The organism is Streptomyces sp. NPDC096193, assembly GCF_040302905.1.
Taxonomy (GTDB): domain Bacteria; phylum Actinomycetota; class Actinomycetes; order Streptomycetales; family Streptomycetaceae; genus Streptomyces.
Window position 1 is genome coordinate 232,441 of record NZ_JBEOSJ010000007.1, and the last position, 50,205, is coordinate 282,645.

The window sequence follows — 50,205 nt, forward strand, 5'->3', positions numbered from 1 at the left end:
GCGATTCCAGCGCCGCGCCCGTCCGCTCGGCGGCCTCCAGCAGCTGGAGCGCCGTGGTCGGCACGCCGGAGTAGTGAGTGACCCGGTGCTCCTCGATGAGTGCGAGGGCGCGCTCGGCGTCCCACTTCCGCATCAGCACGAGCGTGCCGCCGACGCCCATCGTGGAGTACAGCGTGGTGAACGCGGCGACATGGAAGAACGGAAAAGTCATCAGCGTGACCGGAGCCGGCGCCTGCCCGGGCACGCCGCCGCGCGCGAGGGCGGCGGCACTGGCATGGAACCGCGGATGCAGCGCGGCCCCGGCCTGGGCGAGCTGCGTCGCCACGGCCCCCTTGGGCCGCCCGGTGGTCCCGGAGGTGTAGATGATGGTGGCGTCGTCCTCGGCCCGCACCTCGACGGCGGGCGGCGCGGTGAGGGGGTCGGGCGTCCCGAAGTCCTCGTAGATCTCAACGCCTTGGGGCACCGGGTCCCCCTCACGGAACCCACCGTGAAAGACGACGACTCGCGCCCCGGTCCGCCTCCGCCATGCGTCGACCCGCGACAGCCGCTCACCGTCGACGAGGAGCACGCCCGGGGTGCAGTCGTCGAGGGCGTACGCCAACTCCTCCTCGGTCCACCAGGCGTTGAGGGGCACGGCGACGAGCCCGGCCAACTGCGTTGCCCAGAAGGCGATCTGCCACTCGGGATGGTTCCGCATGGCCACGGCGGCACGGTCCCCCGGCCGCAATCCGTACACGTCGACGAACCGCCCGGCGAGGGCGGAGGCGCGGGCGAAGAAGTCGCGGTACGTATAGACGGCCTGCTCCCCGACAAGGAAGGGCCGATCCCCGTACGCCCAGGTCGCCTCGACGACCTCCCGCAGACTCCGCGGCCCATCGGCGTACAGCAGCCCGCCGTCCTCCCCCCGCACTACGGCAAACGGGGCGCCGGGGGCGCTGAGGATCTCTTCCGGCTGCGGCACGGTCGCACCTCTCTAAGCGCTCGCTCAGTACGAGCGCGACGCTATGCGCAGCAGGGAGGCAGGTCAAGACGACTAGGTGTAGGCCACACGCAATACCGGATCAACTGCCTCGGCCGGGGATCAGCCACCCGCTACACTGTCCCCGCAGCGCCTTCGTAGCTCAGGGGATAGAGCACCGCTCTCCTAAAGCGGGTGTCGCAGGTTCGAATCCTGCCGGGGGCACAGTGTCTGACCAGCGCGTTCATCTCTGCGAGGTGGGCGCGCTGTTCGTCATAGCCGTGGCATTAGCCGTCAGTAGGTTCCGCAGCATGACGAACACCAAGGTCGAAGCCCCCCAGCGCGGCCGCATCCGGCGCAACGGATCCGGCTATCAGGCGAGCGTCTACGTCGGACGCGATCCGCTCACGAAGAAGAAGATCTACCTCTACGAGCAAGCCGACACGCTCCCCGAAGCGGAGAAGGCCCGTACCAAGCTCCTCCACCAAGTCGACGAGCAGCGGCACCCAAAGCGTGCAGTCACCATGTCGTTCCTCCTGGACCGCTGGCTCGGCATCGCCGAGCTCGACGAGGACACCTCGTACGAGCGGGCCGAGGGCATCATCCGCAACTACCTCAAGCCGACCTTCGGGGACATGAAGGCCAGCAAGGTCACCGCCGAGATGCTCGAGCTGTTCTACTCCCGGCTGCGGAAATGCCGCGAGCAGTGCGACGGCCGGCGCAACGGCAAGACCGACCCGAAGACGAAGCAGAAGCACGCCTGCGTCCCGCTCGCCGCGAACTCGGTACGCAAGATTCACTTCATCCTGCGGCCGGCCCTCGAACGCGGCCTGCGCTGGGGCTACGTGACGTCGAACGTCGCGGCACTTGCGGAGCCCCCCTCTCAACCGCAACCGAACCCCGACCCGCCAACTCCCGAAGAAGCCGCGCTCGTCCTCAATACGGCCTGGCAACAGGATCTGGACTGGGGAACGTTCCTCTTCATGACGATGGTCACCGGGTCGCGCCGCGGCGAGATGTGTGCGCTGCGCTGGTCGGACATCAACCTCGACCGGCTCGAGCTCTTCGTGAAGCACTCCAACAACGGCCGACGGATCAAGGACACCAAGACCCACCAGCGCCGCAAGCAGGCCATCGATGTGATCACTCGCGCAGTCCTGGCTGCCCATCGTGCTCGCGCCGAGCAGCGGTGCAGGGTGCTCGGCGGTGAATTCGCACGCGAGCCCACGAACTCGTCACGGCCCGCCGTCGGGCCTTCCCCACTGTGAGCTCCACAGCCCCGGCGCTAAGGCTCCTCGAGGAGCACGGCTTCGTACGCGTGCTCCGCTCAGAGCGCAGCGGATCTCGAGGCCGGCAGCCAGCAATTACGTACCGAGTGCATCCAGAGGTGTGCAACCCACCGGTGGTAAAGAGCGGTCAATAGGAACCGCCGAGCGGAATGGCGAAGTTCGGCCCCATCTCTACAAGAGGCCGCTCAGCACCTGCCGGTCCGGGCAGCGGCTTCCGGCCCCGGGTGCCGCAATCGGCGTTCCTTGCGGGGCAGGAGCGGCTCGATCCGCTCCCGCAGGCCATCCGACACGATCCACGGCGAAGCCCCCATGCCCGGACAACGCTGAACCCCTGACGCGGACACGGTCACCAGGACGGATCCACCTCATCGTTTTTGCCGTTGTGATAGCCGGCCGGGCCGCGATGGGGGCGTCGATTTTGCGCCATAGTGACTTGAAACCGTCTATCTTTTCGCGCTCGTCCGGTGGATTGAGCAAGGGAACCTCTGCGATTGCTCAAATATGTTGATCATTCCGTCAAGATCGATAGTGTTCATTTCGCTTCACCGAACATGACGCTATGCACATGGGGGAACATCACATGAAGCTCAAGAATTCGGCTCATGCCGCGCTGCTGACCACAGCGCTGATAGCCGGAACTGCGGCACCGGCCTTCGCCGCCGATAGCGGTCCCGCCGCCAATACTGTGGCCCAGGCCGTGGCCACAGTGCAGAATGCCACCGGCACCACGGACGTTGCCTCCGGCAGCACCACGGGCACGGTCATGTCAACTGATCGGGGGCTCGTCACCGTGACCACCCCCGCCAGCGCCGAGGGGCGGGTGACCGTGGCGGCTTCTGACGGCTCCAGGGTGACGATGTCCCTGCCCGCAGCGGTCGACGCCGCAGGTACCACCTCAGCGGCTGGCACGACCGTCTATCCCAACGCGGCCGCGCACACCGACCTCGCCACACAGGCCACCGTCGACGGCGGCGCCCGCGCCCTGGTCACCCTCAAGAACGCCGCCGCTCCCACCACTCAGCGCTTCGACCTCGGCCTGCCCGACGGCGCCACCCTGGTCGCCGATGGAGCCGGCGGCTACGACATCGTCGCTTCGGCGAACGGCGCAGGCGCTGTCACCCGCGGTCACGTAGACGCCCCCTGGGCAAAGGACGCGAACGGCAACTCCGTCCCCACGAGCTACAGCCTTGACGGCAACACCCTCGTCCAGACCATCGAGACCGGCCCCGAAACCGCGTACCCCGTGGTCGCCGACCCCCACTACACCTGGGGCATCATCACCGGCACCGTGTACTTCAACAAGAAGGAGACCAAGCTCCTCGCCCTCGGCGGAACTGTCGTGTCCTGGATACCGAACCCGGCCGCGGTCGTCGGGGGCCGAAGCCTCGCGGCAATCGCGGGGGTCGCGGTTGCGGCCGATAAATGCGTCAAGATCAAGGTCAACCCCGGGCTGGCAGTCCTTTCACCGGCGGCAGCCGTGGCCGGAAGCGGCTATTACAGTGGCAAGAGCGGCGACGGATACTGCAAGTAAACAGACCGCCAGCCGATTGATCCCTAAAAGGGAGCACGGCTGACCGTGGTGGCCGGATAGACACATCTGGCTTCCGATTTTGAAAGGATGCGGAATGGATACTCTAACCGTTCTGGCGTCGGCCGCTTTCGGCTCCACCGTGTATCTCACGACTTTCTCGGCTGTGAGATGGCTGAACCAGCTGGCCTCGCGCACTAAGGTCGTGGGCCTGGTGGTGACCGGCATGGTTCTGTGCGCAGTTATCGGAGTAATCGCGTACGCGAGCCAGAGCGTCGCGGTCGGATTTATCGTGGGTGCCGGTATTACACCGCCCGTACACCGGTGGATCCTGCAACGACGCAGGCACGTCGCCGGTTCCTGACCTTTCGGCGAACTCGAACCCCGCAGAACCCGATACCTGTTCCGTCCACGGAGGTTGGGTGCGGTGACAGTGATCACCGGCTGGGGATCTTGAACGAGTGAGGGCCTTCCGGGTTCGGTGTGGACTGCGAACGTCTACACCAGCCCGAGAGGCCCTCACAGCGGCTAACACAATGAGTTGATCTGTCGGTGGGTGATGAGGCAGCAGGCGAGTTTGAGGAAGACTTCGTGTATGTCTGCGCGTCGTTCCCAGCGGATGCGGAGGCGTTGAAGCCGTGGAGCCAGACGAAGCCGCGTTCGACGACCCAGGGGTACGTGCCCAGCACGGTGCCATGGAGGGTGCCGCGGCGGGCGATGGCCGGCACGATGCGGCGTTGTCTGACCTGGTCGCGGTAGATGACGTGGTCGTAGCCGCGGTCGGCGACGAGTGAGTCCTGCTTGCGTCGCGGGTGCCCGACCAGGCCCCTGATGGGTGGGACGGCGTCGATCAGCGGCATGAGCTGGGTGACGTCTACGTGCTCTCTGGGAGGCCGCTACGGGAGCCGCGGCCGACTTCCACGCTTGCGCTATCGAGGGTGACTTCTACCGTCGCCAGGGCAACGTCATGCTCCCCGCGATGGGCGTCACGGACCCCGACTGCCTCCGATTCGTAGCGGTCGCGGATCGCACGCATGCGGCCCTCATTCAGCAGCTCCGCCACGAGATCGCCGTGGATCACACCTCAAGGCCTGACCTGTCGGCACCGCTCCCCCGTCACAACCGAGTTCGGCCGTCGCTGAGGACGTGGAATTCCCGTCCCTGGCGCTTGCCCAACTGGTGTCGACGCTGCCGGTCGGTGCTGACTGGGTTACGAGATGAAGCTGGACGGCTCTCCAGACGCTTCGATGTGTCTCATCGCCTGTCCAGGTGTCACTGCCGGATTTCCTCGGGATCTGCGACCATTTGCCCATGGTCGACACTGGGGATCGTTCGGCGCTGCGCACCCTGGTCGGCGAGGTCGTCGCACGTCTTGGCGGCCAGACGCACGCCAGGCTGAACCTGGCCTTCGAACAACTGGGAACGCCACCGGTCTCTGAAGACGCCGGGACCAAGCGCGAGCGGGTCGACCTGAGCTTCCGTCAGGTTCCTGAGTCTGAACTGCCACAGGTCACGCGACGCATCTTGGAACAGCGCGACATCTACGTGCAACGATCCGCCATCAGCTCGAAGACCTGCTATCGGCAGAGGACACACCACCCGAGATACCCAAGAAGGCCCGCCGTGAGCTGGCGCGCGCCCTCGACCTCTCGGAGCTGACCCAGCACCACGACCGCTTCCTACAGTTGCTTGATCGCTTCTGGATCATCGAGGAGCAGGACCTCTCCTTCGATCATCTGCTGAACGGAATGCGGCCAGTGACACTGACAGAGCTGATCAAGCGGCACGTCTTCCGCAACCCCGGAGACTGGTCAACGGAAGACCTTTTCGAGAACCTCAGCATGTTCGAGGCTGGGGACGCCAGATTTGCCCGCTTCCTGGAGGGCCTTGTTTCGGCGGACGTCCTCCTTGATGAGAACCTCCAGGAGACTTCAGCACGATCAACGGTCATCTCCAGCCTGCCGGAATTGAGTTGAGACAGAGCGGCAGTGATGGCGGCTATCCCCTGTTCGCTTTGGTGCCGACGCGACTGCACGGCAGCCGGCGGCCGAAGAACCTCATCTTTGCCTCCTTGCGTAAACCGGATATCCGCTTCCGATCCTCTGTAGACAACGACATCGAGATCGTCGGAGGGAACCCGGACGACACCCTCGTCTACGACCGGGAGATCCCCACCGCGGGCCTACGCTGGCGTGATCTGCATGCCTGGTGGCAGGACACTCGCAAGAGCAGCAGTGAGACTGACCCCAGGGCGGATCTCTACCAACGCCTCCTCAAGAGCCTGCCGGCTAACTCACCCGGCCAGAGGAACCTCTTCATGGCCTACCACACGGCCCCCTCCGCGAATGATCCCGCTCTCCTGCCCGAAGCGTGGTTGCACTGGGACCACAAGACCGTCCAAGATCGCGGCCCTCAGGCGTTGCTGCGCTCCCGCATGGATTTCCTCCTGCTGCTACCTCACGGACAGCGCGTCGTCCTGGAGGTCGACGGATCACAGCACTACACGCGCGACTGCGGCCGCACTCCGGACACTGCCAAATACGCGGAGATGGTCGCCGCCGACCGAGACCTCAAGCTCAGGGAGTACGAGGTGTTCCGCTTCGGCCACGACGAGCTCAAGAGTTTTGCTGACGCTCAAGCCCTTCTGGGGCAGTTCCTCCCGGACATGTTCCGCCGCTTCAGGGTGATCAGCAGCTGACACCGCGGTGGGATCCTGGGCATCACGCCGATCCAGGCCGTCCCGGCCACCGGCGACCTCCAGATCGCACAGCACTGGTACGAGAACCTGCACGGCCAGGGTATCGAGGGCGTCGTCCCGAAGCACGCGAACTCCTCGTACCAGGCGGGCAGGGTGTGGCTACGAGTCCGGTACGCGGAGACCGTCGATGCCGATGCCGTCGGCTACACCGGCCGGCAAAACGCCCCCAGGCGGTGGCCGTCGACCGGCCGAGGTTGCCGCCGGGCATTGTCAGTGGCTGGCCTGCTGCCGCAAAAAGCGTCGCTCGTTGTACCGGCGCAGCAGTTGCCACCGCTTCGTGGCGTACGCGAGGTCCTCGCGGCAGACGTCGAGGAAAGCGCCCTGGGCTGTGACTACCGCCGCACACTGCTGCTGGAAGCGAGCGCTGTCCTTCTCGTTCAGCTCCAGGTCGCTGGTTGCAGCGACCAGGTCCTCCGCTGCGGCGATGACCGGCAGAGTGCCGCACAGCCGTACGCCGTGAAGAGCGCCAATGAGTTCGCCGCTCACCTCCCACGCCTGGGGCAACTGGCTCAGCAGCAGCTTGTGCGCTGCCCGGCCCACCTCCCGCTGAAGGTGGGAGAACTGGAACGCGTAGTTGAACGAGCGGGTCAAGGCATCGAGCAGCCGCCGGTACGCCTCCGCCCGGTCTTCCTTACTGCCCAGCCGAGGAACGCCCGCGGGCCGGTAGCGCCCGATCAGTGCAGCGGTGACGCTGCCGGTGGCCTTGATGCCGGCGGCGGCGACACCCGACGTCGTGAAGGTCATGCCCGGTTCTACCACCCGACTGAGCGGCGTTAGCCCCGATCAGCAGATGAGAACTGCGGGGCAACCCTTGGGGGGACGTGTGGGTCTCACATGCGCACTGGCACGACCGTGGAGGTACGCATGCTCAAGCCGCCGTCATCCGAGTTGGCTGAGGAAGAGACGTGCAAGAGTCCGCTGTTCACATCCCCCGTCCCGTGGCTCACCGCCGACATGGATGAGGAAGAGGCGGCGCTCACCATGGGGCTCGGCCTCCTCGTGCGCGCGGCGGCTGCTGTTGAGTACACGCTCCACGCCTTCTTGGTGCACCTGGATGAGGAGCCGCGGGCCTACGCGTACAACGCTGGGGGCGCTGGCAACCAACTTGCCAGTGGATGCTCCGATCCCTTGAAGGCGGGAAGGGCAGCGCCCTTCCTTCTGCACGTCGTGCAGCCATGATCAGTGAGCTCAAGCTGTGCAAAGAGCGGTTCGAGGATCGGAATCGGTTCGTGCACGGATATCTGATACACGACGACGAGTCTCAGCAGTGGCTGACCCTCAAAGGCAGCCGGCAGAAGGGCGCGCGAGCTCCGGAGATCGGGTTCAGCAGTGCAGAGCTCTGGGAGCTGACCGTCGAGTTCCACCGACTCCGGGAGGAACTGTTGGAGTGGGACACCAGGTACTTCGGGGAGCCGAGTGACCCCTCCGAGGGCGAGCCCGAGTACGTATCCGTCAAGAGGTAGCTCCCACCGGCACCACGCGCTCCATCACCAGCCGCAGATGCGCGGCTATCGCTGCGGACCTTTCAAGGCTTCAGCGCCTGCGTGGTGGCCCCGGCTGGCTTCGGCTCGGCCGGTGTGGGCCCCGCGCAGGCCAGCCTGCGGCCACCGGTAGAAGCGAGTCCGCACCTGAAGCGACCGGTCGACGTCGACCACGACCTGATATGACGGCGACGCCATGGCGAGCGGCGGCGGACAGCTCGGCATGGTCGGTGCCGGCCCGGCCCGGCCGACCACCCGGAGTCGGTTGGCCAGAGCGGGTCGGTCGCGGCCGTGCGGAAAGCTGCGCGCAGCGGGACACCCGCGCGGGACTTGACCGCGTGGTGGCCGATCCCGTCCCGGACGGTCTCGGCGATCAGCGCCGACTCATCGAAGGCGTCGAAAACGGTGAAGTCCACCCGGCCAGCCCAGGCGGCCCGTGCGCCGGCCTTGTCGGCCACCCGCCGAAGATTCAGCGTGACGGCCAGCCCGTGGCCGAGTAGACGCTCCAGCTCCCAGCCTCTTAGGGCCTGTGTGATGTCCCGATCAATCAGTTGGCTTCAGCAGGTCGTTGATCCAGATCATCGAGGCGCGGAGGTGGAGGCCTGTGAGGTAGCTCTCGGGCGTCTTGTCGTATCGAGTCGCGATGCCCCGCCAGGCCTTCAGCTTGTTGATCAGGCGCTCAACGGTGTTCCGCTCCTTGTAAAGACCGGCGTCGTGGCGGGAGGGCCGACCGCCCCGGCTGCCCTTCTTCTTCCGGTTGGCAGCCAGGTCCTTCTTCTCCGGGATGACTGCCTTGATGTCGCGTTTCCGCAGGTAAGAGCGGTTGGCGCGGGATGAGTAGGCCTTGTCCGCGGCGACAGCGTCAGGCCGGGTCCGGGGACGGCCGACAGGCAGACGGATCCGCACCCTCTGCAGCACGGGGACGAACTGTCACACCGGCCCCTAGGGGCGGCGCCTACGCCACAATGGCCAGCGCTTGGCGGGGGCTGCCGGGCGCCGAGGCGTGCCGTCGCGAACACCGGGCTGTGCCGTAACCAGTGCACCGTCCGGCATGGGTGGTTCGGGGGACGGACTGGCAGGACCCGGCAGGGGCGTGCGGTCGATGGGTGCGCCTTGCAACCCTCGGCCCGCCTCCTGGTTGTCGAGGTAGAAGGTGATGAGGTGCGCGAACTGCGGCATCTGTTGCCGAAGTCGGCCGGCCACCTCAGGTTCCAGTATCTCGCTGTTGAGGGCGATCCTGCCGTCGTCACGCAGCGCCGCACACAGCATCTGACCATCCGGTGTGCGGTGGTATCGCTTCTTGGCACGGAACTTGGCCTCCCGCAGCGCCCAGTCCTGGGCGCTCATCCCTCGCTTCGTCGCCCATCGCCGATCGTCGGCGATCTGCTGCTCATGCAGCACCCACGCCCGCACCCGCACTGCGGCGGCGTACTCCTCCTCGGTGAGGCGGGCACCGCCTTCCCACGGCTTGGGCAACGCCTCCAACTGGGCTACCTGATGCAGGTAATGACGCTGCAGTGACACGTCTCGGCGGGCGCCGGCGGCGTAGGCGTACTGCTGCAGAGAATCGACGTTCATCGTGAAGTCCGCCCGCAGCATGCTCGCCCAGTTGATGTTCCCGCCGTCACTGACCATGAATTGCCCTCCGTCAGGCCCAGTCGTGCCGGGCATCTCGACAGCCACTCGGCGCCGTCACCCCACGAGGATGGATGCCCATGATGATGCTTGCTCCTCGGGCAGCGGCACCAGAGGGCGACGCGGCCCCTGCCGGGGCTCCCCAGGGGTGGGCCCGCACCAAGCAGACTCGGCTGCGCCGTGGACGGAGCCGCTGCCTGAGCTCGCCGCCCCGCCCCTCGATTGATCACGACGTCACACAGGCCCTAGCCGTGTTCTTAGCCGTGAAGCACAGATGAAACCTGCACACCCAGGCGCTCAAGCTGCCACCCTGAAGGGACAAGACGCAGGCAGGAGCCACTGGCTACAGACCCTGTTGCCCTCCTAAAGCGGGTGTCGCAGGTTCGAATCCTGCCGGGGGCACTAGCGCAGAGGCCCCGGACCGATCATGGTCCGGGGCCTTTGACATCAGAATCTGACGGCAGTCGGGCCCCGCTCGCCCGCCGGTCTGGCTCACGCACGCCGTACGCCGAGTGCGCCTTCAGTGCGACGCCACCAGCCTCGCCGAGAGGCTAGCTAGCCACGCCCTGATCTGCCTACGGCAGAAAGAGGATCCCCAGAAACACCGGAAACACGGCATGAACGTCCAGGTCATCGCGCGACCGGACGGCACACCGCTGTGGTTCTCCCGCGCAACCCCGGGCCGCACCCACGACCTGACCGCGGCCCGCGCCCACGGCATCGTCCAAGCCTGCCTTACCCGGCAGATCCTCGTGCCGGCGGACCGCGCCTACCAGGGCGCCGGCGCCACCTTCCGCACCCCGTACTACCACCACAGCGAACAACCCGAGCACTACCAGCAGTTCAACCGCGACCACGCCCGACACCGCGTCCCAGGCGAACGCGCCTTCGCCCAGCTCAAGTCCTGGCATATCACACGTAGACCGCGGTGCTCCACCCGTCGGATCGGCACCATCGTCCAGGCCATCCACACCCTGATGACCGGCAACTATTCAGGATGAAAACGGTTGATTGAAGTGGGGGCGCTGTGCCTGTGCGACGTCCTGCACAGTGTAGGCACCACCCCCTCCAGAGAAATCTGGACGAGCCGACGTGGCTGGAGGGTGCCGTCACACGCGATCCAGGCTTCGGCTTCCCCCTCGGTCTGTCGGCTTTTGATGTATTGCATACCGCTGCCATGACGGCCCCGCCGGGAGGGCCGTCATGGTTCGTGTCCACCTCAGGCGCCCGAAGAACCGACAAATGGCTAACCCGAAGGGCACAATATGCGACCTGGTGGCCACCCGTTTGCCGCGCATCCTTCGTGATGAGGACCCGTTGGACGGGTATGCCGAAAGCAGTGTCACGGTTTATCTCAGGAAACCTTTTGCGCAGCACAACGAGCAGTGTCACGACTGCTGTTCGCATGGGAAACTGGATCTACACACCGGCTCTCACCGACGAAGCAAACGCGAGCTTGCACGACAACTTCCAGCACATCGAGCTGAGGTACTCCGCCAAGCTCCTTGAAGACCTCCTCGCCGAGCTTGGATGCGTCGAGGCCCATTTCACCGCCTCGGTGAGCAGTCCCGAAGAGTGCGAAAATTACTTTAGCGAACCCAATCGGCAGCTCTCACATGCCTGAAACGCGAGGCCGTCACAGCCGTCCGGAACCACCCGCTCAGCCCGCCCCTGCCATGGGAAGCCAACCCGCAGCAAATCAGTCCCAAACATGGGACGAGCTACTGGTCCCGTTCGACCATCTGGACATGCACTGGGACCCGGCGGAAGAACTCGCCCACCTGCTGCACGAGGCCATCGAAAACGAACGCAATGGCGCTGCATCCCCCGCAGAGATCTTCGAAGTGTCAGGCACCGACGGCTGGGGCAACAGCCCGCTCGCCGGTCCGGCCGAGATCACTGCCGAACTGCCCGCATCGCACCCCGGTGCGCCCCGCCGCCGTCGCTCTCGCTCCCGTTCTCGTAAGCGGGCGGTCGGCGCTCTGCGCACCACCAGTTTCTTCCTCGCCGCGATCGCCGCTGTCGTCGTGTCGATGGTGTGCGTCTTCGGTGGGATGGTCAGTTACGACCCCCTGCGTTACCTCGCCAAGTTCCGTACCTCCGGCGCCGCTATCACGTGGTGGCCCTTGCTGGTCTACGGCCCCTGGACGGTCGCCTCCCTTTCGATTCTGCGCGCCGCGCTCCACCAACGCCGCGCCGTTCATTCCTGGGCCGTCGTCGTGCTGTTCTCCACCGTCGCGATGCTCCTGTGTGCCGCAGAAGCGCCCCGCGCACCCGTCGACCTGGCAGCGGCTGCCCTCCCGGCCCTGGCCGCACTCGCCTGCTTCCAGCAACTCGTTCGCCAGATCACCCTCACCCGCCCGCCACGTCAGGCCCACCCACGCCACCGCACCCGGCCCGCACCCCGACGACGCTCCACAGATCAGACACTGACCTAACCGAGCCAGGGCTTCGCGAAGGTCACAAATCAGATCCGGACGATCTCGTCTCAGTGAACCGTTTTCATCCCGAGTGGTGTAACTGGGGTTGTTGGGTTACTGGCGGGCCGCCGACGGGCGGCCGTCGAGGGTGATGTCGATGGCGTTCAGTGCGGTCTTCCAGCGCATGGTCCAGCGGGCCTGTCCCTTGCCGGTGGGGTCGAGCGACATGATCGCGTTCGTCGTGCAGACGATGCGGCGGATTTCGGTGTCGAACCGCAGGAACGGGGTGAACTCTTCCCAGGCGCTCTCCCACAGCTTCACGATCGCCGGATATTTCCGGCCCCAGGCGTCGGCGAACTCGGCGAACCGGTCCAGGGCGGCCTCCTCGGTCGGCGATGTGTAGACGGGCTTGAGGAGCTTGGCGATCTTGTCCCAGTCCTGCCGGGCGGCATGGCGAAAGGAGTTCCGCAGCAGGTGCACGACGCAGGTCTGCACAATCGTCCTGGGCCAGACGGTCTCCACCGCGTCGGGCAGGCCTTTGAACCCGTCGCAGACGAGCATGAGGACGTCGCTGACGCCGCGGTTCTTGATCTCGGTGAGGATGTGCAGCCAGTGCTTGGCGCCCTCACCGCCGTCGCCGGCCCACAATCCCAGGACCTCCCGCCTGCCCTCGGTGGTGACGGGGATGTCGCCGTGAAGACAGCGGCTCAGGACTTGGTGGTCACGATCGACAACCACGTCTGCGGGCCTGCCGTCCCGCCTGACAACAGCCCGGTGTTGCTGGCCCGGCGCATCGCACCGTGGGAGGTTCTTGACCTGACCGGTAGGCGGCGGGTGAGCGCGGTACGGCCCCTCGGCCCGGCCAACCGTCAGCCCGCAGCAGCACCCGCCCCAGAGCCGGACGGCGTCGCGGCGGCGTCGTCGTCCAGGAACTCCCGGAGCGCGAAGCCCACCAGCACGATCACCGTCGTCCACACCACCACCATCGTGGTCGGGTAGCTCCAGGTGAACAGGCCGATCGCGGCGACCAGCAGGATCGCGGCCCCGATCCATCGCTTGAAGCGGTGCACGAACCTGCCGACCGGGCCCAGGCGCAGGCCCGCCGACACCGCGACGCCGCGCAGAGCAGCGATACTCCTGGCGCATCCCGTACGGACGAAGACGGCGAACCGGGACGGACCGCAGAGGAAGGCGCCTACGGCGGTGATGAGGGCGACGGCCCCCAGCGCCCGTACACCGGCACGCAGGAACTTGACGAGCGCGTCGTACACCGTGCCGGCGGCGGCCTGGGAGACCTCCGGAGGCAGATGGTCGAGGTACACGTCACGGAAGACGGTGAGCGCGATCCCGAGCAACAGCATGGCCAAGAACACCGCGAGCCCGGCCCCGATCAGCGCGCGGCGCCGGTTGTACGCGACGTATACCCCCGCGGCGGCGACCAGCAGGGCGATGAAGGGCAACCAGCCTCCCATGATCTGCAGCACCCTCAGGTAGGTCTTCACCTTGCCGATGTCGTCCGACTGGAACACCACGAAGTCGGTGTGGACGTCCGGGATCCTGGCGGCTGCCCCGAGGCCTGCGTCGACCAGCCGCTGCTTGACCTTGGCCACCAGTGGTCCCACGTCGATGGCCACCTGGTTGTCCTTCAGGGAGACCGCGCTGTCGCTGCTGCCCGTCAAGGCTTTGTCCAGGGCACTGTGAACCGAGCGGTTCGCGTCGACCCAGACGGTCTCGAAGGCGTTGCTGCTGACGACCCGCTCCGTGGTGCGGCTGATCAGCTGCTCCAGACCGTTCCTGATCGGTTTCTCCAGGTTCCCGACCAACTGGGCCGCCCTCGGCGGGACGCCCGGCCCCGATACGGCGTCCTCCAGTTCCTTCACCAACGCGTCCACGTTGATCCGTGCCAGCACCACGTCGGTGACCCGGTTGGTGACCGCCTGCTGCACATCCGGATCGGAGGCCAGGGGCCCCACGGTGGCGACGTAGCGATCCGTGTCCCGCACGATGCTGTTCGCCCAGACCGCGACGACGGCCAGCACCGACAGCAGAGCCGCGAAGAGAATGAGCAGCACCGAGCCCGTGGACCGCAACAGGTGCCGCGCCGCCGGCGGGGGCGCGGCACCCTCCAGGGCGCCCACCCGGTGCCGGAGCTCGTCGATTTCACTGCGCTCCCGGTTCGAGCCCGGCTCACCGCCTGGGTTGCTCATGGGTCCAGAAGATCCGCGCGGTGCCCGACGCGCGACCCGGGTGGTCCCGACGGGTGAGCCGCGCACCGGAGTGCGCCGCAACCGCCCGCGGATGTGAACCGAAATGACGGCATCAGCCGACGCGGTGTGCACGAAAACTCGTGGGGCCGATCTCCCCCTTCAACGTGCCTACTCAAGGGTGGGGTTGCGAGCGGGGACGCAACGGATCGCGTACCTTCGCTCTCTCCTCCGCAGGAAACCACTGGCCGACAACCCGCACGTCTCGTACCGTGCCGCGCAATCGCCCCCAAAAAAGAGACGTGCAGCCGTGAGCCGAAGACGGTACGTGGCCAGAGGCGTGCCAGGTGGCTATCGCATCTGGGACAACAGAGGGCGTCGGCGTGGGTGAGCTGTATGAGCTCTGCCCCGACGACCTCCTCCGGGAGCTGAACAGCTCGGCGGACCCCGAGAGGATCGCCACCCTTCTCAAGCGGTACAGGGCCCTGAAGCGGTAGTCGCCCGCTGCTCAGAGCAACCGGTGGCACCGCCTGACCCGCCCCTCACCAACACCCATGATCATGGTGATGCCCGTCCCGGTCGCGGTACCCCCCGTCCCGGCAGTCGTCGTCCCGCCAGTCGTCGTCGTACCGCCACGTGTACTCCGGCCACGGCTGGACCGACACCCCCGATGTCGGGGTGCTGCTCGGCGTCGGCGTCGACGGGCTCGACTTCGTCGGGGTCGGGGTGGGCTCGCGGTGGCGTTCCGTTGCGGGGACCACCTCGCGGGTGCGGTCCGGGGACGGGGTGCGGGTGGTGGCGCTCGGGGACGGGGCGGGTGGCGGGGCCGCCGGGGTGATGAGGTTCGGGCGGCCGCCCAGGTCGTTGTCCAGCGGGGTGTACTCGGGCTTGCCGTCTCCTCCGCCGGCCAGTGCCACGCTCGACACCAGCGCACCGAGGACCAGGGCGATGCCCGTCCCGAGCATCGCCGTTCTGACGCGCGTCAGGACGGTCGTCCGGGCGTGCGTGGGGCCTTCGGGGGTCCACTGCCCGTTCCAGTCGTGCCGTGAGTCCGCCGGCGGCAGCGCCACGGCATCGACGGCACAGTTGTCCGCCCGCATTCCCGGGAGCGCACCCCTGTGATGGCGCCCACATCCCCTGCACGTCATGGCGACACTATGCAGCAAGGTCATTCCGGTGGGTAGGCGTTGCGAAACAACATTGCGGAATCCCCGTGGGTTACCGGGAGTTCGCTGTTCAGAGGGGTCCCGATACGAGGGAAATGCCGGATGAACGGCCTGTTCCGCCCGGTCCGCGGACAAGCCCCGCCCGCTTCTGAACCGCTGCGCGTGGCTCGGCGAGAAGACGAAAATTTGGCGCGCACACGGGGTTCCCGAAACGGGGTTCCGGCCTAAGGTCTGCGCATGAGTCAGTACGCCACGGCGATACAGGCCGCCGCGCAGGAACACGAACCCTTCGGCCCGAGCGGTCATGACATCCGCCGGCCGGTCCGCGTGCACGCCGTCCGGTGGCCGGGCCCCGACGGCGTGGAGTGGGCAGAGGCGCGGACCATGTGCGGGCAGCCGGCGTCGGACATGGAGCAGACCGCGCACACGGCGCCGGACCCCTCCACCTGGCATGCGCCGCGGTGGAGGGGTCTGACGTGCGACGGCTGCGACGAGGCCGTCCGTTCGGCGGCAACCGGAGCACCGTCGGCGACCATCTGACGCCGGGCCCCCGTCCGACCGCCGCAACGCGCCGCCGCATACGCTCGGTCGACCCGCCAACGCCTCCCCGCGCGGCGCGCGTCGACCGAGCAGTACCAGGGCTCTGCCGGGTCAGGCCGTGCAGTCCGCCCGCATCTGCGCCGCCGCGTGGTGGGCTCCCTCGCGGCCGGCGCCGAAGTCCACTCCCCTGTCCACCAGCTGGACCGTCAGCTGCTGGCCGCGGACCGGGATCTTCTGGATGATCGCGCCCCTGTCGCGCAGCGCGACCTGGTCGACCTGGAACGTCTTGATCAGGCTGCCGGGATCGTCCGGGTCCGCCAGCACCTTGTAGAACGTGGGGTCGCCCGCCACGTCCTCGTCCCGGCCGCCCTTCGGGACCACCACCGCCACCGAGCAGGTGGTGTAGCCGCTGCCCACGTACCAGGACCAGGTCGCCGTGCCGTCGGTGTCCTTCGTGGCGCTGCCCGACATGGGGATCGAGGTGAACCGGCCATCGCAGCCGTCGCCCTTGTGGCCGCCGACGTTCACCGTGTACCAGCCCGCGAAGCCGTCGCGGAAGCGGCCTTCTTCCTCGTACCGGCCGCCGCCGTCGCAACCCGGGCCCGCCCAGGCGGAGTACGCGGGCCGTTTGCCGTTCGGCGGCGGCTTCGGGGACTGCCCGCCGTCTCCCCCCTCTCCGGGGGACGGCCGGTCCGATGCCGAGCGGGACGGCTCGACCGAGGGCTCGATCCGCTGCGGGGCCCCGCCGATGGTCCCGGGGTCGAAGCGGGACCCGGAGTCGTCGGACGCGTTCGACGGCGTGTCATCCCCGTACATCGCGGCCGCCGAGACCACGAGGGCCAGCGCTGTCAGCCCGACTCCGCCGATCAGCAGAATCCTTCCGCTACGGGAGAGGCGCGGCACCCCTCCCGTGACTGCCCTGCGTGCCATCCAGTCCCCGCCCCCGGCGTACCCGTCCGGGCCGCCTGTTCCGGTGTCGCCGCACTGCGGGCAGCGCCGACCCGACAGCGCGTCCCCGCCGTTGCCGTCGCATCGTTCGCACGCCATGTAACACCCGCACCACTAGACCAACTGCTCGGTATGTGAAACGTGTCCACTATGCATCAGCAGGCCAGGGCCCTGTAGGTGTTAACGCGGGTAAGGGTGCTAGTGAAGTTCGTCCGGGCACGGGGTGCCGCGTGGAAGCTGGTACGGGGCCGCCAGCCGGTAGACACCGGGCCGGGGCGCGAGCAGTTCGGTCCACTCGTCGCCCTCCCCGTCCTGCTCCACCTTGATGAGGCAGCCGTTCGGGTTGGTGTAGCTCTTCGGCCCGTCCTCGCGCAGCTTCGAGGCCTTCGTCTCCTGAGGACCGTCCACCTTCTTGCCGTCCTTGTCGACAAGGCTCAGCCACGGCGAGTACGGCACCCGGATCAGCACCCGTCCCGCCGTCTTCACCTGGATGGTGAGGTCGCCCGCGCCGGCGTGGTTCACCGTGGCCGGCGGGTCGGCCAGCGGCATCGGGTCCTTCACGGCGAACAGTTGCCAGTTGCCGTCGCCCCAGACGCGCGTGAGGTAGGGCTGTCCCTCGCGGACCAGCTCCGCCTCCTGGCGGGCTCCGCTCTCGTCGGGCGACCCCTTCTTGGGCAGGACGACGTAGTGGACCGCCCACCGGTCGAGCCAGGCGCGGTAGTCGGCGGAGGTGAGGGTCTTGTCGTCGTCGTAGAAGAGCGGGTTGCGCTTCATGTCCGCCTGGCGGTTCCAGCCGCGGGCCAGATTGACGTACGGAGCGAGGGCGGACGCCTCGCGGTGGCTGCTGGCGGGGACCACCTCGACCCGGCCGCGTTCGGCGTTCACGTGCTGGAGCCGGTTGATCAGCGGCGCGAGCTCACGGTTCCAGGAGGCGGTCGGCGCGGTACGGACCATGTCGTCCACGGCCTTGAAGCCGATCCAGAAGTTCATCCCGGCGAAGACGATGACGAGCGCGTACCACTTCCGCGTGCGCGGCCGGGTGAACGGGAGCGCCGCCAGCAGCACCACGCCCGCGAACAGCATCGGCAGCCGGGACACGTTCGAACCGATCTGGGACTCGATCAGCCAGGTCAGCAGCGTGCCGAGCGCGTAGACGGCCGCCGCGGTGCGGACCGTGCGCCAGTCCTTCGGTACGAGGACGAGAACGAACACCCCGTAGAGGAAGGGGAGGGACGTCGACCAGAACGACATCGGCTGGGTGCCGGAGAAGGGGAACAGCCAGGAGGACAGCGCGACGACGGCGACCGGGGCGAGGCCCAGGGCGTACGCCCCCGGCCGGCGCCCGTTCAGGAACAGCGCGGCCGCGACGACGCCGAGAAAGAGGCCGGCGACCGGACTGGCCGCGGTGGCGAGCCCGGCGAGCGGCGCCGCCACGGACGCCTTGGCCCAGCGGTTCATCCGCCAGCGGTGCGGCCAGCAGAAGACCGCGGCGACGGCGCCGAGCGCGAACATCATGCCGAGGCCGAAGGTGACCCGCCCGGAGAGGGCGTTGCACAGGAAGGCGAAGACCCCGGCGAGCGAGCAGGCCAGCGGATTGCGGACGGCACGGACGCGCACCAGGATCAGCGCGGTCAGGGCTGCCGAGACCGTACCCGCGACCATCATCGTCGAGCGGACGCCGATCAGCGACATCAGATACGGCGAGACGACGCTGTACGAGACCGGGTGCATCCCGCCGTACCAGGCCAGGTTGTACGCGGAGTCGGGATGGCGGCCGACGAACTCCGCCCAGGCGTCCTGGGCCGCGATGTCGCCGCCGCTGTTGGCGAAGAAGAAGAACCAGATGAGGTGCACCAGCGCCGCGAGGGCGGTGGCGACGAGCACGGGACGGCGGGAGAGGCGGTCCCGCAGTTCGGCGAGCGGGCCTCGGTCGGCCCTTGAGGACCCGTCGGAGGATCGGTCGGGGGGCCCGTCGGAGGATCGGTCCGCGGGACCGTCGCCGAGGGTGTCGGAGTCGTTCCGGGCGCGGTCGGAGCCAGTCAGGGGCCCGCGTATTCGCGGCCCCGCGCCGGTGCTGCTGCCGTCCGCCTGGGCCGGCTCGGCAGTGGTCACTGCGGCTCTCCCCGTCTTCCCCGTCCGTGTGCCGTTGTCGTCGGGCCCGCCGTGCGCCGCGGGCCGTTGTCGTCCGGCCCGCTGTGCGCGGCGCGCGCCGTCGCCGGCGATTCCATCCTCAAGGACGCTGTCCCGGCGTCCTCGAGTTGCCCGGTGAGTTGCCCGGGACGCTAGCACGCGGGTGCCCCGGCGCCGGGGGCGCCCGCGTGGCCGGTGCGGGACCCCCCGGTCCGGAGGTCCCGCACCGGCCGTACCGCTCGGGCCGTCCTGACCGAAGCGCGTCGGCCGTACCGCTCGGGCCGTCCTGACCGAAGCGCGTCGGCCATACGGCTCGGGCCGTCCTAGCCGATGCGCGTCAGCTTGTCGCCGAACCCAGGTTCCGCCAGGTCCTTCTGGAGCGCGACCGGTGCCGTCACCTTGCCGGTGCCGGAGCCGACGGAGACCTGGCCCACGATGTCGCCCGCCGAGGCGGTGTGGGGGAGGCTCTTGCCCCCGTCGTTGATCGCGATCTTGATCTCCAGACCGCCCCAGCCGACGGCCTTGAGGTCCTTGGTCGCGACCACGGCGGTGCGGCCGCCGAACCCGTCGTCCACGTACCCCACGACAGCACCCTTCTTCACGACGGTCGCGGAGGTGACGCCGTCCTGGGCCGCCTCGATCACCTTGATGCTGTGGTCGATGGCCAGCTCGAGCTTGTCGTTGAGGATCTGCGCGTTCTGGACACCCATCGTGACGCCGACGATGCGGCGGACCTTGCCGTCGACCACGGTGTTGGCGGCCCAGAGCAGGTTGCCGCCGGCCGGGGTGGACGAGCCGGTCTTGATACCGCCGACGCCCTCCTTCAGCAGGGCCTCGTCGTTGTTGTTCCTGATGGGTCCGTCGATGCCGGGGATGGTGGTCATGGTGGTGTTGACGATCTCGCGGAAGATGTCGTTCTGCATGACCGCCTTGGCCAGCTTCAGCTGGTCCAGCGGCGTGGACACGGTCGTGGCCTTGAGGCCGCTCGGGTCGGTGTAGGTGCTGTTGGTCATGCCGAGTTCCTTGGCGGCGTCGTTCATCTTCTTGACGAACTCGGCCTCGGTCTTGGCATCCCAGCGGGCGAGCAGCCGCGCGGCGTTGTTCCCGGAGGGGATCATCAGCAGCTGGAGCATCTGACGCTCGGTGAACTGCTGCCCCTGCGTGATCCTCGCGGTCGACTCGTCCTCGTTCCTGCCCTCGTCCTCGGCCTGCTGGTCGACCGTGATCTTCGGCCCGACCTGCCGGCCGGTGATGGGGTGGTTCTTGAGGATCACGTACGCCGTCATCGTCTTGGCGACACTCGCGATCGGCGCGGGCTTCTGCGCGCCGTACGTACCGATGGTGCCGACGCCCTCGACCTCGACGGCGCCCTGGCCCTCACCCGGGAACGGCAGGCCGAGCCTGCCGCCCTGGAAGGTGTAAGTGGGGTCGACGGACAGCGCGAGCTCCGGCTCGGGGAGCGGACGCACCGCCTGTGCGATGGCAAAGACGATCAGGAGCAGGACGACGAGGGGCGTCCAGATCTTGAAGCGCCGGAAGACCGTACGCACGGCCGTCTGCGGCGGGGGCGGCGTGTTGGTGAGCTCGGCGAGCAGGTCGAGCGGGGGCAGCGGGGGCATGGGCTGCTGCCGGGTGCGCTCGGCCTCGGTGAGCGAGTCCGGTGCGGCCGATGCGGCAGCGGGTGCGCCGGCCGTCGACTTCGCGGGCGCCGCGGGCTTGTCCGGGGCGGCCGAGGGCTTCCCGGGCGCGGCCGGGGCAGCAGCCTGGGGCCTCTTCGCGGTCGGCGTCCGCACGCCGTCGTCGACACGCAGCGGCACGAAGGTACTCGTCCGCTCGGCGGGCGCGGGGTCGGCCTCGGGCCGGGGCGCCGGCGGCATCTTGAGCGCGGTGGTGGGGCTGTCGACGGGAGGCTTCCGGGGCGCCTTGAAGACGGCGGTGGGCTGGTCGACCGGGGGTTCGGCGGGCGCGGCGTCTCCCTTTGCAGGGGCGACGCCCGCCTTTGCGTCGGAGGATGCGTCGGAGGCCGCCGAGTCGTCGGCGTCGTCGTTGCCGTTTTCGTCGTTGCCGTTGTCGTCGTTGCCGGCGTCGCCATCGGTCGTGGCGGTCTCGCCATCAATCGTGGCGGCAGCGGGGGTGTCGGCGGGGCGCTCGGGTGTGGACGTTTCTGCGGCGGCGTCCGCAACGCCGCCCGCCTCGGTCCCGGCAACGCTGTCATCGGTTGTGGCCGGCTCGGCGTCCGCCGGCGTCTCCGCCGTCTTCGCCTCGGCCTTGTCCTCGGCCGGGACCGCGTCCTCGGCGTCAACCGTGGCGGGCGCGTCGGCCTGTTCGGGCCTGTCGGCGTCGTCATCGGCGTCCGAGGCGGGCTCATCGCCTCGGGCAGCGGGCTCAGCCGCCTCCTCGGGCCGGTCGTCCTCGGCCGTGTCCGACGCGCTCGCGGCCGCGGGCGCGTCCTCGGGCTCCACGTCCGCGGCGGGCTCCTCCGGCTCCACCTCGTCCGGTGTCACGGGAAGTTCCGCCGTCGCGGCGGGCTCCGGCAGTTCCGACGTCCGCGCCACCCACTCCGGCACGCTGTCCGACTCCGCCTCGGCGTCCGCCGAGGAGCCCGAGGCCGAAGCCGAAGCCGAGTCCGCGCCCGAAGCCGAGTCCGCACCCGCATCGGATCCCGAGTCCGGCTCCGACCCCGCGTCCGACCGCGCGTCCGTCTTCGCCGGCTCCTCGTCCGCCGACGCCACCCATGCCGCCACCGCGGCCCGCAGCCGCGCGTCGTTCTCCACCGAGCCCGACTCCGTGCCGGGTTCGGGGCCGACCGGTCCGGGGCTCGCCGCTTCGGAACTCGCCGGTTCGGAACTCGCCGGATCCGGCTCAACAGCCTCCGGCATCTTGAAGACCGCCGTCGGCTGGTCCACGGCCGGGGCCGGGGCCGATGCCTGGCGGAACACGGCGAGCCGCGGGTCACGTTCACCCGAAGTCGTCTCCCCCGACGACTTCCGCTGCTCCGACTTGTCGGGGGACTCGCCCGCCACCGTGCCTCCTCCATGAGTCAAGCGTCATCTGCCGTACGTACGCGCCGGGGCGCCCGCCGACAACGACAGCCCGTGTTGTCCGAACCATCTACCAGTGTCCTGTGTGAGAGTGCGCCCCTTGCGCCTAGACGAGAACGACATACGTGTCGGTTCCCGTACGAAGCACCCACGCGCTCTCGACAGACCAATGTGAGAGGGGTCACCCTGTCATTCATCCACGCGGGGAGGCATGGATGGGCAGGAGCCGCAGAACACTTCCGGAAGAGCTTCTGCTGCTCGCTCTGGACCCGACCACGGGTACCACAGCGCAGCCGCAGTCGCTCGACCTCGGCCTGGCCGGAGCTCAGCTAGTGGAGCTGGCTCTGGCAGGACGGATAGCCCCGGACGGGGATCGTATCGCCGTGGTGATGCCACGGCCGACAGGAGATCCGACACTGGACTCCGCACTGGAGCTGTTGCGCAGACGCGGCAGCCCGGTTCGCGCAGTTCACTGGATCGGTGGGCCCCGGCTGGGGCTCCGCCAGATTTACCTCTCCCATCTGGAGCGGTGCGGCATGGTGCATGCCGTGGCGGGCCAGATGTGCGGGGTGCTGCCGACGACTCGCTACCAGGCGACGGAGACAGCGATCAGCCGGGACATCAGAGCCCGGCTGGACAGTGCGATCCGCACCGGCGTACCGCCGGACCCGCGGACCGCGGCGCTCGCCGCGCTGGCCCACGCGGTCGGACTCGGCAAGCATCTGTACCCAGGGAATGAGGGGCGTTCCTCGCGATCCCGTCTGCGGGATCTCATCAGGCACGACCCCATGGGCGGTCTCGTGGCACACGCCGTGATGGACGTCCAGAACGGTGTGGGCGCTCAGCCCCGCCGCAATCCCGCCGCAGCGACCGGCAGCCGTCAGGTGGCCGCCGCGTCGATGCAGCCGCACCGCGGGACCATGGCCCGCATCCCGGCGCACTGAGTTCAGCAGCACGATCCGCACCGAGAGCACGACAGCACCACCCGCACCACCGGTATTTCGCCGCACCGACGTCCCCATGACCCGGTTCGGGAGCCGCACATGACGCGCGGGGCAGCCCCACGGCCGCCCCGCGCGTCCGCGTGTGTCCCCTGCGTCCGCGTGTGTCCCCTGCGCCCGGGGGCCGCATGTCCTTCCGCCTGTGCTCCCGTTGTGACCACATGGTGGTGGACTCCGTACGGTGCGTGCCGCGCGTGTGGCTATTTCTCAGCGCGGCCATGACCATTGGTGGCAGTCTGCTGAGCAGTAGATACGCTCAGCAACGCAGCCGGAGGTGCAGTTTCCGTGGCGTCCAGTGTCAATCCCACCGTCAGGCGACGCCGATTGGGCCAGGAGCTGCGCCGGCTCCGTGAGCTGAAGGGCATGACGGCCGAAGAGGTCGCGGAACGCCTGCTGGTGTCGCAGTCCAAGATCAGCCGCCTCGAGAACGGCCGCCGTTCCATCAGCCAGCGCGATGTCCGCGACCTGTGCGGCGTGTACGAGGTCGACGACCACCGGATCGTCGATTCCCTGATGCAGATGGCCAAGGACTCCCGTCAGCAGGGCTGGTGGCACGCCTTCGGCGACATCCCGTACAGCGTCTACATCGGCCTGGAGACGGACGCGGCGAGTCTGCGGGTGTACGAACCGCAGGTCGTGCCCGGTCTGCTGCAGACCCGGCAGTACGCGGAGGCCCTCATCGGGGGCGCGTTGCCGGAGACCGGCACCACCGACATCGACAAGCGGGTCAGCGTCCGGCTGCGCCGCCAGGACCGGATCAAGGACTCCGACCATCCGCTGCGGCTGTGGGTCGTGATCGACGAGGCCGCCCTGCGCCGGCTCGTCGGCGGCAAGAACCTGATGCGCGAGCAGCTGGAGCATCTCGTGGAGCTCTCCCAGCTGCCGCATGTCACCGTGCAGGTGCTGCCCTTCGAGATGGGCGCGCACCCGGGGATCAACGGCCAGTACGCGATCCTGGAGTTCCCGGACGCCTCGGACTCGAGCGTGGTCTACATCGAGGGCGTCACGAGCGACCTGTATCTGGAGAAGGCCAACGACGTCCAGAAGTACAGCGTCATGTACGAGCATCTGCGCGCCCAGGCGCTGAACGTGGACCAGACGCGGGCCTTCATCGCGGACATCGCCAAGGACTACGCGCGCTGAGAGTCACCGAAAGACCGTCAGGAACGCGTTCGCAACGATGAAAACCGTAAGGTACACCCCCGCCAGGTGCGGCGGAGGTGTCATCTGGAATATGCCATCCGGTCGAGTGAACGGCTGCCTCACAGGCCGATGGCGGCGAGTAGCGTCGATCACGCCAGCACAAACGTTGGCGCACATCACATCACTCGCACATGCGGAGCGAACATGGCAATCATTCAGGGCGCTACGGAGACCTGGACCAAGTCCTCGTACTCCACGGGCAACGGTGCTTGCGTAGAGGTCAAGTCACCCGTCGAGCAAGCCATCGCCGTCCGGGACTCCAAGGTCCCCGCGGGCCCGTCGATCAGCTTCGTCCCCGAATCGTGGAACGCGTTCGTGAACGAGGTCGGGCAGGGAGCCTTCGATCTCGGCTGAGCCGTACGCCGAGTACCGCAGAGCCCCCGTTGTCCACGCACCACCTGACAGAGCCCTCTCGACTGGCCCGCCGTCCCGGCCGAGGGGGCTCGGCCACACGCCGGGCCGGACCCGTCAGCGCAGCTGATCCACGTACCGGTCCGTCCCCGGCACCGTCGGGATGAACGGCGCCAGCAGTTCCACCCGCCCGAGGCCCGACGCGGCGACCTCCCCGTCCGGATCCGCGAAGTCGGTGTCCCACCGCTCCCGCGGGTCCTGTTCCAGGAACCAGAGCAGCGTCAGGCGCGTGTCGACGCCCTCCACCTGCTTGACGTACGTCATCCGGTCGCCCGGCAGCGGGGTCGGGCGGAACACGGTCACGATGGCCGTGCCGGAGCCGGCGAGGCGCTCGGGGAGGTGACGGGTGCGCAGCCACTCCAGCAGTTCGGCCCGCTGTTCGGGGCCGTCCGTGTCGATGACCTCGACGACCAGGCCGGCGTAGGGGTGGTCGAGTGCGTGATGGTCGCGCGGGCCCGCGGCTCCGTCGCGGTAGACCGTCGTCTCGTGGTCCTGGAAGGCCGTGAAGACGTGCGTACGGTCCTGGTAGACGCGGCCGTCATGGTTCAGGCGTTTGTTGATGCCGACCGTCCACTTCATGTGGTCGGCGTAGCGGCCGTCGGTGATCCAGTACGTGGAGAGGTAGCAGCCCGCGGTGACCGGCTGGGCCACCGCCGACTTCTCGGGACGGCGCAGCAGTTGGAGGTCCCTGGTGGCGACCCAGCGGCGGCCCGCGTAGATCCAGGGCATGGCCATCGCGCCGGCGTAGTAGTGGTCGTCCTCGTACCAGCGGTTGTACGCGTACTCGTGGCCCGGGTGCGGTTCGACCATCGTGATCAGGGCGTGGCCGGGGCGCACTCCGTACGGGCCCACACCGGCCAGTTCGGCGTACACCTCGCTGCGGGTGTCGCTCGTCGTACGGTCGCTCATTCCACCGTCTCCCTTCCCTCCGTCCACGGACGCACCTACTCTGACGGGTCGTCAGATGTTGCGCCAGAGCCGGGAGCCGCCGAGATGCTGCTGCAGGGGAAGACCGTCATCGTGTCCGGCGTCGGCGCCGGGCTCGGCCATCAGATCGCCGCAACCGTCGTTCGCGATGGGGGCCGCGCCGTCCTCGGGGCGCGCACCGAGGAGAACCTCGCCAAGTCGGCGGGCGAGATCGATCCGGAGGGCACCCGGACCGCCTACCTGCCGACGGACATCACCGACGAGACCCAGTGCGAGGCCTTGGCGGCGCTGGCCGTGGAGTGCTTCGGGGGTATCGACGCGGTCGTCCATGTCGCCGCCTGGGACAGCTACTTCGGTGGCCTCGCGGACGCCGACTTCGCGACCTGGCAGCAGGTCATCGACGTGAACCTGCTGGGCACCCTGCGGATGACCCGGGCCTGCCTGCCCGCCCTGAAGGAGCGCGGCGGATCTGTCGTCATCATCGGTACGCAGTCGGCGGTCGCCGCGCCCTCACAGGTGTGGCAGGCGGCGTACGCGGCATCCAAGGGGGCGCTGACGTCGGCGATGTACTCGCTGGCCCGGGAGCTGGGCCCGGACCGGATCCGGGTGAACACGGTGCTGCCGGGCTGGATGTGGGGCCCGCCGGTCCAGGCGTACGTCCGGTTCACCGCGCACACCGAGGGGGTGTCCGAGACGGAGGTGCTCGGCCGGCTCACCGAGCGGATGGCGCTGCCCGAGCTGGCGACGGACGGAGATGTCGCGGATGCGGCGGCGTTCCTCGCCTCCGACCGGGCCCGGGCGATCACGGGTCAGTCGTTGCTGGTCAACGCCGGCGAACTGATGCGGTAGCCGCCGTCGCGCGAACCGGCTCGTCCATGGCCACGCGAATTGGCTTGTCCATGGCCACAACAGCTTGTCCATGGGGGCAGTTGGCCTCACCTTTCCTCGACCGCACGGGACCCGCATCCCGTGCGGTCTTTCTCTGTGGCCGGAGCCTGACGAAGTGCCTGCTCATGGTGTGGCCGCCGTCACGTTCACGACAACGCCCCCGAAGGTCAAGAACAAGCAAAATCGTTCTGCTTTCTGATCCGCGTTCACATTTATGACCACATGAGGCCTTGACCGGCCGCCCGAACAGGCGGTTCAATCCCGGAAGTCCCCGATCCCGCACGGGGGCACCGCTGATCGGACGTACTGACGAAGTGCCATGGACGTTCACAAGGCGGACCCCAGGAGGGGGCACATGAACAGTCTCGACTGGACCGTGCTCATCGGATACTTCGGTGTGATGGTCGCGATCGGACTCTGGTCGCACAAGCGCGTGGACAACGTCAGCGACTTCTTCACCGCGGGCGGCAAGATGCCGTGGTGGCTGTCGGGCATCTCGCACCACATGTCCGGCTACAGCGCGGTGATGTTCACCGGCTACGCGGGCATCGCGTACACCTACGGCGTCACGTCTTTCGTGACGTGGTCCCTCCCGATCGCCATCGGCATCTTCATCGGCGCGAAGCTTTTCGCACCCCGGCTGAACCGGCTGCGCTCCAAGCTGCACGTCGCGTCACCGCTGGAGTACCTGAAGACCCGCTACAACCTGAAGACACAGCAGGCGCTCGCCTGGTCGGGTCTGCTGCTAAAGATCGTGGACGTGGGCGCCAAGTGGGCCGCCATCGCCACCCTGCTCTCCGTCTTCACCGGCATCTCGCTCAACCAGGGCATCCTCATCACCGGTGTCATCACCGGCATCTACTGCACCATCGGCGGTCTGTGGGCCGACGCCCTCACCGAGCTGGGGCAGTTCATCATCCAGCTGTTCGCCGGTCTGGCGATGCTGTTCGCCGTCATGAGTGAACTCGACGGCTTCAGCACGCTGTGGACGGTGTGGGACGAGCCGGAGATGCAGGGCCATGCGGACGCGACCGCCGGCCCCTACACGGTGACCTTCCTGCTGGCATTCCTCTTCATCAAGACCTTCGAGTACAACGGCGGCATGTGGAACCAGGCGCAGCGCTACATGGCGACCGCCAACGCCCGCGAGGCGACGCGCTCGGCCCGCCTCTCCGCGATCCTGTGGTTCGTCTGGCCGCTGGTGCTCTTCTTCCCGATGTGGTGCGCGCCGCTGCTGATCGAGGCGAAGAAGCCGGACGCCTCCGACTCGTACGCGCTGATGACCGAACAGCTGCTGCCGCACGGTCTGCTCGGTCTGGTCATCGTGGGCTTCTTCTCGCACACCATGGCCATGTGCTCGTCCGACGCCAACGCCATCGCCGCCGTCTTCACCCGGGACATCGCGCCCGTGCTCTCGAAGAAGGCGCGGGGCTGGAGCGAGCGGTCGGGGCTCATCGCCGCGCGTCTGTCGACGATCGCGTTCCTCGCGCTGTCGATGGCGATCGCGACGCAGGTCAACTCGCCCACGTTCAAGGACATCATCACCGTCGTGATCAAGTGGGTGGCGGGACTGATGGGACCGATCGCGATCCCGTTCATGCTCGGCCTGCTGCGTCCGTTCCGCAGGTCCGGACCGACGGCGGCGCTCTCCAGCTGGGGGGCCGGTCTGATCGCGTTCTTCTTCCTCAACTACCAGATCGACGGCACCGCCAGGACCGATGTGGCCCTGCAGTACCAGGTGTCCGTACCGCTCGCGATCTCGCTGGTGCTCTACATCGTGATCGGCTTCCTCAAGCCGGAGGACACCCCCGAACGCGACGCGGTCATCGCCAGGATCAACTCGGACGACGACGGCCCGGAGGCGGGTGCCGCGGCGGCGACCGTGCCGGGCCAGGCCGCGCCCGCCGGGGAGAAGGTCCTCGGCCGCGAAGGGGCCGAGAGCTGACGGCGCACTGACGGACACACCCCCTGCGCACCGGGGCCCGGCTTCCTGAGGGTGGAGCCGGGCCCCGTGTATCTCCGTACCCGTCCGAGGTGAGTCCGTGCTTGTCCGGTGTACGTCCGTGCTGGTCGATCCTTCGTACGTCGGTGCCTGGCCGGTGAGACGTCGTGCCCGTCCTCCGTACGGCCGTGCTTGTCCTGCGTACGGCCGTGCTTGTCCTGCGTACGGTCGTGCCTGGCCGGTGGACGTGTCGTGCCTGGCCGGTGGACGTGTCCGTGGCGGTGCTGGGACGCGAGCCGTCAGCTGCGGGAGCCGTCAGCTGCGGGGGTAACGGGCCAGCCAGCCCGGGGAGTTGATCGTCGGTCCGTGCAGCGCCGGTCCCTGGGTCATCTCCATCGCGAAGTCGTCGGCGAGCTCCAGGATCGTGGGACGTCCCTCGATCTCGGACAGCCAGGCGGGCGGCAGCGCCGTCTCGCCGTGCAGCGCTCCGAGCAGCGAGCCGGTCACGATGCCCGTGGTCTCCGAGGGGCCGTCGTGGTTCACCGCGAGCCGCAGGCCGTGCCGGATGTCCTCGCCGACGAGCGCGCAGTAGACGGCGATGGCGAGGGCGTCCTCGGCGTGGTGACCCTCGCCGAGGGACGCGATACGTGCCGGGCTCGGCATGCCCTGGCGTACGGCGCCCAGCGCGTGCTTGAGGGCGTCCGTGACGGGCTGGTGCCCCGGGCGGGCCGCCAGCAGGGCGAGCGCACGCTGCACGGAGCCGTCGAGCGTCTCCCCGCGGGCCAGTCCGTGCACGATGACCGCGAAGGCACCCGCCGAGAGATACGCGGTCGGGTGTCCGTGCGTCTGGGCCGCGCACTCCACCGCCAGCTGGCACACCAGTTGTGGCTCCCAGCCGACGAGCAGCCCGAACGGAGCGGACCGGGCGAGTGCGCCGGCATCGCGCGCGGTCGGGTTCTTGGGGGCTTCGAGGGTGCCCATCGTCTCGTCGCCGAGGCCGACCAGGGTCGACCGGGAGGGGTCGCGACGGGTGTAGAGCCACTCCTCGCGGGCGAGCCAGCCGTTGTCCTTGCGGCGCTCGTCCGGTCCCCAGTCGCGCTGGGTGGCGGCCCATCTCAGATACGCCCGGTGCACATCGGTGGGCGGATGCCAGGCGCCGGTGTCGCGGCGGACCTGGGCGCGGATGAGCCCGTCGACGGTGAACAGGGTGAGCTGGGTGGCCGCGGTCACGGCGCCGCGGCGACCGTGGGCGGGTACGAGATCACCGATGCCGTCGTGTCCGTGTGTGGCGCGTATCTCGTCCAGCGTGAGGGACGCGACCCCGGCGCCCAGCGCGTCGCCGATGGCACCGCCGAGCAGGGCGCCGCGCACCCGGGCACGGAAGTCCTGCTGTTCCGCACGCCCCCAGACGGCTGTGGCTGCTGCGCTCACCGCGCGTCCCTCCCTGGACGTCGAACGTATGCACCTGGCGGAGCACTTTAATCGACCGCGGGAGATCGGTTCAGGACTGTGAGGGAGCCGATGCGGTATGTGATGGGCCGCACGTCGGGCCGGATTTGAGCGAGTCGCGCACCAGGGGCCCCAGGGGCCCCATCCTCAACCGCCTCCTCGCACCGCCGCGAGCCGAACGCCCGCGCCCGTCGCCGCGCATCGCCGCCGCGCACCGGCCCCCGTCGTCCGGCGCCCTTGGCTCACATCGTCGCCGTCACCCGCAGCACCGCCTTGCCCCGCACCGTGCGCCGGCGCAGGGCGTGGGCCGCGTCCGCGAACCTCTCCCACGGACCCTGCCAGCCGATCGCCACCGCGAGGCGGCCATCCGCGGCGTAACCGACCAGGAGAGCGAGGTCGGCGGCCGGCGCGGACAGGTCGTTGACGAACGACGTGAGCGACTTGGCCGGTCCGACCGTCGAGTACGGCGGGAAGACGGCCGGCTCCCCCGACGTCCAGCCGACGCTCTGCAGGCTGCCGCCCGGCGCCAGCAGCTCCCAGGCCGCGACCATCTGCGGGCCGCCGACGCTGTCGATGATCACGTCGACCGGCCGGTCCAGACCCTTCAGGCCCACCACCACCTCGTCCGCGCCCGCCTTGACGAGGCCCTCGCGGCGGGAGGCCGAGCCCACCGAGGCGATCACATGGGCGCCCGCGGCGGCGGCGAGTTGCAGCGCGAAGCGTCCGACGCCGCCCGATGCGCCGGTGACCAGCACCCGTTTGCCCGGGGCGAGGCCCCCGGCCCGCAGGGAACGCAGCGCGGCGATCCCCGCGACCGGCAGCGCCGCCGCCTCCGCCGGCGAGAGGCCGTCCGGGATCTCGGCCAGGGCATCCGCGTCCACCGCGATCCGCTCCGCGAAAGCACCGGCCGAGAGGGCGACGACCCGGGTGCCCACCGCGGGCCCCGGGCCCTCGGACCGCACCACCACGCCGGCCGCGTCCGAACCCAGCACGGCCCCCTCGGGTACGCGTCCGGACAGGGCGTCGTTGAGGTCGCCGTGGTTGAGCGAGACGTGGTGGACGTCCACGAGCACCTGCCCGGGCCCGGGGACGGGCTCGGGCACCTCGGTGAGACGTACGGCGTCGGTCGCGGACGGGTCCACGACGAGGGCTCTGACGGACATGACGGCTCCTTGCTGAATGTGTGCGGTCCGCAGGGCGTGCGGGCCCCCAGTGCTGAAACCCGGTGCTGTGCGTGGTGCTGAACGCGGTGCTGTGCGTGGTGCTGAACCCGGTGGTGCCGACCTTGCCGGTGTCGGCCGTCCCCGCGGCGGACGCTCGCCGAGGACTCCGCGGTCGGCGGCGTCGGCGACACCGCGAAACGTCACCCCGGCGCCTCTCCGTCCCCCAGCCGCTCCCGCCGCCGCGTCAGGGCCCACGCGTAGCCCGGGACGAGCGCTCAGGGCCCGTTCGAGGTCCGTCAGCGCCTCGTCGACCCCGCCGCCGGCCCAGTGCACGACCGCGCGCCCCGGCACGCCCACGGGTCGTCCGTGGCCGGCGCGATCCCCACGTGTCCTGCCCTGCCCACGTGTTCCCCGGGCCCGGCCGCGGGCGACCCGGCGCGTGTCCGTGCCGCGTGGTTCAGTCCACCAGGGGGGTGGTCAGTCCACGAGGGGCAGCAGCGCAGGCAGATGTCCGTCGGACGCGGCGGCGGCCTGCTGCCGCTCCTCGGACACCTCGCCGTACAGCGTCGTCCGCGGCTTCGCCGGCCGCCCCGCCGCCTCCGCGATCGCCACCAGATCCTTCACCGAGCGGTACGAGCCGTAACTTGAGCCCGCCATACGGGAGATGGTCTCCTCCATCAGGGTGCCGCCCAGGTCGTTGGCGCCCGAGCGCAGCATCTCGGCCGCGCCCTCCGTGCCCAGTTTCACCCAGCTGGTCTGGATGTTGGTGATGTGCGGGTGCAGCAGAAGGCGGGCCATCGCCATCACGGCGCGGTTCTCGCGCGCGGTCGGCCCCGGCCGGGCGATACCGGCGAGATAGACGGGCGCGTTGGTGTGGATGAAGGGCAGGGTCACGAACTCCGTGAACCCGCCCGTCTCCTGCTGGATCCGCGCCAGCGTCCGGAAGTGGCCGAGCCAGTGCCGGGGCTGGTCCACATGCCCGTACATCATGGTCGAGCTGGACCGGATGCCGAGTTCGTGCGCCGTGGTCACGACCTCGATCCAGGTGGCGGTGGGCAGCTTGCCCTTTGTCAGTACCCAGCGGACCTCGTCGTCGAGGATCTCGGCCGCGGTGCCCGGGATCGAGTCGAGCCCGGCCTCCTTCGCGGAGGTCAGCCACTCGCGGATCGACAGGCCGGTCCGGGAGGCGCCGTTGACGACCTCCATCGGGGAGAACGCGTGCACATGCATCCCCGGGACGCGTTCCTTCACGGCGCGCGCGATGTCGAAGTACGCCGTGCCCGGCAGGTCGGGGTGGATACCGCCCTGCATGCACACCTCCACCGCACCGACGTCCCACGCCTGCGCCGCCCGGTCGGCGACCTGGTCGAGGGAGAGGGTGTACGCGTCGGCGTCGGTGCGCCGCTGCGCGAAGGCGCAGAAACGGCAGCCGGTGTAACAGACGTTGGTGAAGTTGATGTTGCGCGTGACGATGTAGGTGACGTCGTCGCCCACGACATCGCGGCGCAGCTCGTCCGCGATCCTCGTCAGGGCGTCGAGGGCCGGCCCGTCGGCGTGCAGCAGGGCGAGTGCCTCGTCGTCGGTGAGCCGGGTCGGATCGTCGGCCGCGGTCTTCAGCGCACCGCGCACATCCGTGTCGATGCGCTGCGGCACCATCCCGGGCGCCGCGGCCTCACGCAGCGACTCCCAGTCGCCGTACACCTCGTCGAAGTCGTCGCGGCGGTCGTGGGTACGGCCGTCGGTGTCGATGGTGCGGTGCAGATCGGTACGCCCGACGGCGGTGAAGCCCTCCTCGGGCTCCTGCCACGGATGGCCCTGGACGGGCGCGTCGGGGTTGGCCAGCCCGGTCTCCGGATCGGCCAGTGCCCGTACGTGCGGCATGAGCCGCGGATCGAGCCACGGCTCACCGCGCCGGACGAACTCCGGGTAGACACACAGCCGTTCCTCCAGACGGAAGCCCGCGGCGGCCGACTGCTCGGTGAGGACGTCGATCTGCGGCCAGGGCCGCTCCGGATTCACATGGTCGATGGTCAGGGGCGAGACCCCGCCCCAGTCGTCGATGCCGGCGCCGATGAGCCGTCCGTACTCGCTGTCCACGAGATTCGGCGGCGCCTGGAGGCAGGCCGAGGGGCCCATGATGTGCCGGGCGACGGCGACGGTGGCCACCAGCTCGTCCAGCTCGGCGTCCGGCATACCGCGCATCGCCGTGTCGGGCTTGGCGCGGAAGTTCTGCAGGATCAGTTCCTGGATGCCGTGGTAGGCCCGGGAGATCCGGCGCAGCGCGAACAGCGAGTCCGCGCGCTCCTCGTACGTCTCCCCGATCCCGATGAGCAGCCCGCTGGTGAACGGCACGGAGCTGCGCCCCGCGTCCTCCAGCACCCGCAGCCGCACGGCGGGTTCCTTGTCGGGAGACCCGTGGTGCGGCCCGCCGGGCTCGCTCCACAGCCGGGTCGCGGTGGTCTCCAGCATCATCCCCATGGACGGCGCCACGGGCTTGAGCCGCTGGAAGTCGGTCCAGGTCATGACCCCGGGGTTGAGGTGGGGCAGCAGCCCGGTCTCCTCCAGGATTCGGATGGCCATGGCCCGTACGTACGCGATGGTGTCGTCGTACCCCTCGGCCTCCAGCCACTCCCGCGCCTCGGGCCACCGGTCCTCGGGCTTGTCCCCGAGCGTGATGAGGGCTTCCTTGCACCCCATCTCGGCCCCGCGCCGGGCGATGGCGAGCACCTCGTCGGGCGACATGAACATCCCGTGCCCGGCACGCCGGAGCTTGCCGGGGACGGTGGCGAAGGTGCAGTAGTGGCACTTGTCCCGGCACAGCCGGGTGAGCGGGATGAACACGCTCTTGGAGTACGTGATGACCCCGGCCCGCCCGGCAGCCTCCAGCCCGGCGTCCCGCACCCGCGCGGCGGACGCACACAGATCGTCGAGGTCCTCCCCCCGCGCCTGCAACAGCACGGCGGCCTCCCCGACATCGAGGGCCACCCCGTCCCGGGCACGCTTGAGAGCGCGGCGCATGGCGTTCCGGGCGGGCCGCGCGGGGGGTTCGGGCTGGTGATCGGTCATGGGGTCGAGGATACGAGCTGGTGGTGTGGTGGGTAGTGGGCCGTGAACGCACCGGGCGACGCGGGCCGGCGTGGTTGAGCCATCAATCAGGCACATTTGTTCGGTTCAGGCCTCAATGATCCCCATTTACCCCGTTGCTTTCGAAAAAACGACCATGGCACGATGCTGGGCATGACGGAGAACGGGGGCGGCTCCGAGGAGCCGGGTCAGCGCTCGCGGCTGGCCGATTTGGTTGACCAGCAGGTGAATTGCCCGGCGGGGGCACCGGAGCAGCAGAAGTCCGACGAGGACCGGATCGCTCGCGGTCGGCATGAGTTTGCCGTGTTGCTTGGCGAATTTCGGCGTACGGCCGTGCTGGTGCCGTTCGACGACCAGGACAGCCTGTGGACCGCCGACCAGAACGGCGTCCGCTGGATCTGCGCGTTCTCGAACGAGGAGTCCCTGGCCCGGTTCGCCGAGGCTCAGGGCAGCGCCGCCCGTGAGTGGACGTACCGCACCATCCTCGGTGCGCGGCTGCTGGATGTGATGGTGCCGATGCTCGGCATGCCCGCCGGTGTGGCGCTCGATGCGGCAAGCGACGACGGAATGCTCTTTCCGCCGGTGAAGGGCATCGTGCCCGACGCTGTGGCGGTCGACCTCGGGGGAACACAGTGAGCGGCGAAGGCTCCGATCTGAACGTACCGCCGGCGGCTCTCGCCGACATCGCCAAGGGCATCAACCTGGCGCATGCCGAGCTGAAGGATCTCGGCATGATCGGCGAGGCGAGCGTGGGACGCGGGTTCTCCGATCTGGCTCTGTCCGGGATGGAGTTGGGCCACACCGGCCTGACCGACCAGTTCCAGACGTTCTGCGACCGCTGGGAGTGGGGCGTGCGGGCGCTGACGCTGCGCGGGAACGGCTTCGCGCAGGGCGTCGGCCTGTCGGCGGGCTCGTTCGCCGAACAGGATCAGTACGTCAAGGACTCGATCAAGATCGGGGTGAATTCCCTCAACGGGAACCCGCACTTGACCGAGGAAGAGGTCAAGGGGATGAGCTGGGACAAGATCAGCACCCAGTCCGCGTTCGACGGTGCCACCTGGAGCGGCGAGTCCTTCTCACAGGCCCAGAAAGAGGTCAACCAGACCTGGAAGAACACCGGTTACGACGTGATGGATGCCCAGCTGGACTCGATGGAGCGATCGGGTCTCATCGACTCGAAAGTGCGGGACGCGGCCGACGCGGATCTGCGGGAGACCTTCGATCCGGATGAGCAGACCATCGCCCAGGCCGAAGAGCCGCGTTGGGGGGACAACCGCTGATGCCGGACTGGGGAGCATGGGCCGACAAGGGCATCGATGTCATCGACGGCGGCATCGACAAGGCCAAGGAGAAGGTCGGCGAGGGTGTCGACTGGGCGACGGACAAGGTCGGCGACGGCCTGGACAAGGTCGGCGCGCACGACTGGGCGGACTCCGTCGAGGACTGGGGCGATGAGACCGCCTCCTCGCTCGGCGCCGAGGTGGGCGAACAGCAGCTGGGCCAGACCGAGGAGGCCAATGAACTCGTCCACGGCAACCCGGGCAAGATAGCCGCCACCGTGAAGAACCTGCGGGACTTCCAGAAGGCATTCGATCTGGTCGGCGGCGGGATGAAGAAGCTCGACTCCAGCCACTGGAAGGGCGAGGCGGCCAACACCTTCCGGGAGAAGTTCCAGACCCTGCCGACCGACTGGCTGCACGCGGCGGACGCCTTCGAGGATGCGGCGAAGGCGCTGGAGACGTACTCCAAAGCAGTCACGAGCGCACAGGGTAAGGCCAAGGAGGCGATCGCCCTCTACAAGGAGGGCAACGAGTCCTCCAAGACGGCGGCGGACACGTACAACAAGAAGGTCGACGCCTACAACGCGGCCCGCAACAGCGACAACCCGCCGCCGCGGCCCGAGCCCTTCTCCGACCCGGGCGTCGCCAAGCGCGAGCGGGCGCACGAGATCCTCAAGGAAGCACGCCGCCACCGCAACGAGGCGGCGGATACGGCGAAGTCGGCGGTCACGGCGGCGATGGCGCACGCGCCGAAGGAGCCGACGGGCCGCGAGAAGCTGACGCTCGAGCTCGCGGACTACGGCATGGGCCAGGGAGTCGAGCTGGCCCACTTCGGCGGCGGCGTCATCAAGGGCACGGCGGGCCTGGTGAACTTCGTCCGCTCGGTGAACCCGATCGACCCGTACAACATCACGCACCCGGCGGAGTACTGGAAGGGCCTCAACACGACGCTTGCGGGCCTGGTATCGACCGCGGCGAACCCGGACAGGGCGCTGAAGAACGCGTGGGAGGCGGCGAAGGGCGACCCGGGCGAGTTCTTCGGGCGGCTGGTGCCGGAGGTGCTCGGGACGAAGGGCACAGGCCTGGTTCGGGGAGGTGTGCGTGCCGGGCTGAAGACCGGGGCGAAGGACCTTGCGGACCAGCCGCCGGGGAAGGGGCGTGCGGGGCACGACAAGGAACCCGAGGGCAGCAGTCGCGAGTGCGGCGAGAAGGTCTGCAAGAAGGACCCGGTCGATGTCGCGACGGGGCGGATGATCCTGCCGCAGACGGACATCGCCCTGCCGGCATCGCTGCCGCTGGTGTTTGAGCGGACCTTCGAGTCGTCGTACCGAGCGGGTGGTTGGTTCGGCCCGGCCTGGTCGAGCACGGCCGACCAGCGCCTGGAGATCGATTCCGAGGGCGTCGTGTTCATCTGTGACGACGTCAGCCTGCTGGCGTATCCGCACCCGGCGCCAGGCGTTCCGGTGCTGCCCACGCACGGGCGAGAGTGGTCCCTGGAGATCGACGCAGGCGGCGACTACACGATCACCGACCCCGACTCGGGCCGTGTCCGGCACTTCGCCACACGGAACCCCGAACTCGCCCTGCTGGCACAGATCGATGACCGCAACGGGCGCTGGATCACGTTCGAATACGACGAGGACGGCGCGCCGACGTCGATCGTCCACCACAGCGGCTACCACCTGAAGCTGACGACGGACGACGGCCGCATCACAGCCCTGCACCTGGCCGGCGCCGCCGCGGACGGCTTCGACCAGGAGATCCTGCGGTACGGGTACACCGACGGCCACCTCACCGAGGTGATCAACTCCTCGGGTCTGCCGCTGCGTTTCGGCTGCGACGAGCACGGTCGCATCACGTCCTGGACGGACAGGAACGGCAGTCACTTCGACTACGTCTATGACGAACACGACCGCTGTGTCGCCCAATCCGGAACGAACGGGCACCTCGCAACGACGTTCCGCTGGGACGAGGTCGACCGCGACACCGGCCTGCGGGTCCACTCGGTGACGGACGCCCTCGGTGCCAGCGAGCGCTACCTCATCGACGAACGTGTTCAGGTCGTCGGCGAGATCGACGCGACGGGAGCGCGCACCCTCTTCGAACGCGACGGCCGCAACCGGCTGCTGTCCGTGACGGACCCGCTGGGTCGCACCAGCCGTTCCGTGTACGACGAATCCGGCCGCCCGACCACTGTTGTACGCCCGGACGGACGTGAGCTGCACGCGCAGTACAACGAGCTGGGACTCCCGGTACACATCCGGGGGGCGGATGGAACGATCACGCGCCAGACGTACGACAATCGGGGCAACCGGACGTCGATCACGGAGGCCTCGGGGGCGACGACCCGGTTCTCGTACGACGCGGCGGGTCACCTGGTATCAGTAACGGACGCTCTGGGGCACACCTCGTCCGTGCGCGTCGACCGCGCCGGACTGCCGGTGGAGATCACCGACCCTCTGGGGGCGACGACCCGCTACGAGCGGGACGCGTTCGGCCGGCCTGTCCGCGTCATTGACGCCCTCGGCGCGGCCACGCAGTTGGAGTGGACGGTGGAGGGCAAGCCGTCCCGGCGCATCGAGCCGGACGGCACCGAGCAGTCGTGGACCTACGACGGCGAAGGCAACTGCCTCAGCCACACCGACGCCATGGGCGCAGTTTCGACCTTCGAGTACACAGACTTCGACCTGCTGGCGGCCCGTACGGGCCCGGACGGCGTGAGGTACGAGTTCAGCCACGACAGCAACCTCCGGCTGACCCGGGTCACCAATCCGCAGGGCCTGACGTGGGACTATACGTACGACGCGGCGGGGCGGCTGCTCTCGGAGACCGACTTCGACCACCGGACCCTGACATACGCGTACGACCGGGTGGGTCGGCTAGCCGCAAGGACGAACAGCCTCGGTCACGTGGTGCGGTTCGAGCACAACGAGCTCGGCCAAGTGGTGCGCAAGGACGCGGCGGGTGCGGTCACCACGTTCGCGTATGACATCTTCGACGAGCTCGCGACAGCGACAGGCCCGGACGCGACGCTGGTCAGGATGCGAGACCGGTTCGGCCGGCTCACGTCGGAGACGGTGAACGGGCGGCGGATGTCGTTCGACCTCGATGCGGTGGGACGTCGCACCGGCAGGACTACGCCCAGCGGGGCGGTCAGCACCTGGGCGTACGACGCGGCGGGCAGGCGCACCGAGCTGACGACATCCGGCCGCACGTTGACCTTCGAGCGTGACGCAGTGGGCCGCGAGCTCGCCCAGCACATCGGTGACACGCTGACGCTCTCGCACCAGTTCGATGCACTGGGCCGCCTTACGGATCAACACGTCACCACGCGTGGCCGTGATCTTCAGCGTCGCTCGTACACCTACCGGGCAGACGGCAACCTGGTCGGCATCGACGACCGACTCTCCGGCTCCCGCCGCTTCGACCTGGACAGCGCTGGTCGCGTCACGGCGGTCCACGCAACCGATTGGACGGAGCGGTACGCCTACGATTCCGCGGGCAATCAGACGGAGGCTTCGTGGCCGACGTCGCATCCGGGCCAAGAGGCAACCGGTACACGCACGTACGCGGGCACGAACATCACACGAGCCGGCAACGTCCGCTACGAGCACGACGCGCAAGGCCGAGTCGTCCTACGACAGAAGACCCGCCTCTCGCGGAAGCCGGACACCTGGCGGTACGAATGGGACGCGGAGGACCGGCTGACGTCGGTGGTCACACCGGACGGAACGGTGTGGCGCTATCAGTACGACGCGATGAGCCGCCGCACAGCCAAGCAACGTCTCGCAGACGACGGTGTGACGGTCCTGGAGCAAGTCTCGTTCACCTGGGACGGCACGACCCTGTGCGAACAGCTCACCGAGAGCTGTGAGCTGCCCAACCCGGTCGCGCTGACGTGGGACCACGACGGCCTGCGCCCGCTTGCGCAGACCGAACGCATCGTCACCGGGGACACCTCCCAGGAAGCGATCGACGAACGTTTCTTCGCGATCGTCACCGACCTGGTAGGTACGCCGAGCGAACTGATCGACGAGTCGGGCGAACTGGCTTGGCGCACCCGCAGCACAGTGTGGGGGACGACGACATGGGCAACATCGAGTACTGCGTATACCCCTTTGCGGTTTCCGGGACAATACTTCGACCCTGAAACGGGGGCACATTATAACTTCTTTCGGCACTACGACCCGGAGAGTGCGCGCTATCTCACACTGGATCCACTAGGACTGGAGCCGGCACCCAGCCCAGCGTGCTATGTAGCGAATCCGACTATTGCAGTCGACCCCCTCGGCCTAGCGCCGGAAGGCTGCCCAGAGGAAACTGGCGACTCACCGGCAGGACCAGGCCCGTGGGACATGACAGGGCGAGATCCCATGAGTGTGGTTCCAGACCATGCCAGGATTCGAGAGCTTACGCCGGATTCCAACGGAGGAGCACAGTACGGATTGGAGTACATCTGGAGAGACTCGGAAGATAGGCGCGTTCGGTTGCGAATACACGGGCCGGACAGAGGCCCTAACGTTCCCCTAGATTCATCCTCACGCTGGAACGACATATACAGGATCCAGATCAGCGGTCGGTATCAAGACATGATGGGGAACCTCTATCACAGGGAAGTACATAACCCCAGGAGCCCGCACCATAACTCCGACGCCGCTTCAGCGACCCATATGCTCTGGCCAGAGGAATACAACGGTCTCTAAATCGGCCCAGCCCCTCAACATTCCAGGAGGACGAATGTCACTAGGCGATAGCAACCTCATCAAGATTGCCAGGGGGTTGACCTCCACGCTGCCCAGAACACGAGAAGAAGCCTGCGAAATGGCATGTGACTTGCTTCACTCGTTCGATCGTCGAGAAGTTCGAATCGTGGCTGGCCTGCTTGCCTCGGCAGCTACCTTGGAAACGGTTCGAGACAGTCTGGAAAGTGAGCTTCACGCTCTGAGTGAGCTGACGGAGACCGGCTTCATTGAGTCGGATGACCTGGAACCTCTGCGGAACTTGCAGAAGGATCGGCTCAGCGGGTCAGAAGCGGAGCACCTAGAATATCTGGCAAGCGAATACCTCTGAGGCATCAACAAGCGCACTCTGGACTAGAGGAACGACGGTCGCAGGATCCGCTGGGCAAGTAGCTCCGGCTGGCAGCACGATAGATTGCGTTGCAGAAACTTCGCGAGGAGCGTGACTTTTCACAACCCTGAACAGGGCCGACCTCAACCGCTCATGACACGCGGCATCGAGCCCCCACCAGAGGCCTACCAACATGGCGGACATAGGCAGGTTTCAGATCGAATCCGTGGAACAGTCGAGCGACATCGGAGGGATTTGCATCGTCCGGTGCGTCGGGGGCATGCCTCGCGTCGGTGATGTCTTCACCAGCGACGAGAGTTTCCGCCTCGGGCACCTCAAGGTGCGCATCACTCTGGATCGAATCGAGCGATACGAAGGGCGATTCGTGGAGTTCTTCGACCCTCCTCACGCGGCCAGAATTCATGTCTCGGGAGAGGGTGTGGGCCTCCTCACCAGATGGTCGATCATCACCTCCGCAGCCGAGTCGGTCCCGCCGGACCCGTCATGAACGCACCCGACACCGACGCGACGTGGGCATCCTTGACGGAGGCAACTCTCGCGAGCATCGCAGCAAGCGACGCACGACGATTGAGCGTCGAGCGCTCGAGGGTGGCGCCAGAAGTCCGGGAAGAGATTACCGAGCCTGTCTACTCGCTCAAGAACAGGTTCTCGTTCTGGGAGCGATTGATTCGGCGCATGGAGGCCGACTGGCAGGTCGAGGGTCAGTACCCCATCAGTGCCTACTCCAACGACCTCGACTCCAGGGACCGGCTGCAGGTTTCCCTCAGCGAACTCCCCGACACCGCCCAGGCGGCCCTGGCCGGCCTCCTGAGAGCTCTCGACGAGCGCTTCATGCACCGGGCAGAGCCCGACGGGACCGGCGAACTCCGCCCCTGGCTGAGGCCGTCCTCCGGTACGTCCCGGCACGGCTTCTGGTTGCGCAAACCCAGGGTCATTCCCTGGTGAACCCGGGTGGATCGACCAGAGCTCCACCCGCTCTCGCGTACCGAAAGCCCCACGCGCCCGCACCCCCAGTACACGACCCATCCCCCCTCCGGGTACCACCCGCACCCCCGCACGCGTGTCTCCCCGGCCCGCCCCCAAGATCGCGGCAGCCTCTGGGAGCGTGACCACCTCACGGCTCATCCTCGCCGCCCTGCTCACCGTCGTCGCCGTTCCCGCCGCCGCCCTCGTGCCCCTTCAGGGGCCCCGCAGCGGCGCGCCGACCGTTCAGGCCCCCGGGGTGGGTGAGCTCTCCACGTACTGCCCGTACTCGTCCAGCACCCGCAGTACCTCGCTCTCACCCTCCGGCGGGAGTTGCAGCACGACCTCCTCCACGCCCAGTTCCGCGTAGTACGCCAGCTTGCCCGCTGAGGGCAGGACCGCGTACGGGACCACCTGGAGCGTCGAGACGTCGCGGCCCGCCGCCGACCAGGCGTCGCGCAGGAGCGGGAGCGACTCCGTCAGGCCGCGGCCGCCGATCGGGAGCCAGCCGTCCGCGTACTCCGCGATGTGGGAGAACAGCTTCGGGCCCGCCGCGCCGCCGATCAGGGTGCGGGGGCCGCTGATCGGCTTCGGGTAGGCGTCGGACGCGCGGACCGAGCCGAACTCGCCTTTGTACGCCGTCGGTTCCGCCGTCCACAGCGCCCTCATCAGGCGCATCCGGTCGCGGCCCAGTTCGCGGCGCGTCGTCCACTCGACGCCGTGGTCCGCCGCCTCCTCCTTGTTCCAGCCGAAGCCGAGGCCGAGCGTGAAGCGGCCGCCGGAGAGGAAGTCCAGCGTGGCGATCTGCTTGGCCAGGTCGATCGGGTCGTGCTGGGCGATCAGCGTGATGCCCGTGCCGAGGCCGAGCTCCGAGGTGACCGCCGCCGCCTGGCCGAGGGCCACGAAGGGGTCCAGCGTGCGGCCGTACTCGGGCGGGAGTTCGCCGCCCGCGGGGTACGGCGTCACGCGCTCCACCGGGATGTGGGTGTGCTCGGGCAGATAGAGGCCGGCGAAGCCCCGGTCCTCCAGTTCCCGTGCGAGCCGTACCGGTGTGATCGTCTCGTCGGTGAGGAAGATCGTGGTCGAGATCCGCATACGGAACCCTCCGTCATCGTCTCTGGTGGCGGCCCAAACGTATGCCGTACGGTGCCAGATGCCGAGAGCCCGGCGACACCGGGCCAGGGCCTGTCTTCTCGATCAGGCCCTCGGTCACAACGGGGAGGTTCCGCTTCATGACGCGTGTACGTATCGCCACCACGGCCCTGGTGCTGTCCGGGGCACTGCTGGTGGGTGCGCCGGTCGCTTCGGCATCGCCCACGCCCACCGCGGTGACGGCGGTTCAGAAGCCGGGCTCTGCGCCCCAGGCCAGCACCTCGTCGACCGTCGCCCAGGCCGGCATTGAGACCTCGACGATCGACAAGGCCCGCAAGAGCAAGAAGAAAAAGAAGAAGTCGAAGGGCTTCGGGGCCGGGCTGATCATCGGTCTGATCGTCATCGTCGCGCTGATCGTCATCATCGCGCTCCTGGTGCAGCGGCGGAAGAAGCAGACCGGCTGAGAACCGCCCCCGAAAGGCGGCCGCCATCCGCCGAACCCCTTCCCTTGCACGGCAGTTCACGGCTCAATACCAGGGTTTGAGTACACCACTCCTGTCCCACTCACCGCCCCTGGGGAGCCGACGCCATGTGCAAGGACGAACACGCGCTGGGTAGACGCGGACTGCTCGTGACGGGAGCCGCAGCCGCTCTTACCTTGGGCACTGTGAGCTTCGCGAACGCCGCGCCTGCCGGCGCCGGGGACAACACCGGCGATCACACCGAGGTCGTGCGCGGCACCCTGCCGCCCGGCTCGCCCGACTTCGTGTACCTTCCCGTCGAGATTCCGCGGGGCGTACGGGAACTGCACGTGGCGTACAGCTACGAGCGGCCCGTCGTGCCGCCGGGCACCCAGGGCAACGCCCTGGACATCGGCATCTTCGACGAGCGGGGCACGGCGCTCGGCGGAAAGGGGTTCCGCGGCTGGTCGGGCGGCGCCCGCACCGAGTTCTTCATCCGGGCCGACGAGGCGACGCCCGGGTACATCCCGGGCCCGGTGCGCGCCGGGACGTGGCACATCGCGCTCGGGCCGTACACCGTGGCGCCGCAGGGTCTCGCGTACGAGGTGACCATCACCCTGCGGTACGGCGCCCCCGGCCGGACGCCGAAGCCCGTCTACCCCCCGGAGCGCGCCAAGGGCCGTGGCAGGGCCTGGTACCGCGGCGACTGCCATGTGCACTCCGTGTACTCGGACGGCCGGCGCACCCTCGCCGAGATCGCGACGCTGGCGCGTGCCGCCGGGCTCGACTTCATCAACTCCTCCGAGCACAACACGCACTCCGCGCACGCCCATTGGGCGGACCTCGCGGGCGACGACCTGCTCATCCTGACGGGCGAGGAGGTCACGACCCGCAACGGGCACGTGCTGGCGCTCGGAACCGACCCGGGGACCTTCGTCGACTGGCGCTACCGCGCCAAGGACAATCGCTTCGGGCACTACGCCGGCGAGATCCGGCGGGCCGGCGGTCTGGTCGTGCCCGCGCATCCGCACGCCACCTGCATCGGCTGCAACTGGAAGTTCGGCTTCGGCGAGGCGGACGCGCTGGAGGTGTGGAACGGCCCCTACACACCCGACGACGAGGTGTCCCTCGCGGACTGGGACAGCACGCTGGCCGTCGCCGCCCGCTCGCGCGGGTGCTGGACGCCGGCCATGGGAAACAGCGACGCACACCGCGACCCGGACCCCATCGGCACCCCGCAGACCGTGGTCCTCGCCGACGACCTGACCCGGGAGGCCATCCTGGAGGGCATCGCGGCGGGCCGCAGCTATGTCGCCGAGTCGAAGGCGGTGTCGCTGTCGTTCTCGGCGACGGGAGGCCGCGGGAAGCAGGCCGGGATCGGTGAGCGCCTGCGCGTCGACCAGGACACCCCGGTCACGGTCCGTCTCGACGTCACCGGCGCGCCGGGCTGCTCGGCGCGGTTCGTGACCGACCAGGGCGTGCTGCACACGGTGACCCTGCCCGCGTCGGGCACGGGGACGGTGGAGTGGCGTACGACGCCGGAGTACGCGACCTATGTGCGCGCCGAGGTCCGGCACCCGGTCGTCATACCGGGGATGCCCGGTCCGCTCGCGGCCTTCACCAACCCGGTCTTCCTCGGGAAGTAACCGGCGGACGGGAAGTAGTACACGGAGGGGCTGCCGGGACCCTCAGGCCCGGCAGCCCCTCCGCTCAGGCGAGGTCAGCCCGTCCGGTCAGTCCGCCGTCACCAGCGACGGCGTGTCCTTCGTCAGCACCTCGCCGCGGAAGAACGCCGGGCTGCGGCGCTGCATCACCAGCATCAGCACCACGCCGAGCAGCAGCAGCCCGACGCCGATCACGAAGACCGAGCCGACGCCGAAGACCGCCGAGCCGCTGCCGTACGCCGGGTCCCACATGTCGTACAGCGTCTTGCCGAACACCGCGGCCAGCAGGACGCCGCCCAGCAGCGGGAAGAGGCCCTTGAAGACGAAGTCGCGTCCGGAGCGCAGCAGTTCGTGGCGGAAGTACCAGGCGCACGCGAAGGCCGTGAGTGCGTAGTAGAAGCAGATCATGAGGCCGAGGGCGTAGATGGTGTCGACCAGGACGTGCTCACTGACCAGGGTCATCACCGTGTAGAAGACGCCGGTGGCGACGCCCGCCACCACGGTCGCGCGGCCGGGGGTCCGAAAGCGCGGGTGGACGCGGGCGTACGAGGGCGGCAGGGCCTCGTACGCGGACATCGCGAGCACCGTGCGGGCGACGGGGATGAACGTCGTCTGGAGGCTGGCGGCCGCCGAGGCGAGGACCGCGAGGAAGAGCAGGATGCCGAGGCCGGGGCCCATGACCGGGCCGGCGAGCGCGGCGAAGACGTTGTCCGAGGTCTCGGGGTTGGCGAGACCGAGGCCCTTGTCGCCGGAGCCGACGGCCATCTGGGCCGCGACGCCGGTGGCGAGGTAGGAGCCGACCAGGACGACCATCGCGATGAGGGCGGCGCGGCCGGGGGTCCGGTCGCTGCCGGTCGTCTCCTCGTTGGCGGTCAGGCAGGCGTCCCAGCCCCAGTACATGAAGATCGAGAGGGACAGTCCGGCGGTGAAGGCGGCGAAGGACTGCACGGCGAACGGGTTCAGCCAGGAGAAGGAGAAATCGAGGCCTGTCGAGAACTCGCCACTGCCCGCCTTCTGGAAGGCCATGGCGACGAAGACTGCCAGCACGAGCAGCTGCAGGCCCACCAGCGCGTACTGCACGCCCTTGGTCGCGGTCATGCCGCGGTAGCTGATCGCCGTGGCGACCGCGATGAGGACGAGGCAGGTCAGGATGTGCACGGGCTTGCGCTCGTCGAGCGCCGCCACCGACTCGCTGCCGGTGATCTCGCCCGCGAGGAGCCAGAAGTACGAGGTGGCCACGCCCGCCAGGTTGGAGAGCACGATGATCGTCGCGATCACCAGGCCCCAGCCGCACATCCAGCCGAGGCGCGGGCCGAAGGCCTTCACGGTCCAGGTGAAGGACGTGCCGCAGTCGGGCATCACCCGGTTCAGCTCGCGGTAGGCGAAGGCGACCAGCAGCATCGGCAGGAAGCCCGCCAGGAACACCGCGGGCATCTGCAGCCCGACCTCGCCGGCCGTGGAGCCGAGGGTGGAGGTCAGACAGTAGACGGGGGCAACGGTCGAGACACCGATGACGGCGCTGCCCATCAGTCCGACGGAGTTGCCGCCGAGTCCCTTGGTGCGTACGCCCCCGTCGGAGGCGCCCCGTACCGTGTCTCCGGCCTGGGGCCGCGCATCCAGCTGAGTCATGAACAGGACGTTAAAGGCTGCGGTTTCCATATCCGGAGGCGCAAGATCCGGACATCGCTCCTTCCATTCCATGATCCAGCGCGGTAAGTGCCACCGGTTTCCAGGGCATCCAAGACCGACACCCCGACTCCGGCAGGTCAGGAGGGCATCCCTCCGGAATGCGAGAACCGCAGCAGTGTCCGTTTTGACCGGTTTCCAAATTTTCCCGCGCTGTTTTCAGCCCGGCCAGACGACCGCCTGCACCTCGCTGTAGGCATGCAGTGCGTAGGACCCCACGTCCCGGCCGACCCCGCTGCGCTTGAATCCGCCGAACGGCGCCTCCATGTTCCGGCCGATGGTGTTCACACCCACCCCGCCCGCCCGCAGCTCGCCCGCGATCCGGAAGGCCCGCGCGACGTCACCCGACCACACGTAGTCGATCAGGCCGTAGTCGCTGTCGTTGGCGAGCGCGATGCCCTCCTCCTCCGTGTCGAAGGGGACGACGACGACCACCGGGCCGAAGATCTCCTCCCGCACGACGCGCATGTCGGACGTGCAGTCCCCGAAGAGCGTGGGCGCGACATAGAAGCCCTTGTCGAACTCCGGACGCTCGCCGCCCGTGACCAGCCGGGCGCCTTCCTTGCGGCCCAGTTCGATGTAGGACTCCACCCGGTCGCGGTGCGCGGCGGAGATCACCGGCCCGACGACCGTTCCCGGCTCGGCCGGATCACCGGTCTTGAGGTGCCCGGCGTAGGCCGCGAGCCTCTCCACCAGCCGGTCGTGAATCCCGCGCTGCGCGATCACCCGGGTCGGGGCCGTGCAGATCTGGCCGCTGTAGAAGGAGAACGTCGTCCCGATGCCCTGGACGGCCGAGTCGAGGTCGGCGTCGTCGAAGACGAGGGCCGCGCCCTTGCCGCCGAGTTCCATCAGCTGGCGCTTCATCCCGCGGCCGCAGACCTCGGCGATGCGCTGCCCGACCTTCGTCGACCCGGTGAAGCTGACCATGTCGACGTCCCCGGAGTCGACGGCCGCCTCACCGGCGGCGGGCGCGGAGCCGGTCACCACGTTGACCACGCCCGGCGGTACTCCCGCCTCCGCCAGCGCATCGGCCATCCGGTACACGGACAGCGGGTCCTGCGGGGCGGGCTTCACGACGACCGTGTTGCCCATGGCGAGCGCGGGCGCGACCTTGCCCGCCGGATTGGCCCAGGGATTGTTGTACGACGTGATGCAGGTGACGACGCCGACCGGGCGGCGCACCGCGAGCGCGCCGAACACTCCGGCCCGCCCCATCGGGCCCGCCGCGTTGATCTGCGGGGGCAGCGCCTGCTCGACGGGTTCCAGGGCGCCCCGCGCATAGCGCCGGAAGCGCGCCGCACCGACCGCGACCTGCATCCCGCGCGCGATGGCGGTGGTCGCCCCGCTCTCCGCGCGCGCGAGTTCGGCGTACGGTTCCGCCTCGCGCTGGATGACATCGGCGGTCGCGTCCAGGATCCGGGCGCGTTCCTCGGGCTTCGTGCGCGACCAGCCGGCGAAGGCCTCGCGGGCAGCTGTGGCCGCGGCGTACACCTGCTCACGGCTCGCCTCGGGAGCGAGTCCGACGGTCTGCTCGGTCGCCGGATCGACGACCTCGTAGTACCCGCCGTCGGGCTCGACCCACTCGCCGCCGATGAACAGCCGCTGGTTCACCGGGTGCTCACGGTCCCCGTGTCGCGGCCCGAGCGCAGGATCGTGCCCGGGACCGCGCCGGTGATCCGGTCGTCCCGGACGGTCTCGACGCCGTTCACACGCACGGACACGATGCCGATCGCCTGCGCGTCCAGCCGCGGGCTGTCGCCGGGCAGGTCGTGCACCAGCGTCGCCGGGCCGGCCTCGATCCGGTCCGGGTCGAACAGCACCAGGTCCGCGTGCCAGCCCTCGTGGATACGGCCCCGCTCGCGCAGGCCGAAGAGCTGCGCCGGGTCGTCGGTCAGCATCTTCACGGCCTCCTCCAGCGGCAGCAGCTTGCGGCCGCGCAGACAGTCGCCGAGGAAGCGGGTGGTGTAGGGCGCGCCGCACATGCGGTCCAGATGGGCGCCCGCGTCGGAGCCGCCGAGCATGACGTCCTCGTGCGCCCAGGTCCGCCGGCGCAGCTCCCAGGACGCGGGGTCGTTGTCGGTGGGCATCGGCCACAGGACCGTGCGCAGTTCGTCGTTGGCGCAGATCTCGACCAGGCAGGTGAAGGGGTCCTGGCCGCGTTCGGCGGCGATGTCGTTGACCACGCGGCCGCTGAGTCCGTCGTTCTCCTTGGCGTAGGTGTCGCCGATGACGTAGCGGCCGAAGTCGGCGAGCCGGCGGAAGACGCCGGCCTCCTTGGAGTCGGCGCGGCGCAGCATCTCCTCGCGTACGGCGGGATCGCGGAGTTTCGCGATCCGCTCCGGGACCGGGAGGGACAGGATCTCGCCCCAGCCGGGGATGAGGTTCAGCGCGCAGAACGTGCCGAGCGACATGTTCATGGGGGTGAGGATCGGCATGGTCAGCGCGACGACGCGGCCGCCTGCCCGGCGGGCGCGCTCGCTCGGTATCAGCTGGCGCGGTACGCGTTCGGGCACGGACGCGTCGATGGTGAGCACGTTCCAGTTCAGCGGGCGTCCGGCGGCGGCGGACATCTGCACGAAGAGGTCGATCTCCTCGTCGCTGAACCGGTCGAGGCAGCCTGCGACGATCGCCTCCAGCTGGGTGCCCTCGTGGTCGGCGACGGCGCGGGAGAGCGCGAGGAGTTCGGCGGGCCCGGCGTGCCGGGAGGCGACGGGCTTGCCGTCGCCGTCGGAGTGCGTGGAGGACTGGGTGGTGGACAGACCCCAGGCGCCGGCGTCCATCGCGTCGTGGAAGAGGGCGAGCATCCGCTCCAGCTGCTCGGGGGTGGGCGTGCCGCCGACGGCGTCGGGGCCCATCACATGACGGCGCAGGGCGCAATGGCCCACCATGAAGCCCGCGTTGACGGCCGTCCTGCCCTCCAGGGCGTCCAGGTACTCGCCGAAGGTGTGCCAGTTCCAGGGCGCGCCCTCCTCCAGGGCGACCAGCGACATGCCTTCGACCTTGGACATCATCCGGCGGGTGTAGTCGGCGTCCTCGGGGCGTTCCGGGTTCAGCGGCGCGAGGGTGAATCCGCAGTTGCCGCCCGCGACCGTGGTGACGCCATGGTTCATGGAGGGAGTGGCGTACGGGTCCCAGAACAACTGGGCGTCGTAGTGCGTGTGCGGGTCGACGAACCCGGGGGTGAGGATCAGGCCGGTGGCGTCCTCACTCGTCCTCGCCTCCTCCTCGACGGTGCCGGGCGCGGCGATGACGGCGATGCGGCCGTCCCGTACGCCGACGTCGGCGACGAACGCGGGAGCGCCGGTCCCGTCCACGACGGTCGCCGATCGGATGAGGTGGTCGAGCATGGGAGTTCCTCTCTGTGAGCCATGGGCATGAGCCGGGGCGTCTTGGTGAGCCGGGCGTCGGGCTGTGTGGGTCGGCGGAGGCACCGTGGGAGCCGGGGCGTCAGCGTGGTGCGGGTCGGCGGAGGCACCGTGCGTACGGCCGTGGGGGGAGGTCCAGGAGAGCGCCGGCGCCCCGGGGGCACGCGCTCGGAGACCGGCCGGCTGTGGCGCCGGTCGCCGGGGGCGGGCTCAGGAGCCGGACGCCCATGGACCGAGGCTCAGAGGCACGGTGCCCCAGGGGCAGGACTGTGGGGGCGCGGGCCTCGGCCCGGCGGTGCGGCAGGCCGCTGCCGCACCACCCGGGCCGGGCCCTGATCCGAGGCTGCGGGCCGGGAAGCCGCTGCCCCCTCCGGCGCGGCCCCCTTCCGCGAGATGTACGAATTCGATCTGGACCCGTTCCAGATCGAAGCCTGTCA

At 68.8% G+C, this 50,205-nt stretch carries 37 protein-coding genes, 2 tRNA genes and 6 pseudogenes (1 of these 45 only partly in view); 25 read left to right on the forward strand and 20 right to left on the reverse strand.

Features of this window, described 5'->3' with window-relative positions; translation table 11 throughout:
• Nucleotides 1-961: the 5' portion of a class I adenylate-forming enzyme family protein gene (locus ABTX78_RS13950; RefSeq protein ID WP_352207022.1), read on the reverse strand. 719 nt of this gene lie to the left of the window's left edge; only the first 961 of its 1,680 coding nucleotides appear in the window; it begins with the start codon at nt 959-961; its stop codon lies off the left edge, out of view.
• 149 nt (nt 962-1,110) lie between these two features.
• On the opposite strand from ABTX78_RS13950, the gene ABTX78_RS13955 reads away from it, so the two are divergent.
• Nucleotides 1,111-1,183, forward strand: a tRNA-Arg gene (locus ABTX78_RS13955).
• A gap of 86 nt (nt 1,184-1,269) precedes the next feature.
• Nucleotides 1,270-2,226 carry a hypothetical protein gene (locus tag ABTX78_RS13960; RefSeq protein ID WP_352207023.1) on the forward strand — a complete coding sequence of 319 codons (957 nt, stop codon included), beginning with the start codon at nt 1,270-1,272 and terminating at the stop codon, nt 2,224-2,226.
• A 195-nt stretch (nt 2,227-2,421) separates the two neighbouring features.
• Here the strand turns inward: ABTX78_RS13960 and ABTX78_RS13965 are convergent.
• Nucleotides 2,422-2,593, reverse strand: a pseudogene (locus ABTX78_RS13965) (IS5/IS1182 family transposase); the annotation flags it as partial.
• A 234-nt stretch (nt 2,594-2,827) separates the two neighbouring features.
• Here ABTX78_RS13965 and ABTX78_RS13970 point away from each other — a divergent pair.
• A complete protein-coding gene (locus ABTX78_RS13970) occupies nt 2,828-3,778 on the forward strand; it encodes a hypothetical protein (protein ID WP_352207024.1) in 951 nt (316 codons plus the stop codon).
• A gap of 525 nt (nt 3,779-4,303) precedes the next feature.
• Here ABTX78_RS13970 and ABTX78_RS13975 read toward each other — a convergent pair.
• Nucleotides 4,304-4,650, reverse strand: a pseudogene (locus tag ABTX78_RS13975) (transposase); the annotation flags it as partial.
• Nucleotides 4,651-5,086: 436 nt separating this feature from the next.
• Between ABTX78_RS13975 and ABTX78_RS13980 the strand changes: the two are divergent.
• From ABTX78_RS13980 to ABTX78_RS13990, 3 genes are read left to right on the forward strand one after another with little or no spacing between them, the layout of a single operon-like run.
• Nucleotides 5,087-5,434, forward strand: a complete 348-nt coding sequence (locus tag ABTX78_RS13980) for a hypothetical protein (protein WP_352207025.1) — start codon at nt 5,087-5,089, stop codon at nt 5,432-5,434.
• The gene (locus ABTX78_RS13985; protein WP_352207072.1) at nt 5,431-5,751 is read left to right on the forward strand and encodes an AbiJ-related protein; all 321 of its coding nucleotides are present in this window, start codon (nt 5,431-5,433) and stop codon (nt 5,749-5,751) included. Before ABTX78_RS13980 ends, ABTX78_RS13985 begins: the two co-directional genes overlap by 4 nt.
• Nucleotides 5,748-6,473, forward strand: coding sequence for a hypothetical protein (locus tag ABTX78_RS13990; RefSeq protein ID WP_352207026.1), 726 nt, complete (start codon nt 5,748-5,750; stop codon nt 6,471-6,473). Before ABTX78_RS13985 ends, ABTX78_RS13990 begins: the two co-directional genes overlap by 4 nt.
• A 270-nt stretch (nt 6,474-6,743) precedes the next feature.
• Here ABTX78_RS13990 and ABTX78_RS13995 read toward each other — a convergent pair whose 3' ends face one another.
• Nucleotides 6,744-7,277, reverse strand: coding sequence for a hypothetical protein (locus ABTX78_RS13995; RefSeq protein WP_352207027.1), 534 nt, complete (start codon nt 7,275-7,277; stop codon nt 6,744-6,746).
• Nucleotides 7,278-7,397: 120 nt separating this feature from the next.
• Between ABTX78_RS13995 and ABTX78_RS14000 the strand changes: the two genes are divergently transcribed.
• Entirely contained in the window at nt 7,398-7,712 is a 315-nt protein-coding gene (locus ABTX78_RS14000) for a hypothetical protein (RefSeq protein ID WP_352207028.1), read from the forward strand.
• Entirely contained in the window at nt 7,709-7,996 is a 288-nt protein-coding gene (locus tag ABTX78_RS14005) for a hypothetical protein (protein WP_352207029.1), read from the forward strand. The genes ABTX78_RS14000 and ABTX78_RS14005 overlap by 4 nt, the downstream gene beginning before the upstream one ends.
• 561 nt (nt 7,997-8,557) lie before the next feature.
• Here the strand turns inward: ABTX78_RS14005 and ABTX78_RS14010 are convergent.
• Together ABTX78_RS14010 and ABTX78_RS14015 are read right to left on the reverse strand one after the other, a co-directional pair.
• Nucleotides 8,558-8,944, reverse strand: a pseudogene (locus ABTX78_RS14010) (transposase); the annotation flags it as partial.
• 12 nt (nt 8,945-8,956) lie between these two features.
• Nucleotides 8,957-9,649 (reverse strand): hypothetical protein, encoded by a 693-nt coding sequence (locus tag ABTX78_RS14015; RefSeq protein WP_352207030.1) that lies wholly within the window; start codon nt 9,647-9,649, stop codon nt 8,957-8,959.
• A 335-nt stretch (nt 9,650-9,984) separates the two neighbouring features.
• Between ABTX78_RS14015 and ABTX78_RS14020 the strand changes: the two genes are divergently transcribed.
• The 4 genes and pseudogenes from ABTX78_RS14020 to ABTX78_RS14035 all read left to right on the forward strand — a co-directional run bounded on the left by ABTX78_RS14020 (nt 9,985) and on the right by ABTX78_RS14035 (nt 12,087).
• Nucleotides 9,985-10,051 (forward strand) — tRNA-Ser (locus ABTX78_RS14020).
• 194 nt (nt 10,052-10,245) lie between these two features.
• Nucleotides 10,246-10,650: pseudogene (locus tag ABTX78_RS14025) on the forward strand (transposase family protein); the annotation flags it as partial.
• A 404-nt stretch (nt 10,651-11,054) separates the two neighbouring features.
• Complete coding sequence (locus ABTX78_RS14030) at nt 11,055-11,273, forward strand: hypothetical protein (protein WP_352207031.1); 219 nt, start codon at nt 11,055-11,057, stop codon at nt 11,271-11,273.
• 124 nt (nt 11,274-11,397) lie between these two features.
• Entirely contained in the window at nt 11,398-12,087 is a 690-nt protein-coding gene (locus ABTX78_RS14035; protein WP_352207032.1) for a DUF2637 domain-containing protein, read from the forward strand.
• Nucleotides 12,088-12,183: 96 nt separating this feature from the next.
• Here ABTX78_RS14035 and ABTX78_RS14040 read toward each other — a convergent pair.
• Together ABTX78_RS14040 and ABTX78_RS14045 are read right to left on the reverse strand one after the other, a co-directional pair.
• Nucleotides 12,184-12,795: pseudogene (locus ABTX78_RS14040) on the reverse strand (IS256 family transposase); the annotation flags it as partial.
• Between the two features lie 143 nt (nt 12,796-12,938).
• Nucleotides 12,939-14,276 (reverse strand): hypothetical protein, encoded by a 1,338-nt coding sequence (locus ABTX78_RS14045; protein ID WP_352207033.1) that lies wholly within the window; start codon nt 14,274-14,276, stop codon nt 12,939-12,941.
• Nucleotides 14,277-14,583: 307 nt separating this feature from the next.
• Here ABTX78_RS14045 and ABTX78_RS14050 point away from each other — a divergent pair.
• Nucleotides 14,584-14,770, forward strand: a pseudogene (locus ABTX78_RS14050) (hypothetical protein).
• 45 nt (nt 14,771-14,815) lie between these two features.
• On the opposite strand, the gene ABTX78_RS14055 reads toward ABTX78_RS14050, so the two are convergent.
• A complete protein-coding gene (locus tag ABTX78_RS14055; protein WP_352207034.1) occupies nt 14,816-15,373 on the reverse strand; it encodes a hypothetical protein in 558 nt (185 codons plus the stop codon).
• Nucleotides 15,374-15,676: 303 nt separating this feature from the next.
• Here ABTX78_RS14055 and ABTX78_RS14060 point away from each other — a divergent pair, with 303 nt between their 5' ends.
• Nucleotides 15,677-15,979 (forward strand): hypothetical protein, encoded by a 303-nt coding sequence (locus ABTX78_RS14060; protein ID WP_352207035.1) that lies wholly within the window; start codon nt 15,677-15,679, stop codon nt 15,977-15,979.
• Between the two features lie 111 nt (nt 15,980-16,090).
• Here the strand turns inward: ABTX78_RS14060 and ABTX78_RS14065 are convergent, their stop codons facing one another.
• The 3 genes from ABTX78_RS14065 to ABTX78_RS14075 form a co-directional block, all read right to left on the reverse strand.
• Entirely contained in the window at nt 16,091-16,909 is an 819-nt protein-coding gene (locus ABTX78_RS14065) for an adhesin (protein WP_352207036.1), read from the reverse strand.
• Nucleotides 16,910-17,125: 216 nt separating this feature from the next.
• Nucleotides 17,126-19,039, reverse strand: coding sequence for a DUF8823 domain-containing protein (locus ABTX78_RS14070; protein WP_352207037.1), 1,914 nt, complete (start codon nt 19,037-19,039; stop codon nt 17,126-17,128).
• Nucleotides 19,040-19,380: 341 nt separating this feature from the next.
• On the reverse strand, nt 19,381-22,080 hold the full coding sequence (locus ABTX78_RS14075; protein WP_352207038.1) for a D-alanyl-D-alanine carboxypeptidase: 2,700 nt from the start codon (nt 22,078-22,080) through the stop codon (nt 19,381-19,383).
• Between the two features lie 233 nt (nt 22,081-22,313).
• Here ABTX78_RS14075 and ABTX78_RS14080 point away from each other — a divergent pair, with 233 nt between their 5' ends.
• The 3 genes from ABTX78_RS14080 to ABTX78_RS14090 all read left to right on the forward strand — a co-directional run bounded on the left by ABTX78_RS14080 (nt 22,314) and on the right by ABTX78_RS14090 (nt 24,656).
• Complete coding sequence (locus ABTX78_RS14080; RefSeq protein ID WP_352207039.1) at nt 22,314-23,042, forward strand: GOLPH3/VPS74 family protein; 729 nt, start codon at nt 22,314-22,316, stop codon at nt 23,040-23,042.
• 342 nt (nt 23,043-23,384) lie between these two features.
• A complete protein-coding gene (locus ABTX78_RS14085; protein WP_352207040.1) occupies nt 23,385-24,242 on the forward strand; it encodes a helix-turn-helix domain-containing protein in 858 nt (285 codons plus the stop codon).
• Nucleotides 24,243-24,446: 204 nt separating this feature from the next.
• Nucleotides 24,447-24,656 (forward strand): DUF397 domain-containing protein, encoded by a 210-nt coding sequence (locus ABTX78_RS14090; RefSeq protein ID WP_313945767.1) that lies wholly within the window; start codon nt 24,447-24,449, stop codon nt 24,654-24,656.
• A gap of 114 nt (nt 24,657-24,770) precedes the next feature.
• On the opposite strand, the gene ABTX78_RS14095 is transcribed toward ABTX78_RS14090, so the two are convergent.
• Nucleotides 24,771-25,622 carry a hypothetical protein gene (locus ABTX78_RS14095; protein WP_352207041.1) on the reverse strand — a complete coding sequence of 284 codons (852 nt, stop codon included), beginning with the start codon at nt 25,620-25,622 and terminating at the stop codon, nt 24,771-24,773.
• Nucleotides 25,623-25,706: 84 nt separating this feature from the next.
• Here ABTX78_RS14095 and ABTX78_RS14100 point away from each other — a divergent pair, with 84 nt between their 5' ends.
• Both ABTX78_RS14100 and ABTX78_RS14105 read left to right on the forward strand, forming a co-directional pair.
• Entirely contained in the window at nt 25,707-26,489 is a 783-nt protein-coding gene (locus ABTX78_RS14100) for an SDR family oxidoreductase (protein ID WP_352207042.1), read from the forward strand.
• Between the two features lie 394 nt (nt 26,490-26,883).
• Entirely contained in the window at nt 26,884-28,473 is a 1,590-nt protein-coding gene (locus ABTX78_RS14105) for a sodium:solute symporter family protein (protein ID WP_352207043.1), read from the forward strand.
• 312 nt (nt 28,474-28,785) lie between these two features.
• Here ABTX78_RS14105 and ABTX78_RS14110 read toward each other — a convergent pair whose 3' ends face one another.
• The 3 genes from ABTX78_RS14110 to ABTX78_RS14120 all read right to left on the reverse strand — a co-directional run bounded on the left by ABTX78_RS14110 (nt 28,786) and on the right by ABTX78_RS14120 (nt 34,148).
• Nucleotides 28,786-29,901 (reverse strand): ADP-ribosylglycohydrolase family protein, encoded by a 1,116-nt coding sequence (locus ABTX78_RS14110; protein WP_352207044.1) that lies wholly within the window; start codon nt 29,899-29,901, stop codon nt 28,786-28,788.
• Between the two features lie 260 nt (nt 29,902-30,161).
• Nucleotides 30,162-31,082: a zinc-binding dehydrogenase gene (locus ABTX78_RS14115; protein ID WP_352207045.1), complete on the reverse strand. Its 921-nt coding sequence runs from the start codon at nt 31,080-31,082 to the stop codon at nt 30,162-30,164.
• Between the two features lie 477 nt (nt 31,083-31,559).
• A complete protein-coding gene (locus ABTX78_RS14120; RefSeq protein ID WP_352207046.1) occupies nt 31,560-34,148 on the reverse strand; it encodes a bifunctional FO biosynthesis protein CofGH in 2,589 nt (862 codons plus the stop codon).
• 171 nt (nt 34,149-34,319) lie between these two features.
• Between ABTX78_RS14120 and ABTX78_RS14125 the strand changes: the two genes are divergently transcribed.
• The 4 genes from ABTX78_RS14125 (at nt 34,320) to ABTX78_RS14140 (ending at nt 41,482) form a co-directional block, all read left to right on the forward strand.
• Nucleotides 34,320-34,802, forward strand: coding sequence for an SseB family protein (locus ABTX78_RS14125; protein WP_352207073.1), 483 nt, complete (start codon nt 34,320-34,322; stop codon nt 34,800-34,802).
• Entirely contained in the window at nt 34,799-35,446 is a 648-nt protein-coding gene (locus ABTX78_RS14130; RefSeq protein WP_352207047.1) for a hypothetical protein, read from the forward strand. The genes ABTX78_RS14125 and ABTX78_RS14130 overlap by 4 nt, the downstream gene beginning before the upstream one ends.
• A complete protein-coding gene (locus ABTX78_RS14135) occupies nt 35,446-40,149 on the forward strand; it encodes a putative T7SS-secreted protein (protein ID WP_352207048.1) in 4,704 nt (1,567 codons plus the stop codon). Before ABTX78_RS14130 ends, ABTX78_RS14135 begins: the two co-directional genes overlap by 1 nt.
• Before the next feature lie 871 nt (nt 40,150-41,020).
• On the forward strand, nt 41,021-41,482 hold the full coding sequence (locus ABTX78_RS14140) for a hypothetical protein (RefSeq protein ID WP_352207049.1): 462 nt from the start codon (nt 41,021-41,023) through the stop codon (nt 41,480-41,482).
• A 264-nt stretch (nt 41,483-41,746) separates the two neighbouring features.
• Here the strand turns inward: ABTX78_RS14140 and ABTX78_RS14145 are convergent, their stop codons facing one another.
• On the reverse strand, nt 41,747-42,595 hold the full coding sequence (locus ABTX78_RS14145) for an LLM class F420-dependent oxidoreductase (protein WP_352207050.1): 849 nt from the start codon (nt 42,593-42,595) through the stop codon (nt 41,747-41,749).
• A 137-nt stretch (nt 42,596-42,732) separates the two neighbouring features.
• Between ABTX78_RS14145 and ABTX78_RS14150 the strand changes: the two genes are divergently transcribed.
• Both ABTX78_RS14150 and ABTX78_RS14155 read left to right on the forward strand, forming a co-directional pair.
• The gene (locus ABTX78_RS14150; protein ID WP_352207051.1) at nt 42,733-43,056 is read left to right on the forward strand and encodes a hypothetical protein; all 324 of its coding nucleotides are present in this window, start codon (nt 42,733-42,735) and stop codon (nt 43,054-43,056) included.
• A gap of 125 nt (nt 43,057-43,181) precedes the next feature.
• A complete protein-coding gene (locus tag ABTX78_RS14155; RefSeq protein WP_352207052.1) occupies nt 43,182-44,699 on the forward strand; it encodes a CehA/McbA family metallohydrolase in 1,518 nt (505 codons plus the stop codon).
• A gap of 87 nt (nt 44,700-44,786) precedes the next feature.
• Here ABTX78_RS14155 and ABTX78_RS14160 read toward each other — a convergent pair whose 3' ends face one another.
• From ABTX78_RS14160 to ABTX78_RS14170, 3 genes are all read right to left on the reverse strand, one after another.
• Nucleotides 44,787-46,346, reverse strand: coding sequence for an APC family permease (locus ABTX78_RS14160; protein WP_352207053.1), 1,560 nt, complete (start codon nt 46,344-46,346; stop codon nt 44,787-44,789).
• Between the two features lie 216 nt (nt 46,347-46,562).
• Nucleotides 46,563-48,014, reverse strand: coding sequence for an aldehyde dehydrogenase family protein (locus ABTX78_RS14165; protein WP_352207054.1), 1,452 nt, complete (start codon nt 48,012-48,014; stop codon nt 46,563-46,565).
• Nucleotides 48,011-49,750: an N-acyl-D-amino-acid deacylase family protein gene (locus tag ABTX78_RS14170; RefSeq protein ID WP_352207055.1), complete on the reverse strand. Its 1,740-nt coding sequence runs from the start codon at nt 49,748-49,750 to the stop codon at nt 48,011-48,013. The genes ABTX78_RS14165 and ABTX78_RS14170 overlap by 4 nt, the downstream gene beginning before the upstream one ends.
• Between the last annotated feature and the right edge of the window lie 455 nt (nt 49,751-50,205).

Coding starts and splice junctions, on each gene's coding strand:
- ABTX78_RS13960 (WP_352207023.1), top strand. CDS start 1,270: ATGACGAACACCAAGGTCGAAGCCCCCCAGCGCGGCCGCATCCGGCGC.
- ABTX78_RS13970 (WP_352207024.1), top strand. CDS start 2,828: ATGAAGCTCAAGAATTCGGCTCATGCCGCGCTGCTGACCACAGCGCTG.
- ABTX78_RS13980 (WP_352207025.1), top strand. CDS start 5,087: ATGGTCGACACTGGGGATCGTTCGGCGCTGCGCACCCTGGTCGGCGAG.
- ABTX78_RS13995 (WP_352207027.1), bottom strand. CDS start 7,277: ATGACCTTCACGACGTCGGGTGTCGCCGCCGCCGGCATCAAGGCCACC.
- ABTX78_RS14000 (WP_352207028.1), top strand. CDS start 7,398: ATGCTCAAGCCGCCGTCATCCGAGTTGGCTGAGGAAGAGACGTGCAAG.
- ABTX78_RS14005 (WP_352207029.1), top strand. CDS start 7,709: ATGATCAGTGAGCTCAAGCTGTGCAAAGAGCGGTTCGAGGATCGGAAT.
- ABTX78_RS14015 (WP_352207030.1), bottom strand. CDS start 9,649: ATGGTCAGTGACGGCGGGAACATCAACTGGGCGAGCATGCTGCGGGCG.
- ABTX78_RS14030 (WP_352207031.1), top strand. CDS start 11,055: ATGGGAAACTGGATCTACACACCGGCTCTCACCGACGAAGCAAACGCG.
- ABTX78_RS14035 (WP_352207032.1), top strand. CDS start 11,398: ATGCACTGGGACCCGGCGGAAGAACTCGCCCACCTGCTGCACGAGGCC.
- ABTX78_RS14045 (WP_352207033.1), bottom strand. CDS start 14,276: ATGAGCAACCCAGGCGGTGAGCCGGGCTCGAACCGGGAGCGCAGTGAA.
- ABTX78_RS14055 (WP_352207034.1), bottom strand. CDS start 15,373: ATGCGGGCGGACAACTGTGCCGTCGATGCCGTGGCGCTGCCGCCGGCG.
- ABTX78_RS14060 (WP_352207035.1), top strand. CDS start 15,677: ATGAGTCAGTACGCCACGGCGATACAGGCCGCCGCGCAGGAACACGAA.
- ABTX78_RS14065 (WP_352207036.1), bottom strand. CDS start 16,909: ATGGCACGCAGGGCAGTCACGGGAGGGGTGCCGCGCCTCTCCCGTAGC.
- ABTX78_RS14080 (WP_352207039.1), top strand. CDS start 22,314: ATGGGCAGGAGCCGCAGAACACTTCCGGAAGAGCTTCTGCTGCTCGCT.
- ABTX78_RS14090 (WP_313945767.1), top strand. CDS start 24,447: ATGGCAATCATTCAGGGCGCTACGGAGACCTGGACCAAGTCCTCGTAC.
- ABTX78_RS14095 (WP_352207041.1), bottom strand. CDS start 25,622: ATGAGCGACCGTACGACGAGCGACACCCGCAGCGAGGTGTACGCCGAA.
- ABTX78_RS14100 (WP_352207042.1), top strand. CDS start 25,707: ATGCTGCTGCAGGGGAAGACCGTCATCGTGTCCGGCGTCGGCGCCGGG.
- ABTX78_RS14105 (WP_352207043.1), top strand. CDS start 26,884: ATGAACAGTCTCGACTGGACCGTGCTCATCGGATACTTCGGTGTGATG.
- ABTX78_RS14115 (WP_352207045.1), bottom strand. CDS start 31,082: ATGTCCGTCAGAGCCCTCGTCGTGGACCCGTCCGCGACCGACGCCGTA.
- ABTX78_RS14120 (WP_352207046.1), bottom strand. CDS start 34,148: ATGACCGATCACCAGCCCGAACCCCCCGCGCGGCCCGCCCGGAACGCC.
- ABTX78_RS14125 (WP_352207073.1), top strand. CDS start 34,320: ATGACGGAGAACGGGGGCGGCTCCGAGGAGCCGGGTCAGCGCTCGCGG.
- ABTX78_RS14135 (WP_352207048.1), top strand. CDS start 35,446: ATGCCGGACTGGGGAGCATGGGCCGACAAGGGCATCGATGTCATCGAC.
- ABTX78_RS14140 (WP_352207049.1), top strand. CDS start 41,021: ATGAACGCACCCGACACCGACGCGACGTGGGCATCCTTGACGGAGGCA.
- ABTX78_RS14145 (WP_352207050.1), bottom strand. CDS start 42,595: ATGCGGATCTCGACCACGATCTTCCTCACCGACGAGACGATCACACCG.
- ABTX78_RS14150 (WP_352207051.1), top strand. CDS start 42,733: ATGACGCGTGTACGTATCGCCACCACGGCCCTGGTGCTGTCCGGGGCA.
- ABTX78_RS14155 (WP_352207052.1), top strand. CDS start 43,182: ATGTGCAAGGACGAACACGCGCTGGGTAGACGCGGACTGCTCGTGACG.
- ABTX78_RS14160 (WP_352207053.1), bottom strand. CDS start 46,346: ATGACTCAGCTGGATGCGCGGCCCCAGGCCGGAGACACGGTACGGGGC.
- ABTX78_RS14170 (WP_352207055.1), bottom strand. CDS start 49,750: ATGCTCGACCACCTCATCCGATCGGCGACCGTCGTGGACGGGACCGGC.